General features: G+C 62.9%; 43 protein-coding genes (1 of these 43 running past the window's edge). 18 read left to right on the forward strand and 25 right to left on the reverse strand.

The genetic code is table 11. From position 1 onward, the window contains the following. Positions 1-34: 34 nt before the first annotated feature. The 8 genes from BLQ09_RS11695 to BLQ09_RS11730 all read right to left on the reverse strand — a co-directional run bounded on the left by BLQ09_RS11695 (position 35) and on the right by BLQ09_RS11730 (position 10,114). Positions 35-1,675: a BatD family protein gene (locus tag BLQ09_RS11695; protein ID WP_027608573.1), complete on the reverse strand. Its 1,641-nt coding sequence runs from the start codon at positions 1,673-1,675 to the stop codon at positions 35-37. Beyond that, a complete protein-coding gene (locus BLQ09_RS11700) occupies positions 1,672-3,411 on the reverse strand; it encodes a tetratricopeptide repeat protein (RefSeq protein WP_027608572.1) in 1,740 nt (579 codons plus the stop codon). The genes BLQ09_RS11695 and BLQ09_RS11700 overlap by 4 nt, the downstream gene beginning before the upstream one ends. Next, positions 3,408-4,496, reverse strand: a complete 1,089-nt coding sequence (locus tag BLQ09_RS11705) for a vWA domain-containing protein (RefSeq protein ID WP_027608571.1) — start codon at positions 4,494-4,496, stop codon at positions 3,408-3,410. The genes BLQ09_RS11700 and BLQ09_RS11705 overlap by 4 nt, the downstream gene beginning before the upstream one ends. Further along, positions 4,489-4,983: a DUF4381 domain-containing protein gene (locus BLQ09_RS11710; RefSeq protein WP_027608570.1), complete on the reverse strand. Its 495-nt coding sequence runs from the start codon at positions 4,981-4,983 to the stop codon at positions 4,489-4,491. The genes BLQ09_RS11705 and BLQ09_RS11710 overlap by 8 nt, the downstream gene beginning before the upstream one ends. Beyond that, positions 4,980-5,912, reverse strand: a complete 933-nt coding sequence (locus BLQ09_RS11715; RefSeq protein ID WP_027608569.1) for a DUF58 domain-containing protein — start codon at positions 5,910-5,912, stop codon at positions 4,980-4,982. Before BLQ09_RS11715 ends, BLQ09_RS11710 begins: the two co-directional genes overlap by 4 nt. A 5-nt stretch (positions 5,913-5,917) precedes the next feature. Then, the gene (locus tag BLQ09_RS11720) at positions 5,918-6,877 is read right to left on the reverse strand and encodes an AAA family ATPase (RefSeq protein ID WP_003174327.1); all 960 of its coding nucleotides are present in this window, start codon (positions 6,875-6,877) and stop codon (positions 5,918-5,920) included. A gap of 187 nt (positions 6,878-7,064) precedes the next feature. Beyond that, a complete protein-coding gene (locus BLQ09_RS11725; RefSeq protein ID WP_092356833.1) occupies positions 7,065-9,635 on the reverse strand; it encodes a S8 family peptidase in 2,571 nt (856 codons plus the stop codon). A 125-nt stretch (positions 9,636-9,760) separates the two neighbouring features. Next, a complete protein-coding gene (locus BLQ09_RS11730) occupies positions 9,761-10,114 on the reverse strand; it encodes a hypothetical protein (protein ID WP_065927991.1) in 354 nt (117 codons plus the stop codon). Between the two features lie 491 nt (positions 10,115-10,605). Here BLQ09_RS11730 and BLQ09_RS11735 point away from each other — a divergent pair, with 491 nt between their 5' ends. Beyond that, the gene (locus BLQ09_RS11735) at positions 10,606-15,474 is read left to right on the forward strand and encodes an NAD-glutamate dehydrogenase (protein WP_092356836.1); all 4,869 of its coding nucleotides are present in this window, start codon (positions 10,606-10,608) and stop codon (positions 15,472-15,474) included. A gap of 144 nt (positions 15,475-15,618) precedes the next feature. On the opposite strand, the gene BLQ09_RS11740 is transcribed toward BLQ09_RS11735, so the two are convergent. From BLQ09_RS11740 to BLQ09_RS11750, 3 genes are all read right to left on the reverse strand, one after another. Then, on the reverse strand, positions 15,619-16,305 hold the full coding sequence (locus tag BLQ09_RS11740) for a GntR family transcriptional regulator (RefSeq protein ID WP_065942031.1): 687 nt from the start codon (positions 16,303-16,305) through the stop codon (positions 15,619-15,621). Between the two features lie 17 nt (positions 16,306-16,322). Further along, complete coding sequence (locus tag BLQ09_RS11745) at positions 16,323-17,024, reverse strand: FadR/GntR family transcriptional regulator (protein WP_027608565.1); 702 nt, start codon at positions 17,022-17,024, stop codon at positions 16,323-16,325. A 145-nt stretch (positions 17,025-17,169) separates the two neighbouring features. Next, positions 17,170-18,495: a C4-dicarboxylate transporter DctA gene (locus tag BLQ09_RS11750; RefSeq protein ID WP_169899436.1), complete on the reverse strand. Its 1,326-nt coding sequence runs from the start codon at positions 18,493-18,495 to the stop codon at positions 17,170-17,172. Positions 18,496-18,712: 217 nt separating this feature from the next. Here BLQ09_RS11750 and BLQ09_RS11755 point away from each other — a divergent pair, with 217 nt between their 5' ends. Continuing rightward, positions 18,713-19,342, forward strand: coding sequence for a DNA-3-methyladenine glycosylase I (locus BLQ09_RS11755; RefSeq protein WP_092356839.1), 630 nt, complete (start codon positions 18,713-18,715; stop codon positions 19,340-19,342). A gap of 60 nt (positions 19,343-19,402) precedes the next feature. Here the strand turns inward: BLQ09_RS11755 and BLQ09_RS11760 are convergent, their stop codons facing one another. Both BLQ09_RS11760 and BLQ09_RS11765 read right to left on the reverse strand, forming a co-directional pair. Then, on the reverse strand, positions 19,403-19,684 hold the full coding sequence (locus tag BLQ09_RS11760; protein WP_092356842.1) for a putative quinol monooxygenase: 282 nt from the start codon (positions 19,682-19,684) through the stop codon (positions 19,403-19,405). An 85-nt stretch (positions 19,685-19,769) separates the two neighbouring features. Continuing rightward, the gene (locus tag BLQ09_RS11765) at positions 19,770-21,203 is read right to left on the reverse strand and encodes a MocR-like pyridoxine biosynthesis transcription factor PdxR (RefSeq protein WP_027608561.1); all 1,434 of its coding nucleotides are present in this window, start codon (positions 21,201-21,203) and stop codon (positions 19,770-19,772) included. A 146-nt stretch (positions 21,204-21,349) separates the two neighbouring features. Here BLQ09_RS11765 and BLQ09_RS11770 point away from each other — a divergent pair, with 146 nt between their 5' ends. The 3 genes from BLQ09_RS11770 (at position 21,350) to BLQ09_RS11780 (ending at position 27,193) form a co-directional block, all read left to right on the forward strand. Next, positions 21,350-21,793, forward strand: coding sequence for a carboxymuconolactone decarboxylase family protein (locus BLQ09_RS11770; RefSeq protein ID WP_027608560.1), 444 nt, complete (start codon positions 21,350-21,352; stop codon positions 21,791-21,793). A gap of 134 nt (positions 21,794-21,927) precedes the next feature. Beyond that, complete coding sequence (locus BLQ09_RS11775; protein WP_133822099.1) at positions 21,928-25,284, forward strand: calcium-binding protein; 3,357 nt, start codon at positions 21,928-21,930, stop codon at positions 25,282-25,284. 61 nt (positions 25,285-25,345) lie between these two features. After that, the gene (locus BLQ09_RS11780; RefSeq protein WP_133822100.1) at positions 25,346-27,193 is read left to right on the forward strand and encodes a hypothetical protein; all 1,848 of its coding nucleotides are present in this window, start codon (positions 25,346-25,348) and stop codon (positions 27,191-27,193) included. A gap of 48 nt (positions 27,194-27,241) precedes the next feature. On the opposite strand, the gene BLQ09_RS11785 is transcribed toward BLQ09_RS11780, so the two are convergent. The 6 genes from BLQ09_RS11785 to BLQ09_RS11810 form a co-directional block, all read right to left on the reverse strand. Next, positions 27,242-28,009, reverse strand: coding sequence for an SDR family oxidoreductase (locus BLQ09_RS11785; RefSeq protein ID WP_092356851.1), 768 nt, complete (start codon positions 28,007-28,009; stop codon positions 27,242-27,244). Positions 28,010-28,019: 10 nt separating this feature from the next. Next, entirely contained in the window at positions 28,020-29,087 is a 1,068-nt protein-coding gene (locus BLQ09_RS11790) for a phosphotransferase family protein (RefSeq protein ID WP_027608557.1), read from the reverse strand. 129 nt (positions 29,088-29,216) lie between these two features. Continuing rightward, positions 29,217-30,170, reverse strand: a complete 954-nt coding sequence (locus tag BLQ09_RS11795; protein WP_092356854.1) for a 2-hydroxyacid dehydrogenase — start codon at positions 30,168-30,170, stop codon at positions 29,217-29,219. 127 nt (positions 30,171-30,297) lie between these two features. Beyond that, complete coding sequence (locus BLQ09_RS11800; RefSeq protein ID WP_027608555.1) at positions 30,298-30,822, reverse strand: cysteine hydrolase family protein; 525 nt, start codon at positions 30,820-30,822, stop codon at positions 30,298-30,300. 275 nt (positions 30,823-31,097) lie between these two features. Beyond that, positions 31,098-31,529, reverse strand: coding sequence for a hypothetical protein (locus BLQ09_RS11805; protein ID WP_371263391.1), 432 nt, complete (start codon positions 31,527-31,529; stop codon positions 31,098-31,100). Positions 31,530-31,581: 52 nt separating this feature from the next. Then, entirely contained in the window at positions 31,582-32,064 is a 483-nt protein-coding gene (locus tag BLQ09_RS11810; RefSeq protein WP_027608553.1) for a DUF4822 domain-containing protein, read from the reverse strand. Positions 32,065-32,506: 442 nt separating this feature from the next. Here BLQ09_RS11810 and BLQ09_RS11815 point away from each other — a divergent pair, with 442 nt between their 5' ends. Further along, positions 32,507-33,784 (forward strand): serine/threonine transporter, encoded by a 1,278-nt coding sequence (locus BLQ09_RS11815; protein ID WP_027608552.1) that lies wholly within the window; start codon positions 32,507-32,509, stop codon positions 33,782-33,784. 142 nt (positions 33,785-33,926) lie between these two features. Then, entirely contained in the window at positions 33,927-35,576 is a 1,650-nt protein-coding gene (locus BLQ09_RS11820) for a SulP family inorganic anion transporter (RefSeq protein ID WP_092356857.1), read from the forward strand. A gap of 488 nt (positions 35,577-36,064) precedes the next feature. On the opposite strand, the gene acnB is transcribed toward BLQ09_RS11820, so the two are convergent. Continuing rightward, positions 36,065-38,674, reverse strand: coding sequence for a bifunctional aconitate hydratase 2/2-methylisocitrate dehydratase (gene acnB / locus BLQ09_RS11825; protein WP_027608550.1), 2,610 nt, complete (start codon positions 38,672-38,674; stop codon positions 36,065-36,067). A gap of 396 nt (positions 38,675-39,070) precedes the next feature. On the opposite strand from acnB, the gene BLQ09_RS11830 reads away from it, so the two are divergent. Beyond that, the gene (locus tag BLQ09_RS11830) at positions 39,071-39,541 is read left to right on the forward strand and encodes a DUF1289 domain-containing protein (protein ID WP_065928006.1); all 471 of its coding nucleotides are present in this window, start codon (positions 39,071-39,073) and stop codon (positions 39,539-39,541) included. 34 nt (positions 39,542-39,575) lie between these two features. Here BLQ09_RS11830 and BLQ09_RS11835 read toward each other — a convergent pair whose 3' ends face one another. Continuing rightward, on the reverse strand, positions 39,576-40,439 hold the full coding sequence (locus BLQ09_RS11835; RefSeq protein WP_027608548.1) for a universal stress protein: 864 nt from the start codon (positions 40,437-40,439) through the stop codon (positions 39,576-39,578). A gap of 148 nt (positions 40,440-40,587) precedes the next feature. On the opposite strand from BLQ09_RS11835, the gene BLQ09_RS11840 reads away from it, so the two are divergent. Continuing rightward, positions 40,588-41,190: a MiaE family protein gene (locus tag BLQ09_RS11840; protein ID WP_027608547.1), complete on the forward strand. Its 603-nt coding sequence runs from the start codon at positions 40,588-40,590 to the stop codon at positions 41,188-41,190. Here the strand turns inward: BLQ09_RS11840 and BLQ09_RS11845 are convergent. Beyond that, positions 41,146-42,345 carry an MFS transporter gene (locus BLQ09_RS11845; protein ID WP_027608546.1) on the reverse strand — a complete coding sequence of 400 codons (1,200 nt, stop codon included), beginning with the start codon at positions 42,343-42,345 and terminating at the stop codon, positions 41,146-41,148. The genes BLQ09_RS11840 and BLQ09_RS11845 overlap by 45 nt on opposite strands. A gap of 157 nt (positions 42,346-42,502) precedes the next feature. On the opposite strand from BLQ09_RS11845, the gene BLQ09_RS11850 reads away from it, so the two are divergent. Beyond that, on the forward strand, positions 42,503-43,210 hold the full coding sequence (locus tag BLQ09_RS11850; RefSeq protein WP_065928008.1) for a response regulator: 708 nt from the start codon (positions 42,503-42,505) through the stop codon (positions 43,208-43,210). Further along, a complete protein-coding gene (locus BLQ09_RS11855; RefSeq protein WP_092356860.1) occupies positions 43,211-44,488 on the forward strand; it encodes an ATP-binding protein in 1,278 nt (425 codons plus the stop codon). It begins immediately after the preceding gene. Between the two features lie 224 nt (positions 44,489-44,712). On the opposite strand, the gene BLQ09_RS11860 is transcribed toward BLQ09_RS11855, so the two are convergent. Both BLQ09_RS11860 and BLQ09_RS11865 read right to left on the reverse strand, forming a co-directional pair. Further along, positions 44,713-46,536 (reverse strand): serine hydrolase domain-containing protein, encoded by a 1,824-nt coding sequence (locus tag BLQ09_RS11860; RefSeq protein ID WP_092356863.1) that lies wholly within the window; start codon positions 46,534-46,536, stop codon positions 44,713-44,715. Positions 46,537-46,630: 94 nt separating this feature from the next. Beyond that, positions 46,631-47,119 (reverse strand): GFA family protein, encoded by a 489-nt coding sequence (locus BLQ09_RS11865; protein WP_092356866.1) that lies wholly within the window; start codon positions 47,117-47,119, stop codon positions 46,631-46,633. Between the two features lie 93 nt (positions 47,120-47,212). Between BLQ09_RS11865 and BLQ09_RS11870 the strand changes: the two genes are divergently transcribed. Genes BLQ09_RS11870 through BLQ09_RS11885 form a run of 4 tightly spaced genes read left to right on the forward strand, consistent with a single transcriptional unit; the run spans position 47,213 to position 53,474 of the window. Next, positions 47,213-48,334, forward strand: a complete 1,122-nt coding sequence (locus BLQ09_RS11870; protein ID WP_027608540.1) for an AAA family ATPase — start codon at positions 47,213-47,215, stop codon at positions 48,332-48,334. Beyond that, entirely contained in the window at positions 48,331-48,777 is a 447-nt protein-coding gene (locus BLQ09_RS11875) for a bpX5 domain-containing protein (RefSeq protein ID WP_027608539.1), read from the forward strand. Before BLQ09_RS11870 ends, BLQ09_RS11875 begins: the two co-directional genes overlap by 4 nt. Next, positions 48,764-50,590, forward strand: a complete 1,827-nt coding sequence (locus BLQ09_RS11880; RefSeq protein ID WP_027608538.1) for a hypothetical protein — start codon at positions 48,764-48,766, stop codon at positions 50,588-50,590. Before BLQ09_RS11875 ends, BLQ09_RS11880 begins: the two co-directional genes overlap by 14 nt. Beyond that, a complete protein-coding gene (locus BLQ09_RS11885; RefSeq protein ID WP_092356869.1) occupies positions 50,583-53,474 on the forward strand; it encodes a bpX6 domain-containing protein in 2,892 nt (963 codons plus the stop codon). The genes BLQ09_RS11880 and BLQ09_RS11885 overlap by 8 nt, the downstream gene beginning before the upstream one ends. On the opposite strand, the gene BLQ09_RS11890 is transcribed toward BLQ09_RS11885, so the two are convergent. Beyond that, positions 53,461-54,360, reverse strand: coding sequence for a LysR family transcriptional regulator (locus BLQ09_RS11890; protein WP_027608536.1), 900 nt, complete (start codon positions 54,358-54,360; stop codon positions 53,461-53,463). The genes BLQ09_RS11885 and BLQ09_RS11890 overlap by 14 nt on opposite strands. Positions 54,361-54,606: 246 nt before the next feature. On the opposite strand from BLQ09_RS11890, the gene BLQ09_RS11895 reads away from it, so the two are divergent. The 3 genes in view from BLQ09_RS11895 to BLQ09_RS11905 are tightly spaced (at most 29 nt apart) and all read left to right on the forward strand, a layout consistent with a single transcriptional unit that may run on beyond the window. Beyond that, the gene (locus BLQ09_RS11895; RefSeq protein ID WP_092356872.1) at positions 54,607-55,425 is read left to right on the forward strand and encodes an HTD2 family dehydratase; all 819 of its coding nucleotides are present in this window, start codon (positions 54,607-54,609) and stop codon (positions 55,423-55,425) included. 29 nt (positions 55,426-55,454) lie between these two features. Continuing rightward, positions 55,455-56,618 carry an acyl-CoA dehydrogenase family protein gene (locus BLQ09_RS11900; protein WP_092356875.1) on the forward strand — a complete coding sequence of 388 codons (1,164 nt, stop codon included), beginning with the start codon at positions 55,455-55,457 and terminating at the stop codon, positions 56,616-56,618. A gap of 10 nt (positions 56,619-56,628) precedes the next feature. Then, positions 56,629-57,671, forward strand: partial view of an MmgE/PrpD family protein gene (locus tag BLQ09_RS11905; RefSeq protein ID WP_092356878.1) — the 5' portion only. The gene runs 307 nt beyond the window's last position; the window shows 1,043 of its 1,350 coding nt (coding positions 1-1,043); the start codon lies at positions 56,629-56,631; the stop codon falls past the right edge of the window.

Raw genomic sequence — 57,671 nt, forward strand, 5'->3', positions numbered from 1 at the left:
GTCCCCAGGCAGCACGAGTCAAATCTGGGAGGGCTTATTTGGGATACAGCGGCGGCAAACTGGTGGTGTCCGTCGCCGGGTCCTGCTCGCGCTCGGCCATGGGGATGGCCTTGACCGCACGCCACAGCTCTTCGCCCAGCCAGTATTGACCGCTTTCGCTGTACAGCGCGCCATTGAGCCCATCCAATGCATCCGACAACGGCACGAACCGTGCCGCCATATCCGCCAACGTTTCCGGCTGTTGCCGCGCCCAGGCATCCAGCGCCTGGCGGGTGGCCTGGGGGTCGTTGGCCTGGGTGGCACGCTTGAGGTCGTCGAGCAGGGTGCGCGGGCTCGGGCCGGTTTGCGTGGCGCGCAGTACCGCCGGTTGCCGACGGGCCCGCCACCACAGGCCGAAGCCCAGCAGGGTGGTGCAGGCCAGGAGCAGGGTGCTGAGTTGCCACAGCCACAGGCGGCTGTCGTCCGGTGCGGTGATGATGGTTGGGGTGGCCGGCGTGTCCACCGCCAGGCTGGGGTTGTTGGCCACTTGCAGGGTGCGGGCCGGCAGGCTGGTGCGTTCCAGATGGTCCTCGTGGGTGTTCCACCACACCACCTCGACGGCAGGCAGTTCCAGGGCGCCGACCCGGTTGGGCACCAGGGCCTCACGGTCCTCGCGACTGCCGATCAGGCCACGGTCACTGGTCTGGTTGCCGAGCACCGGCTGGTCCGGGTAGCGGCGCAGGCCGTTGATGTCGGTGCTGGGCAGGGCCGGCAGTTGGGCGCTGGACAGGCCCTCGGCCTTGACGGTCAGGCTGCGGGTCAGGGAGTCGCCGACTTGTACATGTTCCGGCTCCGGGTTCCAGCTCTCGGTGAGCGTGAGGCTGCGGGCCGGCAGCCAGGGGGCATCGACGGGGTACAGCGCGGGCTTGGGCTTGACCGCCAGTGGCAGCGCCGCCGAACTCACATGGATCAGCTTGCCGGGCTTGGTGCCCTGCAGCGTGTTTTCCTGGGGTGGACGCGACTCCACCAGCGTGGCGCTGAACGTCTGCGACGGAATCTCCAGGGTGCCGCTGTGCTGCGGGTAGATCGCGTAGCGGGTTTCGATCACGCCATGGCGGATGCTGTTGATGACCTTTTCGTAGGTGCGCGACTCGCCCAACTGTTCGACACGGGCATCGGGGATCTGCAACGGCGTGAGACTGCTGTCGTCATACAGCGACACCGAGTGGTACACGCGCACGGTCAACAATGCCTGGGCCTGCACATAGACGCTGGTCTGGTCGAGGTTGGCTTCGACAAACACCGGGGCCAGCTCGGCGTTGGTGTCCTGGCTGGTGGTTTCCAGCACTTGCAGGCTGATCGGCTGGGTCGTGTACTCACCCACTTGCAGTGGCGGAATCACCACCGTGCCGTTCTGCTTGGGCAGCAGGGTAATGATCCAGCGCGTGGTCGCATGGTTATCGCCACCCAGTGTCGTGAGTTGGTTGAGCTGGCGCGTGCCGCTGACTTCGAATTGCGCATCCAGGGGCGACAGGTCGGGCTTGCCGAACTGGGTGACATCGCTGGATTCCACCGTCAGTTCCACCGTTTCCCCGGAATTGAGACGGTTGCGGTCGACGCTGGCGACCAGGCTGGCCGCCTGGGCGTGGCCTGCCGACAACGCGAGCAGAAGCAGAAGGGTGGTGCGGCGGCTCATCGAGTCTTGTCCTGATGCTGTTGCTGTTCGTACCAGAATTTGCGTCGCAGCAGTTCGCCGGGATTGTCCGGGATCTCCTGCAGCCATTGTTCCAGGGCCTGGCGGTGTTCACCGTCGAGGTTGGCGTCGGCAGCAAGCAGCGGCGGGGTGGTGGTGTGCTCATCGCCCAACTCGCTGCCCGGCACGTCGTTGCCAGCGGCTGGCGGCGGGGTGCCGGCCTGGGTATCGCCGCTGCCGGCTTCGCCCTGGCCCTGGGACGACTGCTCGCCACCTGTGGCATTTTGCCCAGTGGCGCCCGGTTGCGCAGTTTGGCCGGGTTGGGTGGTTTCGTCATCCTCGTTTTTTGCCTGCGTTTGCGGCTCGGGTTCTGCCTGTTCCTGGATCAGGGCTTCTACCAGGGCCTTGTTTTTCAGTGCCGGTTGCAGGTCGGGCTGGGCTTCCAGGGCTTGTTCGTAGGCGTCGATGGCCGCTTCGAGTTCACCGGACCTGGCCAGGGCGTTGCCGCGATTGTAGTGGGAATAGGCGTCATTACCCTCGGCAAACCGCTTGATGGCCTCGGCATAGTTGCCGGCCTCGTACAGGGCGACGCCTTGCCATTGGGCATCCTCGAAATGTTCGGCGGCTTCGGCGGGGCGTTTCTGCTTGAGCAGGTATTGGCCTTGCTGGTCCGGACGCAGCCACAGATCCTGGAATTCAAAGGCATAGCTGGGTTGGGGCGAGCCCAACAGCAGCAGCGGTAGAAAGAACAACCAGCCGCGCCGCCCGGCGCAGGCGGCCAGCAGCAACAGCGGCAGCAGCAGCCAGTAACCCTGGTCGGCCCAGGTGTCGAGGTGCAGCAACTGGCCGTCATTGCGCAGGGCTTGGGGCGGGTCCAGCACGCCGAGCTGGCGCAGGTCTTTATCGTCCAGGCGTGCGGCCCGGTAGCGTCCGCCCATTTCGCTGGCGAAGGCCTTGAGCGTCGGGCTGTCGAGGCGCGGTACCAGGATTGCGCCTTGTTCGTCCTTGAGGAATTCGCCGCTTTCCTGGGTCACCGGCGTGCCTTCACGGCTGCCGATGCCCAGGATCGACAGGCTCGGCGCCTGGTTGCCCTGCAGCAGCAGGCGAATGCCCTGGCGTTCCTGTTTGGACAGCGATGAGCCGACCAGCAGCAGGCGACCCTGGCCCAGGCCGCCATGCTTGAGCAGGTCCAGCGCTTTCTCCACGGCCAGGTCGGCGCGGTGGCCGGACTCCGGCATGATCGAGGGGCGCAGGGCCTCGAGCAGGTTGCGGCTGGTGGCCAGGTCGTCCGACAGCGGCACCAGGGTGTGGGCGCTGCCGGCATAGACGACGATGGCGGTTTGCGCATCGCTGCGCGCCTGCAACAAGTCGTAGAGTTTGCGCCGTGCCTGTTCGAGGCGGTTGGGCGGGCTGTCGGTGGCGAGCATTTCCGGGGTCAGTTCGAGCAGCACCACCAACGGGTCGGAGGGTTTCTGGCTGGTTTGTTCAACCCGTTGCCAGCTGGGACCCAGCAACGCCAGCACCGCCAACAGCCAGGCGAGGCCCAGCAACACCCATGGCGATTTGCTTTCGCGCCCGCTGCCACCGCTGAGCAGTACGGCGTGGAAGGCCGGCGGCAGGATCATCTGCCAGCGCCCGGCGCGCTTTTGCCGGTGCCACAGCTGCCACAGCAACCAGCCAAGCAGCGGCAGCAGCAACAGCCACCAAGGGCGGAACCAATGCGGCCACAGGGCGATCATCGACGCCTCCGCAGACGCAGGCGTTTAAGGCGCTGGCGCCATTCCGGATGCTGTTGCAGGAAGATCCCCTTGCTCGACAGTTTGTTGAACCCGCGTTGCAGAGCGTTGTTCGGCCAGCGTTCGTGGATCACCAGCAACATGCTCAGGATCAGCGCCAGGGCCAGCGGTCCGCTGTACAGCGCCTGCGCCGGGCGCGCCTGGGTGGGTTGCTGTTCGACGGGCTCGAGCTTGTCCAGTGTCTGCTTGATCGCTTCCAGCTCCTGGCCATCGCGGGCACGGAAGTATTGGCCGCCGGTGGCTTCGGCAATCGCCCTGAGTGCCGGCTCGTCGAGGTCCAGGCTCGGGTTGACGCCAAGGATGCCCAGGGAACCGGTTTGCTCGGGGTCGGCACCGATGCCGATGGGGTAGATCTTCACCCCTTCTTCGGCCGCCAGGCGCGCGGCGGTCAGTGGGTTGATCTGCCCGGCGTTGTTGGCACCATCGGTGACCAGGATCAATACGCGGCTTTGCGCAGGCCGCTGGCGCAGGCGTTTCAACGCCAGGCCAATGGCATCGCCAATGGCGGTGTTCTTGCCGGCGATGCCGATGCGCGCTTCATCCAGCCAGGTGCGCACGGTGCGGCGGTCAAAGGTCAGCGGCGCCTGGAGATAGGCCTGGCTGCCGAACAGGATCAGGCCCACGCGGTCGCCTTCGCGGCCTTCAAGGAAGTCGCCGAGCAGGTGCTTGACCAGGTTCAGGCGGCTGACGTCTTCGTCCTGCCAGTGCATGTCGGGGAAGTCCATGGAGCCGGACACGTCCACCGCCACCAGCAAATCGCGGCCGCTGGCGGCAATCGGCAGTGGTTCGCCCAGCCATTCCGGGCGCGCAGCGGCGGTCAGCAGCAGCAGCCACAGCACCACGAAGGGCGCCTGTTGGCGCCAGCCCGGCAGGTTCACCCGCGCACGGCGGCGGGCCAGGCTTTCGAGATCGCCGAGGTAGCTGACTTTAAGGGCGGGCTCGCCGCTGTCGGCCGCCGGCAGGATGAACCGCATCACCCAGGGCAAGGGCAACAGGACGAAGATCCACGGCCAGGCGAACTCAAACATGTTTGCGAATCCAGGTGTCGACCGCTTGGGTCAGGCCGGCGATGGCCTTGTCGTCGAGTTTACATTCGGGTTTGTAGGCTCCCTCCACCAGCACCATCCAGCGCGTGAGGCCGGCGGCGGGGCAACGGTTGTCGAGGAATGCCAGCCATTTGCGGCCGTTGAGGGTATGGCTCTGGCTATAGGGATAGTCGTTGCGGCACAGGCGCTTGAGCAGGCCATTGAGCTGTTGCAGCCAGGCACCGGCGGGCGCGCCATCGTAGGGTTTGGGCATCAGCGCCAATTCCGCCAGGGCGGCGATGCGCAGCGGGTCCAGCGGTTGTTCGGCGCGGGCCAGGGGGCGTCGAGTCGGCAAGAAGCGGCGCAGCGACCACACCCCCCAACCCAGCAGCGGGATGACCAGCAGCAACAGCCACCAGCCCGGCGCGGGCGGCCAGAAGCCGATGGGCGGCGGGGCGATCAGCGGTTGCAGTTGGTCGAGGCTGCTCATTGCTTTTTAACCGGGCGTTGCGGGTTGAGGTATTCGCGCAGTTGTTCGACCATTTCGCTCTGGGTGCTCAGGGGCATCAACAGGATTCGCAGTTTCTGCGCGAGCAGTTCCCAGCGGGCGATGCGCGCTTCGGCCTGGGCCTTGTAGGCCTGGCGCAAATCGAAGTTCAGGGTATCCAGTTCCAATTGCGCCCCGCGCTGCGCAAAACGCAGCAGCCCGGCGGCAGGGAGCGCGTGGTCCAGCGGGTCGGAGATCGGCAACAGCAGCAAGTCGCAATGGCGTGACAGCAGGCTCAATTGCTGCTCGGCGCCCTCGGTGAGGGCACGTTCGTCGCAGATCACGATTACCAGGCTGCCGGGACGCAGCACTTCGCGGCCACGGCGCAGGGCCATGCCCAGGGCGTCGGCCTCCGGGCGGCTTTCGGTGTCCAGGCTCTGGTTGACGCGCACCAGGCGGTTGAGCAATTGCAGCAGGCTTTGCTTGCTGCGGCGCGGCTTGATTTCGTAGTGCTCGTTGTCGCCGAACACTAGCCCGCCGACGCGGTCGTTGTGCCCCAGCGCGGCCCAGCCGATCAGGCTGGCGGCTTGAGCGGCGAGCACCGATTTGAACATTTGCCCCGAGCCGAAAAACAGCCGGCAGCTTTGCTCCACCATGATGAAAATCGGTCGTTCGCGTTCTTCGTGGAACAGCTTGGTGTGCGGCTCCTGGGTGCGCGCGGTGACGCGCCAGTCGATGGTGCGCACGTCGTCGCCGGCCTGGTACACGCGCACCTGGTCGAAGTCGACACCGCGCCCGCGCAGCTTGGAGTGGTGCAGGCCGATCAGCGGGCTGCGCTGGCTTGGCGTGGAAAACAGCTGCACTTCGCGCACGCGGTGGCGCATCTCGATCAGCTCGCTGAGCGTGACGCGCACCCCATCGCTTGCGTTCATCGACTTCAAGCGACGGCAACGACGTCGAGAATGCGTTGCACCACACGGTCCTGGTCAATCCCGGCCGCTTCGGCTTCGAACGACAGGATGATGCGATGACGCAGCACATCGAACAGCACCGCCTGGATGTCTTCCGGGCTGACAAAGTCGCGACCGGCCAGCCAGGCATGGGCGCGCGCGCAGCGATCGAGGGCGATGGAGCCACGGGGGCTGGCGCCGTAGGCGATCCACTCGGCCATCTCGGGATCGAACTTGGCCGGGGTGCGCGTGGCCATGACCAGTTGCACCAGGTATTCCTCCACCGCATCGGCCATGTACAGGCCGAGGATTTCCTTGCGCGCGGCAAAGATCGCCTGCTGGCTGACACGGCGCTCGGGCTTGGTTTCGCCGTTGAGGGCTTCGCCACGGGCCTGTTGCAGGATGCGCCGTTCGACGGCCGCGTCGGGGAAGCCGATCTTGACGTGCATCAGGAAGCGGTCGAGCTGGGCTTCGGGCAGCGGGTAGGTGCCTTCCTGCTCGATGGGGTTCTGCGTGGCCATCACCAGAAACAGCGGGGACAGGTCGTAGGTACTGCGCCCGACGCTGACCTGGCGCTCGGCCATGGCCTCCAGCAGCGCCGATTGCACCTTGGCCGGGGCGCGGTTGATCTCGTCCGCCAGTACCAGGTTGTGGAAGATCGGCCCTTGCTGGAACACGAAGCTGCCGGTTTCCGGGCGATAGATCTCGGTGCCGGTGATGTCGGCGGGCAACAGGTCGGGGGTGAACTGGATACGATGGAACTGCGCTTCGATGCCTTCGGCCAGCTCTTTGATCGCCTTGGTCTTGGCCAGGCCCGGCGCGCCTTCCACCAGCATATGGCCGTCGGCGAGCAGGGCGATCAGCAGGCGATCGATGAGTTTTTCCTGGCCGAGAATCTGCGTAGAAAGAAAGGTTCGCAGCGCGAGCAGCGCTTCACGATGTTCCATCGATGACGGTTCCTGGAGAGATGAGCCTGTGCGTCATGTAACAAACGACAGCCTGGGGCGCCTACTTTAATGCATGGCAGGGGGTGGCGACTAACGGCACGCGGGGTATTTTTAGCAAAACTTGTAGGAAAATTGTGTGAGAGGCACAAAGGGCGGTGAGCAGGCGTGCCCGCTCACCGCCTCTGCTTCAACGGCAGGGCACCCCGGGATGCCAAGGCTGGCTGTGCACGGCAGAGTTGAGATCCGGGCGTTTACCGAGGCTGTAGAAGTTCTGTTTGTAGACCATGCCGTTGTACGCCACCGCCTCTGCGTAGGTTGAATACACCTTGGTGGGCGACCACGCCGGAATATCGCCACAACTGCCCGAAGGTGGCGGGGCCTTGACGGTGATCGGTTTTTCCAGTCGCAGCGTACCGCCGCGTCCGTCACTGACCACGACACTGACGATGACGCGGGTATCGCCGCTGACGGCAGGGGCGGTGAGGGTGACGCTGCGGGTATTGCCGATGGTGCCGGTGAAGCCGGTCGGGCGCGTCCAGGTGTAGCTCATCGGGTCGCCGTCAGGGTCGCTGGCGTTGGCGATGAAGCTCACGACCTGGCCCGAATCGACCGTTTCGCTGCCCTGCAGGCTGCCGACGGGTGGGCGGTTGGCGGGGGTGCCGGTGGTCACCGTGAGGGTGTGGCTGGCGGTTGCGCGGCGCTCGCGTTCATCGGTGACGGTCAGGGTGATGACGCGTGTTCCCGCCGTATTCGGGGCAATGAAGCTGCTGGACGCTTGCGCCGAAGAATCCGGGTTGAAGCCAGTGGCCGCCCAGGCGAAGCGCAAGCCTTGGCCCGTGGAGGAAGCCCCCGATAGCAGCACCGCCTTGCCGGCTTCAATACTGGAGGGGCCGGTGATCCTGGCGACCGGCAGCGCGCTGCCGCAGGTGCCCAGGCGCCGCCAGGGTTTGGCGGAGCCGGTTTCAACAAAGTTCAGATCGGGACGAGCGTTTTGCGTCCAGTGCGCCACTTGGTAGTTGTAACCGCTGTAGGAGACTTTTTCGCCGACCACGGCATACACCTTGCTCGCAATCCAGGGGGCGGCGCAGTCGCCGACCGGAGGCGCGTCAGGGGCCTTGATGGTGATGTTTTCCCTCAGGTTGAGGGTGTGGGTGCCGTCGGACACCGCCACGGAAATCGAGGTCAGGGTATCGGCGGTTACGGGCGGTGCGGTCAATGACAAGGTCGGCCCATCCCCGTCCGGTGGGGTAAACCCGTCGGCATTCCAGCGATAGGTCAGCGGTTTTTGCGTGGGCGATTGCGCATAGACATGGCCGTTGAACGTCTCTCCCGATTTGGCTTGCTCGGGGATGGCCAGCCGGCCCGTGGGCGGTTGGCCGGCGCCGTCGGCAAGCAGTTTGCGGATGGCGGCCTCCAGGTCCGGCTGCACGCCAATCTCGGTGCGGTTGCCGTTGGCTTGTGGATAGCCGGTTTCTACCAGGATCCTGCGCAGCTCCTTGGGTGCGAGGTTGCCCAGGCCATTGGCCCGCGCCACACCTTGCAGCGATGCCATCACCCCGGCAATGATCGGGTTGGCGGAGGAGGTGCCGCTGTAGGTGTGGGTATAGGCGCTGGTGGGGTTGGCGGTGGTCCAGGTCGTCGTGGTGACGGAGCCGCCCCAACTGAACAGGTCGACGCGTCGGCCGTATTGGGAGTAATAGGCTCTCAAACCGCTCGTGGGGTACACGGCGCCCGCGTAGATGCTGCCGGAATCGAATCTGTTGCGATCAAAGTAGCCGTTGAAGTAGGGGTGGTCCAGGTTGATATTGCCGTTTGCCGCAGCCAGTACGACATGCACACCTTTTTCCATGGTCAGGTAGGTAATGATGTCGCGTACCGTTCGGTTGTATTCCACGGGCATGTAGCAGTTCTGGCTGCAACCGACTGCTGGAAAGGGCGTGTAATTCATATGCACGCCCAATTGCACCACATCGCCGGGGCTCAGCAGTTCGGCGGTTTGCAGCAATCGGCTGGGGCCATATTGCGAATAACCCAGTTGTGCATGGGGCACGATGCCGGTGGTGCCGAAGCCATTGTCCCTGGAGCCGATGGTGCCGACGCTGGCCGTGTCGTGGTAGCCGGTGATGGCCCCTGCATCGACTTCCAGAAAAGGCTTGGGCAGGTCCACGTGGTTGTAGGCCCAATGATCGATCTCCGAAGAGATCACCCGCATGTTGTTGCCCTTGCCACCGGGTACGGTCCAGGCCTTCACCGCGTTTACACCGCCGATGTTGTAGGGCGGTACGGCTTGTCGGCCGAGCAGGTAGTACTGGCGTCCGGTATGGTCCGGTATGCCGCTGCGCGCACTGCCCGCGATGGGGTCGGCCTTGTCCTCGTGCATGCCCTCCACCACGGGTTCAAAGTCGACGTCTTCTATGACCGGGTCTTGCTTGAGTTGCTGGCGCAGTGCGTCAGCCTGCCTGTGGCTCAAGTGGCGGGTGTCGACGATGTAGTAGCGGTCCAGTCGATGCCGGCGCAGGGCTTCTACATCCGCCAGCGTGCGGGCCTTGCTCGGCGTTACCAGCGGCTTGATGTTGGGCACGCGGTGCTGGAAGGTGCTGGAGGGGTCGACGAGGTCCTGAAGATTTCGCGACCTGGATCCGTCATCTTTGATCAGCAGGATCAAATGTGAGTAGTCAATGTTGGCTGCGGATGCCGCCAGCGCTGATGAAGCCGTGGTCAAAAGGCCAATAGCCAGAAACTTGCTGATGGATTTCATCGAGGCACCCGTGCAGTCACCGTTGCTTTGCTCAGCTAAGGCCGGAAACACGGGGCCGGGTACTGTTAGAAATAACAGTACCGACCAACGGTCAAGGGCATCGGTGAAGGCTGCGCCAGTGCGATTCAGGCGCGGATGTAGGTGCCGGTGCCCTTGAGAATGTTCTGCAGGGTCTGTTCCACTTCTGCCATCTCCGCTGCGGCGGTGGCGTGGGTTATCTCCAATTGGTCCTTGCCGCCCAGTGCATCGGCATCGCCCGCCGCCAGCTCTACCCGCAATGTCGTATCGCTGAGGGTGACTTTCAGCCCATCCAGGGTCGACGGCTCGTAGTCCCAGGTCAGTTCCACTTCGTCTTCGTCGGGGTAGCGGGTGAGCATGAACATCTCGCCGTTCCTGCCGTGGCAGCAGAGCATGGCCATGTTGTCTTCTTCGTCGTCGCACGGGGTGGCCATCAGGGCGTCGGTTTTCAGTTGCAGCATGGGGAATCCTGTCTGGGGTAGGGCGTTGCGTAGGCAATTGTGCCATTGCGGCGAATTTTGTGCTGCTTCCTGTGTCAGACCCAGTGCATGACCTGTCGGGCTCTACCAGTCATTTTCGGTACTCGGTGGCGGAAAAATAGCCGGTTTTTCTACCGGAAATTCCGGGTTGCCCAAGTCGCAACCCCAAGCCTGCGTACCGATGACCGAATATGTCGCAGCACCGCAAGCACCCGGCTTCCCACACTCGTTAAGCTGCGCAACGGATGTGCACGTGCCAGGCGCCTGACCTGCCCGTCGTACCGTCACCCGGCAAGGTGCGCATCTTATGGAAGTTGTATGTGACCTCATTGTCTTGTCCAGCTTCACCCACCTGTCACCCTGATTCGTTTATGGTGCTTAACTCGTTACCTGCGAACAGAGCTGACGGTCTCCCCACCAGGGGATAACACGCGACGCTTCCATCAATAACAAGCCCAAGCGGAGTACCACAGATGGCGTTCTTCACCGCAGCCAGCAAGGCCGACTTCCAGCATCAACTGCAAGCGGCACTGGCGCAGCACATCAGTGAACAGGCACTGCCACAAGTGGCGCTGTTCGCTGAACAATTCTTCGGCATCATTTCCCTGGACGAACTGACCCAGCGTCGCCTTTCCGACCTGGCCGGTTGCACCCTGTCTGCCTGGCGCCTGCTTGAGCGCTTTGATCACACCCAACCGCAAGTGCGGGTCTACAACCCCGATTACGAACGTCATGGCTGGCAATCGACCCACACCGCGGTCGAAGTGCTGCACCATGACCTGCCATTCCTGGTGGACTCGGTACGCACCGAGCTGAACCGCCGTGGCTACAGCATCCACACCCTGCAGACCACCGTGCTCAGCGTGCGCCGTGGCACCAAGGGCGAGTTGCTGGAAATCCTGCCCAAGGGCACCCAGGGCGAAGGCATCGAGCAAGAATCGCTGATGTACCTGGAAATCGACCGCTGCGCCAACGCCGCCGAACTCAACGTGCTGAGCAAAGAGCTTGAGCAGGTACTGGGCGAAGTGCGCGTGGCCGTGGCCGATTTCGAACCGATGAAGGCCAAGGTCCAGGAGCTGCTCGACGGTATCGACGCCAGCCCGTTCGGCATCGATGGCGAAGAAAAAGCCGAGATCAAGAACTTCCTGGAATGGCTGGTGGGCAACCACTTCACCTTCCTCGGCTATGAAGAGTTCGTGGTACGTGACGAGGCGGACGGCGGTCATATCGAATATGACGCCAACTCGTTCCTCGGTCTGACCAAGCTGCTGCGCGCCGGCCTCACCGCCGACGACCTGCGCATCGAAGACTACGCCGTGTCGTACCTGCGCGAGCCGACCGTGCTGTCGTTCGCCAAGGCCGCGCACCCGAGCCGTGTACACCGCCCGGCTTACCCGGACTACGTGTCGATCCGCCAGATCGATGCCGACGGCAAGGTGATCAAGGAGTGCCGCTTCATGGGCCTCTACACCTCGTCGGTGTACGGCGAAAGCGTACGCGTCATCCCGTATATCCGCCGCAAGGTCGCGGAAATCGAGCGTCGCTCGGGCTTCCAGGCCAAGGCGCACCTGGGCAAGGAGCTTGCTCAAGTCGTTGAAGTGCTGCCCCGTGACGACCTGTTCCAGACCCCGGTCGACGAGCTGTTCAGCACCGTGATGTCGATCGTGCAGATCCAGGAACGCAACAAGATCCGCGTGTTCCTGCGCAAAGACCCGTACGGTCGTTTCTGCTACTGCCTGGCCTACGTGCCGCGCGACATCTACTCCACCGAAGTGCGCCAGAAGATCCAGCAAGTGCTGATGGATCGCCTGAAAGCCTCGGACTGCGAGTTCTGGACCTTCTTCTCCGAATCCGTGCTGGCGCGCGTGCAGCTGATTCTGCGGGTCGACCCGAAGAACCGCCTGGACATCGACCCGTTGCAACTGGAAAAAGAAGTGGTGCAGGCCTGCCGCAGCTGGCAGGACGACTACTCCAGCCTCGTTGTGGAAAGCTTCGGCGAAGCCCACGGCACCAACGTGCTGGCGGATTTCCCGAAAGGCTTCCCGGCCGGCTACCGCGAGCGTTTCGCTGCGCATTCGGCTGTGGTCGACATGCAGCACCTGCTCAGCCTCACCGAAGCCAACCCGCTGGTGATGAGCTTCTATCAGCCGCTGGGCCAGGTGTCCGGCCAGCGCGAGCTGCATTGCAAGCTGTATCACGCCGATACCCCGCTGGCGCTGTCCGACGTATTGCCGATCCTGGAAAACCTCGGCCTGCGCGTGCTGGGTGAGTTCCCGTACCGCCTGCGTCATGCCAACGGCCGCGAGTTCTGGATCCACGATTTTGCGTTCATCGCCGCCGAAGGCGTGAACCTGGACATCCAGCAGCTCAACGACACCCTGCAGGACGCGTTCGTGCACATCGTGCATGGCGATGCCGAGAACGATGCGTTCAACCGCCTGGTACTCACCGCCGGCCTGCCATGGCGCGACGTCGCGCTGCTGCGTGCCTACGCCCGTTACCTGAAGCAGATCCGCCTGGGCTTCGACCTCGGCTACATCGCCAGCACCCTGAACAACCACACCGACATCGCCCGCGAGTTGACCCGGTTGTTCAAGACCCGCTTCTACCTGGCGCGCAAGCTCACCGCCGATGACCTGGAAGACAAGCAGCAGCGCCTGGAACAAGCGATCCTCACCGCCCTGGACGACGTCCAGGTGCTCAACGAAGACCGCATCCTGCGTCGCTACCTGGACCTGATCAAGGCCACCCTGCGCACCAACTTCTACCAGACCGACGCCAACGGCCAGAACAAGTCGTACTTCAGCTTCAAGTTCGACCCGCGCGCGATCCCTGAGCTGCCCAAGCCGGTGCCGAAGTTTGAAATCTTCGTCTACTCGCCCCGCGTCGAAGGCGTGCACCTGCGCTTTGGCAACGTGGCCCGTGGCGGCCTGCGCTGGTCCGACCGTGAAGAAGACTTCCGTACCGAAGTGCTTGGCCTGGTCAAAGCCCAGCAAGTGAAGAACTCGGTGATCGTGCCGGTGGGCGCCAAGGGCGGCTTCCTGCCGCGTCGCCTGCCACTGGGCGGCAGCCGTGACGAGATCGCGGCCGAGGGCATCGCCTGCTACCGCATCTTCATTTCCGGCCTGTTGGACATCACCGACAACCTCAAGGATGGCGCCCTGGTGCCGCCGGCCAACGTCGTGCGCCATGACGACGATGACCCGTACCTGGTGGTAGCCGCGGACAAGGGCACCGCGACCTTCTCCGACATCGCCAACGGCATCGCCATCGACTACGGCTTCTGGCTGGGCGATGCGTTCGCCTCCGGTGGTTCCGCCGGTTACGACCACAAGAAAATGGGCATCACCGCCAAGGGCGCGTGGGTCGGTGTGCAGCGTCACTTCCGTGAGCGCGGCATCAATGTGCAGGAAGACAGCATCACCGTGGTGGGCGTCGGCGATATGGCCGGTGACGTGTTCGGTAACGGCCTGTTGATGTCCGACAAGCTGCAACTGGTCGCGGCCTTCAACCACCTGCATATCTTCATCGACCCGAACCCGAACCCGGCCACCAGCTTCGTCGAGCGCCAGCGCATGTTCGAGCTGCCGCGTTCGGCCTGGACCGACTACGACACCAGCATCATGTCCGAAGGCGGCGGTATCTTCTCGCGCAGCGCGAAGAGCATTGCTATCTCGCCACAGATGAAGGAACGCTTCGACATTTCGGCCGACAAGCTGACCCCGACCGAACTGCTGAACGCCTTGCTCAAGGCGCCGGTGGACCTGTTGTGGAACGGCGGTATCGGTACCTACGTCAAGGCCAGCACCGAAAGCCACGCCGATGTAGGCGACAAGGCCAACGACGCGCTGCGCGTCAACGGCAACGAGCTGCGCTGCAAGGTGGTGGGCGAGGGCGGTAACCTCGGCATGACCCAGCTGGGCCGTGTGGAGTTCGGCCTCAATGGCGGCGGCTCCAACACCGACTTCATCGACAATGCCGGTGGTGTGGACTGCTCCGACCACGAAGTGAACATCAAGATCCTGCTCAACGAAGTGGTGCAGGCCGGCGACATGACCGACAAGCAACGCAACCAGTTGCTGGCGAGCATGACCGACGAAGTCGGCAGCCTGGTGTTGGGCAACAACTACAAGCAGACCCAGGCCCTGTCCCTGGCTGCGCGCCGTGCCTACGAGCGTGCCGCCGAGTACAAGCGCCTGATGAGCGACCTGGAAAGCCGTGGCAAGCTGGACCGCGCCATCGAGTACCTGCCGACCGAAGAGCAGCTCACCGAGCGCGCTTCTACCGGCAAGGGCCTGACCCGTCCGGAACTGTCGGTGCTGATCTCCTACAGCAAGATCGACCTCAAGGAAGCGCTGCTCAAGTCGCTGGTCCCGGATGACGACTACCTGACCCGCGACATGGAAACCGCGTTCCCACCGAGCCTGGTGGCCAAGTTCGGCGAAGCCATGCGTCGCCACCGTCTGAAGCGCGAGATCGTCAGCACCCAGATCGCCAACGACCTGGTCAACCACATGGGCATCACCTTTGTGCAGCGACTCAAGGAGTCGACCGGCATGAGCCCGGCGAACGTGGCCGGTGCCTACGTGATCGTGCGCGACATCTTCCACCTCCCGCACTGGTTCCGCCAGATCGAAGCCCTGGACCACCAGGTCTCCGCTGACGTGCAATTGCAGTTGATGGATGAGCTGATGCGCTTGGGCCGTCGTGCCACGCGCTGGTTCCTGCGCAGCCGTCGCAACGAGCAGGACGCCGGCCGTGACACCGCGCACTTCGGTCCGCACCTGGCCGCGTTGGGCCTCAAGCTCGACGAACTGCTGGAAGGTCCGACCCGCGAAGGCTGGCAGACCCGCTACCAGGCCTACACCGAAGCCGGCGTGCCGGAGTTGCTGGCGCGCATGGTTGCAGGCACGACCCACCTGTACACCTTGCTGCCGATCATCGAAGCCGCTGATGTGACCGGGCATGACGCCGCCGAAGTGGCCAAGGCCTACTTCGCCGTCGGCAGCGCCCTGGACCTGCCGTGGTACCTGCAGCAGATCAGCGATCTGCCCGTGGCCAACAACTGGCAGGCCCAGGCCCGCGAAGCGTTCCGCGACGATGTGGACTGGCAGCAGCGGGCGATCACCATTTCCGTCCTGCAAATGGCCGACGCGCCACAGGACATGGAAGCCCGCGTGGCCCTGTGGCTTGAGCAGCACAAGGACATGGCTGATCGTTGGGTCGCAATGATGGTGGAAATCCGTGCTGCGGTCGGCACGGACTACGCCATGTACGCGGTGGCCAACCGTGAACTGCTGGACCTGGCGTTGAGTGGTCAGTCGGTGCTGCAACCGGCTTGATGCCTGGGTGAAACCAATGTGGGAGGGGCTTGCCCCCGATAGCGGTGGGTCAGTCATGTATGTGTTGACTGACACTCTGCTATCGGGGGCAAGTCGAATCGTCGCACCGCCCCTCCCACATTTGGATCTTTATTTATCTGGTGGTCAGTGGTGTTTGAGTAATTTGCTTTCCAGGTGATCCAGGTGCCGGGTCATCAAGCCCACCGCAGCAGTCACATCCCGCTGCTCAATCGCATCCACAATCGCCACATGCTCCTGCCACGCGCAATACGTGCAGGCTTTCGCTTCGTACTGGGCAATGATCAGCGACGTCAATGGCACCAGGCTGTTGAGAAACTGCGCCAACGGCGCGTTGCCCGCCATCTGCGCCAATTGCAGGTGAAACTCCCCTGACAACCGAATCGCCGGCCCACGCTGGTTGCGTTCCATACCGTCGCGTTCCCGTGCTATCAGCTCGCGCAGCTGGCGTATCTGCGTGGGCGTGGCCTGGGCGCAGGCCAATTGCACCACCGTGATTTCGGTCATGCGCCGCGCTTCGAGGATCTGCCGCGTCTGCTGGGCATCCGGCGCTGCGACCTGGGCGCGCTGGTTGGGGCGCAGGATGACCACTTGCTGGTGGGACAGCTTGGCCAGTACCCGGCGAATCACGCTGCGGCTGACGCCAAAGGTTTCGCCCAGGCCTTCTTCGGTAAAGCGGCTGGACGGGGCGATGCGCTGTTCGAGGATGGCGTCGAACAACCGTGGGTAGATGTCGTCCACCGAAGGCTTTTTACCGGCCACCAGGCGCAGGGCAGGAATGATCGGATCGCGTTGCAGGGCGTGGGCGGTCATGGCCTGTCTCCAAAAAATCAGTTGCCGAGATGGTCGTCCGGAATGTTCAAGTGAATGCCCATGCGCAGGCCTTCCTGGAGGATGTGCCGACGCATCTCGGCACTGGCCAGGGCGCTGTTCTTGTTGCGGATGGCGCGTACCACTGCTTCATTTTCCTGCAGGCGTTCCGCCAGGTGCTCGGGGGAATTGCGCAGTACCTGGGCGCTTTGCTTGAGGGCGGTGCTGGTTTGCTGCACCACGTTCTGGAAGATCGGGTTGGCGGTGAGCGCGAACAGTTCCTCATGAAAGTCGAGGTAAGCGTTCATGCCGGCTTCGGCGTCACCGGCATCCAGGGCTTCGCGCATGTCCATCAGGGTCAGGCGCAATTGGCCGACTTCCTTGCTGCTGATGGACTGGGCCACCAGGCCGACGATAAAGGGTTCGAGGGTGTAGCGCAGTTGCAGGATGTCTTCGAGGCTGGCATCGGCCACGGCGTCGCTCGATTGTGGTTCGCTGACGCTGGTTTCCAGCACGACCACACCTTTGCCGGGCATGGAGCGCACCAGGCCGAGGGTTTCGAGCACGATCACCGCTTCGCGCAGGCTGGGGCGGCTGATACCCAGCTGTTCGGCCAGTTCGCGCTGGCCCGGGAGCATTTCGCCCCGGCGCCACTGACCCTGCTTGAGTGCGGCGCGGAGTTTTTCTACGACTGAATTGACGACGGTTGAGGTGCTGATCACGTCGATGGTTCCTTGATGGGGCGAATCCAGTGTGGGAGGGGGCTTGCCCCCGATAGCGGTGGATCAGTTACAGATAGATCAACTGACCGTCCTCATCGGGGGCAAGCCCCCTCCCACATTAGCCAGTGTTGCCCATGAGACAGCATTAGAATTCCTGGTGGACCGGCACTACCGGCTTCCTGGCCTGGAAGGCATAGCCTTGCTGGCCGTCGAGCACCTTGTTGGCGCGTTGGATATCGATGTCTTTTTCCCAGCGGGCGATGGCCACGGTGGCGACGCAGTTGCCGATCAGGTTGGTCAAGGCGCGACCGATACCCATGAACCAGTCCACCGCCAACACCAGCACCAGGCCGACCACCGGAATCGCCGGGATCGCCGTGAGCGTCGCCGCCAGGATCACCAGGGCCGAGCCGGGAATCCCGTGGGCGCCCTTGGAGGTGATCAGCGACACCAGCAGGATGGTCAGCAGATCGGTCATTGACAGCGGCGTGCCGGTGGCATTGGCGATAAACACGATGGCCAGGGTCAGGTAGATCGAGAAACCGTCGAGGTTGAACGAGTACCCGGTGGGAATCACTAGGCCCACGGTGGAGCTGCCGATGCCCAGGTGTTCGAGTTTGCGCATGACCTGCGGCAGCACCGCGTCGGAGGAAGCGGTGCCCATCACGATCAGCAGTTCTTCACGCAGGTACTTGAGCAGCGGCAGCATGCGCAGGCCCGACAGGCGCATCACCACGCCGAGGATCAGCGCGACGAAGGCAAGGCAGGTCAGGTAGAACAGGCCCACCAGGCTGCCCAGGTGTTGCAGGGAGTCCAGCCCGTAGGTGCTGGTGGTGAAGGCGATCGCACCAAACACGCCGATGGGCGCCAGGCGCACGATCATGCCCATGATGCGGAAAATCACATGGCTCAGTTCATTGATCAGCCGAGTGATACCGGAGGCCGCTTCGCCCACCAGGTTCAACGCGCTGCCGAACAGCACCGAAAACAGCAGCACTTGCAGGACATTGTTGTCGGCAAAGGCGCCGATCACCGAGTTGGGGATCAGGTCCATCAGGAACTGGCTGGTGCCCTTGATGTGCTGGCCCTTGTCGGCCAGTTCATTGAGACCGGCGGAGGAGAGCTGTTCCAGATGGATATTGGCGCCGGTGCCGATCCCGGTGCTGAAGGCCATGACCAGGCCGATCACCAGGGCGATGGTGGTGAGCACTTCAAAGTAGATCACCGACTTGAGGCCGATGCGCCCGACCTTCTTCAAGTCGCCGGCCCCGGAAATACCACTGACCACCACGCAGAACACGATCAGGCCGATCAGCATCTTGATCAGCTTGATAAAGCCGTCACCCAGGGGTTTGAGTTGCGAGGAGAATTCGGGAAGGGCCAGGCCGCACACGATGCCGAGCATCAGGCCAATCACGACTTGCAGGAAAATCGAACGCGAGCACCATCTGAGCATGGGAGGGATCTCTATTCGGTGCCCCGGTGGTTCCAGGGCTTAATTGTTGTGGTCATACCGGTAAGTCCAGTGCGTCGCCAGTCTAGGCCAGGTATTTTTGAAATCACAAGTAAAAATTCGGCGGTTGGCAGGTCCCGGTCTGACCAGTTGGTCGCGAAGGTTGATGCTTGAGCGGTTGGCGGGGCGCAAATTTTTTCGCTTATCATCCGCCGCCTGGCACATGAGGTGATGGATGGACAAATCAGGACTGACCACCGACGAAGCAGGGCTGACCCACTGCACCTGGCGTACGACCGCACCGGAATACCCCCGTTATCACGACCACGAGTGGGGCGTACCGGTGGCGGATGATGTTCAGCTGTACGAGAAGATCTGCCTGGAAGGCTTCCAGGCCGGCATGGCCTGGATCACCATCCTGCGCAAGCGCGAGCCGTTCAGGGCGGCATTCGACGGTTTTGATTTTCGCCGGGTGGCGCAGTACGGCGAGGCAGATATCGCGCGGTTGATGCAGGATCCGGGCATCGTGCGTAATCGGGCGAAGATCGTTTCCACCATCAACAACGCCCGCCGGGCGTGCGAGCTGGTGGCTGAAACCGGCTCGCTGGCGCAGTGGTTATGGGCGTTCGAACCCGGCCCTGAAGAGCGCCCGGCAGTGGTGGACCTGGCTTACTGGACGGGCAATCCCATCTCGCCGGCCTCGGTGCGCCTGTCCAAGGCCTTGAAGAAACGCGGCTGGACGTTCGTCGGGCCGACCACGATGTATGCGCTGATGCAAGCGATGGGGATGGTCAATGATCACCTTGATGGGTGCGTGTGCCGCCCAAAGATCGAAGAACTGCGTCGCCAGTTCAAGCGCCCGTGAGCCGCTGACGGTGGGAGGGGGCTTCACCCATGCTGCTGATTGGTGATGAGGCCAATCCCATCAATGGTCGAACGCAAGCCGGCTCGCCAGGTTTGCCGAGGCCAGCTCGATAAAGCCTTGCAGGGCCGGCAGCCCGAAGTGTGCGTTGAGCGGTTCGGCACCGGCCCAGCAGCCATTGACGGTCCAGAGGTCGGGGTCCACCGGGCTGCGCTGTACGGCGTAATCGAGGCAGCCTGGGGTGGCGCGCACGAGCTCGGCGATCTGCCGCAGGCGCTCGCCCAGTTCCCTGGAGCGCCCGGCAGCCGCGCGGACATGAACAGTGTTGAAGGCACGGTCGGGCATGGCGATGGTCTCCGAGGTCGGGTGTCAGCGCACAGGCTAGAGCCTCGACGCGCCAGGACCAATGACCAATCCCTCGGAAAACCCCCTAGCCAATCTGCTGGAGAATATCGCACACCTTGTCCAGCGCCGGGTCGATGTCGAGGGTCTCGATGGCCCCAAACCCGATGATCAGGCCTGGGCGCACCGGCGTGTCGTGGAAGAACACGTCCAGCGGGTACAGGCCGACTTCCACCTGGCGTGCCAATTCCATCAGCAACGGGATATTCACCGGTACTTTGCACAACGCCGCCATATGGAACCCGGCGACGGTGGGCACCGCTTCGAACCATGGTGACAGGTCGCCCGCCAGGCGCTGCAAAATGCGCTCGCGGCGCCCGGCGTACACGGTGTGGCAGCGGCGAATATGCTTGAGCAAATAACCTTCGCTGATGAACTTGGCCAGTGCCCATTGCGGCAACGTGGAGCTGTGCTGGTCGGTCAATTGCTTGGCCTTGAGCACCGCGCCGTAGATCGCCGGCGGCAGCACCGCATAGCCCAGGCGCAGTTCGGGCAACAGGGTCTTGGAGAACGTCCCGACGTAGGTGACCACGCCACGGCTGTCCATGCTTTGCAGTGAGTCGGTGGGCCGGCCTTCGTAGCGGAACTCGCTGTCGTAGTCGTCCTCTATGATGATCGCACCCAGCTCGAAGGCCCGCGCCAGCAGCGCTTCCCGACGTGACAGGCTCATGGGCATGCCGAGGGGGAACTGGTGGGAGGGCGTGACGTAGATCAGCCGTGCGCCATCGGGGATCCGGTCGACCTGGATGCCTTGCTCATCGACGGGAACACCGATGACCCGCGCGCCCATCGCCATGAATAACTGGCGCGCAGGGCTGTAGCCGGGGTCTTCCATGGCGACGATGCTGCCCGGTTCCAGCACCACGCGGGCGATGAGGTCCAGGGCCTGCTGCGCGCCGTTGGTGACGACGATGTCGCTGTCGCGGCATTGGACCCCACGGGAAAACGCGATATGCCCGGCGATCGCGCTGCGCAGGGCCGGCAACCCTTCCGGCTGGCTGTAGAACCCGCTGTCCCGGGCGATGCGCCGCAACGCGTCCTGGGTGCAGCGCCGCCATTCATCCTGGGGGAACTGGTTGCGGCTGGTGGCGCCGCCGATAAATTCGTAGCGCAACGTGCTGTCGCGAGTGGGGTGGCGCATGGGCGAGGGCAGTGACTGCCACTTCGCCAGGTTGGCGGCGCAGGCCAGGTCGGTAGCAGTTTGCAGGCGCCCGGTCTGCGGCGTACGGGCGTTGACGAAGGTGCCGCGGCCGGTCTTGCCGACCAGCAGGCCTTCGTAGGTCAGGGTCGCGTAGGTGTCGGATACGGTCTTGCGGGATACCCCCAGTTGTTCGGCCAGCAAGCGGCTGGGCGGCAGTTGCGCACCGGCGGCCAGGCGCCCGGAGCCAATGGCCTCGCGCAACTGCTGGTACAGCTGTTCGGCCAGATCCTTGCGGCCATTGATGACGACGTGCAGTTCCATGTTTTATCCCGGGGTCTTCGCTCTGCGCCAAGGTTACTCGCTCGCGAGGTGCGCTCAAAATGGTCCCTGGGTAAACCGTCGGATTGGCTATAGGGCTGACACCGTGAGAGTTCTAGGCTGAACGGTCATTGCCCCGAGAGCTGCCCATGGAATCCCGTCTGGACTACTACACCGCGTCACCGCAAGCGCTCAAGGGCATGTTGCTGCTGGAGGCGAACACCTTTGGCCTGTCCATCGAGCGGCCGCTGCTGGAACTCATCAAGATCCGCGTTTCGCAGCTCAACCACTGCGGCTTTTGCACCGATATGCATTCGATGGCGGCGCGTCAGCGCGGCGAAACGGAGCGACGCTTGTTCGCGCTATGCGTATGGCGTGACTCGCCGTTCTTTACGCCGCGGGAGAAGGCGGCATTGGCCTGGTGCGAATCGGTGGCGATGCTGCCGACTTCCAGTGTTTCGGACGAACTTTTCAGCGCCGTGCGCGAGGAATTCAGCGAACAGGAACTGGTGGACCTGACCATGGCGGTCTCCAGCATCAGTGGCTGGAACCGCCTGGCGGTGAGTTTTCGCCAGCAACCGCCGAATGCTTGAGCGGGATATTCACCCGCGCTCTACCTATGCACCCCAGGTTCATCCCTCAACACTTCAGTATCGACGCAGTGCGCACACAGGGTGTTCGCGTTGATAACGACGAAGCGTGCTTCGTCAGTGACTGGAGTGCCGTAATGGAAGAGTTGCAGGACGACGGCGCGTCGGTCTTACCGCTGCGTCAACAGACCTTGATGGATCTGGATACCGCATGGGGCCCGATGGGTATCGGTGAGACTTCGGTTGGCCGCGTGGCCCTGGATAGCATGGGCGCGCGCCTGGAGGGCGCGGAACTTGATGTGGAGCGGTATCGCGTCAAGGAAGCTGATCAGGCATTGATCGATCAGATCACGTTTTCTGCCGTGCACCTTAAAGCGTATATGACGTCCGCCAGCGGTGAAAGCTGTGACCAGGCCACTGCCGCACTGTTTGAACTGGCGTCATTGCGTTCGGAGTGGGCGCCCGGCATGTTGAGCCCGCCGGATGCTTCGGACGAGGCGATTGTCAAACTCGATCGATTGCTGCGGCGGGTACAGAGCGTCAACCTCAACGACGTGAGTGCCATGGAAAGCCTGCCCGGCTGGGCCGATAAGCTCAGGAGCGGGAGTGCGCAAACCTTGGGAGTCGGGCTGCAGCTCTACGGTTTTTACAGTGCCATTCGAGGCATAGGCGAAGCGCTCAGAACGGGGGATACGGGCGAGCTGTTGTTCGAGGGCGGCGCCTTTTCCGCAGAAGTGGCGTCCCTCGGTGTGGAGTTGGCGTTGGAGCGTATCGGCCAGAAAATGATGAGCGCCGGCCATACGGTTTATCGCGGGTTCTGCGCATCACGCGCGGGGTTGCTGTTGCGCCGTGGTGCCGGATTGATCGCCTCGGTATTGACCGTGCCTTTTGATATTGCCCAGGCGCTCATTGCGCTTTCAAACGCGCTGAAAGCAAAAGGCAAACAGGCGCAGGATCTCTACGTCGAGGCCGGTTTCAGTCTCGTCAGCGCAACCCTCAGTCTTGCACTGGGCGTCTCGGCGTTGGCGGGCTTCGGCGCGGCCGGGCCCGTAGGCCTTATCGCCGCAGCGGTGCTGATTGTCGGCGCGCGGATTTATGCCGCGTGTCGAGTGGTGGATGAGATCGATGATTACATCGAGCTGAGCACCCTCGAGCGCCTGCGCACTGGCTGGTTCGCGTTTGCGGGCGTGGAGTTGGATGACAGCGTACTCGATCGCTACAAGACCAGCCGCGCGCGCACTGCCTACGCAGAAAGCCTCAAGGCCCAAGCCCGGGCATTGCTTGGCGCAGAGATGAAGAACAGTGTGCAGGCCATCGTCAATGGCAGGTTCGAGGTCCGCCTGCAGACGATACGGCACTGGAAACATCAATGGGATGAGCAGGCGGGTGAGGCGCCTCACACGCTGGTGCGTGAACCGGTCATCCATGAGGTGGATGACTACTTCGACGCGAGCAAGGAGGGGGCCGTCGATTTATTGCCCGAAGCCACCTGGGGGGCGAAGGGACCCGAAAAAGGTGTGCTCTGGCTGCTGGGTGGCGGGGATGACTCGGTGTTGGGCGTGCCGAATCGCCCGAACCACTTTCGCTATGGCGGTGGTCGCAAGCACCTGGTGGGCGGCAGCCAGGACGACGAATTCATGTTCGAGGTACCGCCGGATACTTTTTCTGGTGCAGAAGGGCGGGTGCCGATCTCGGTGTTGGTGGGCGGTACCGGGGCTGACACCCTGAGCTTTCTCGGCGAGACGCCGGGGCCGCGTGCGGCAGGCTTCAATGTCAATCTGGGGGCGGGCAGCGTGACGTTGATGACCGACAATGGCCGCGACGGTCTCAAGTGCATGGGGTTGTGGAGTATTGAAAATGTTGCGTCCCTTGCCGGCGCTTCCAGCGTGATTACCGGCAGTAACGAGGCCAACCGTATTGTCCTGAAGGGGGAGTACGACCAGGCCCACGCAATGGCCGGAGACGACCAGTTGTTGATACAGCGTGGCAGCGCCAGGGTGAATGGCGGGCCAGGTGCCGATTACTTCGAGATTCTTGAGAGCGCCAAGGACGTGGTTATCGAGGAGGACGGCCAGCAGCGCAGCCTCATCATGCTCAACTGGCCCTTCAGCCGGATTCAACGCTGGTGGATCTCGGGCAACGCTCTGAAGGTGGCGTCCACCCTGGGGCTGGACGGTGAACTGCCGGGCCCTTGTGTCGAGATCGAAAATGTCTACACGCTACGCGAGGGTAAACGGCACCTGGCCAACGCGCTTTTCAGCTTTCTGACCCAGGACGGCTATCGAATAGCGCCCTTGCTGCCTGAAACGTTGGACCCGACCGGGGAGCCGCAGGTGAGCATGGAAGTGCTGGCGCCTCCCGGCCCCAGGATCTCCCCGATTATTCTGGGGCCCGGTCAGTCGGTTGCCTTGGCGGCAGGCACGTCCAGTTACTTTGTCAGCCGCGGCCACGGGATGACGGTCATTGATGCACATGCAAGCCAGGAGCAGGGCCGATGCTGTGTGTATGTGGACTATGACAGCCAGGAATTGGCAGGGGTGTATACGACCTATCATGTGGTCACGCGACGCCGGAGCCACTTCGACTACCTGGATTACACGGGCGCGAAGATAAAGTTTGAGTGGGCTGATGGCCGCACGCTGTATCTCGACGAATACGCAGCGCAACCCTCAGCGACGTGGACGAGCGTGGGCGGTTCATTGCAGGCGTCAGCCTTGAAGTTGAAGGCTGAATTTGTCGTGGTGATGCGTGACGGTGTTTCGTACCGGCTATTACCGCCGGTGCAGTCTTACGTCAGTGATTTCGCCAGCCCGGGTTACAAAATCAAGGACGCAATGGCTTCGCTGAACCTGAGGTACGGGCACTACCCGTTCTTGAGGCCGCGCAGGCCTAAAAGCCTGAATCTGACCGCTCACTCACAACGGGTGCACCTGGGCGCGGCCCCTCACCTGGCAACCTGTGTGTTATGCGGACGGGGCGGGGTGTACGAAATCTATCTGACGTCCTGGGCGATCGTTGAGCTGTCAACACCGCAGGCGCTGAATAAAGAGTCCGATGCATCGACCTGGGACTTCTTTTGTACAGCGCTGGCGGAAGATATCCGGCTCGACAGCATTGTTGTCAGCCCCGGTCACATCAAGGTGGGCAGCGTGTCGATTCGGGTCCCCCGGTATGACGACCCCGACGTGCCCTTGGAAAACATCCGGATTCATTCAAAGGACGGCGGGCGTTTCGACGTCAGGCTGGACCTTGGCAAGGTGTATCTCGCCAGGGTCGCTGCCTCGGGCAATAGTTCGATTGCGCAACTGTTGAAGTCCTTGCGTCACCACCGGCAAAGAGCCGCCGTGTTTACGCCAACCATCAACGTGACCGGCATCGGCATGGCCGATGGGACAACGGGCACCGTTTACTACGACGTCATGGCGGATTGCTGGAGGCTGGAGGCTGACAGGCATCGGCGGCTATCCAGTGAGGAGCTGGCTGTTTCAACCTGAACCCATCAGCAGCCGAGGTGGTTCTGACGGGTGGCTGAACAACATAGTCCAAGGACATTCTATGAAGCAATTTACTTCCCCTTCCGTGCCACCGGTTACAGGGCGTCCGGTCGATCGCCCCAGCGGCGCAGCACCCAGTGCGCGTACCGCGTTTCCTGTGGTTGATTTTGCCGGCGGGCCCCTGCCGCCTGAAGCGATACCCGTGCGCAACACGCCATCCGCAGCGGTTCCGAGCGCGACTTATCAGCGCATGACTGATCTGCCCACGCCCCCCGCCGTCACCCGAGACGCCATTTTCGCCGCCCTGGGTGACCCCATACCGGCGCCTGATCCCGCTACGGGGTTGCGTGAATATGATTCGCGCACTTACCTGAACCTGGACGACGGCACCACCGTCCTGGCGGTGCGCGATCCGCAGACCGGGGAATGGCGTGAAAGACTGCCGGATTCGCGTTTGCCACAAGGCCCGGCACTGCACCGGGTGCCGCAGACGAACACCTGGCGCAGTCACTCTGCGGCCAGTTCGTCCTCGTCTTCCCCGAGCCTGAGTCATAGCTCATCGGCGTCGTCACTGAGCCACAGTGCTTCGTCTTCCTCGCTGACCGCCCCACTGAGCAGTGTGAGCTTGTCGGCGACCCAGCGTATTGATCCGGTATGGGACCTGGGGCTTTACACGTTGCCGGTGAGTCCGGCCCCCACCAACACCCTGGCGTTCCCGGGCAAGAGAGCCTTCATGATCGGGGCTGAGCAATATTTTATGGATGCCAATTATGGCAACCCATCAGGTGCCGTGCCGAATGCGCTACCCCATCTGTTTGCTGTGGGGGCGGGAGGCAATCTGGTAAACGCCGGGCGTATCGAACCGGATGGCCTGTTCAGGTTAAACGACAACCGACATTATTTGCCGGTGGACACCGGCTTTTGCTCCGTGAGCTTCGATAGTGCAAGGCTGCGTTGGAAGGTGATGGAGGCGGGCGGGCATGGCGGGGCAGGGATTTTTATTGAAATGGGTGGCGCGCCCGATAGCTGGGTGCCGATGCTGGCTGTCGATCAACTCTCGAATCTTTTTCAAGCGGCGCGGAATATCAAAGGTTATGCCGGGCGTGTGGGGGCAGTCGATCTGCCCAATAGCAGTATCGACCAGCGGGTTTATCACTACATGCAGGGCTACTTGCGGCAAATAGTCGGGTTTTGCGAGCCGACTGTCCGCAGTGCGCCAACCGCGCAAAAAGGCCGGCTGATCGATGCCTATATCTGGCGCAATGGTTACCCGTATGACTGTCTGGCTTCCATCTGCAGCGCCTTGGAAAGCCGACGCCCATTGCCGCCGGGGATGCCGATATACGACGGGTTTCAAGGTTTGGGCACGGTCAGTTGCTCAAAAGACGGTAACTTCAATGTGGCGCGTATCAGCCGAACGATGCAACTGCACTATCCCGACAGAAGACGGTCGGTGGCCGAAGAGAAATTACTTGAGACGTGGCGGGAAAAAGACGCTGCCCGGGACAACAAGCGCAAGGGCGAAGTGAACGAAGCGATGTATGAGGCCCGGTTGACGGAAGATGGCTATACGGTACTTCCCGGCGGAACCTACGGAGGTGGGCAGAATGGCTTCGATCGTGTGTTTGAAGGCCCGGCAGGCGATATCTACATTCTGGAAGCCAAGCATGTCAGTCATACCTCCGCCGGCGAGCTTGCCAACGTCAGCCTGGGAGGGACGACAAACTCACGTCAAATGACCGACAGTTGGGTGCGGCAAGTGCTGGCGTTATCCCAGCCCGATACGCCGGCGGCCAGGCGCGTTTCCGACGCGTTGTGGCGTGGCCAGTTATTCAAGTTATTAGGCGCGACGTCCAAGGACGGCAAACTTGTCATGTTCAAGATTGACATGAGCCCCGTGGACTTCTAGCCGTGCCGGTATGCCTGGGAGCAAGCGCCCTTGCTCCCAGGCACGTGTTCAGGACAGGAAGCCGCCATCCACATTCAGCGACACACCGGTGGTGTAGCTCGACGCATCGCTGGCCAGGTACAGCACCGCACCGGCCATCTCGCTCGGGTCGGCCACGCGCTTGAGCGGGATCTGCGCCAGGGCCATTTTCAGGATCGCGTCGTTCTTCACCAGCGCCGAGGCGAACTTGGTGTCGGTCAGGCCCGGCAACAGGGCGTTGCAACGAATGCCGAACTCGGCGCATTCCTTGGCGAACACCTTGGTCATGTTGATCACGGCGGCCTTGGTCACCGAGTAGATGCCCTGGAACACGCCCGGCGAAATGCCGTTGATCGACGCCACGTTGATGATGCTGCCGCCGCCGTTCTCGCGCATCAGCTTGCCGGCTTCCACCGACATGAAGAAGTAGCCGCGAATGTTCACGTCAACGGTCTTCTGGAAGGCGCCGAGGTCGGTGTCCAGCACGTTGCAGAACTGCGGGTTGGTCGCGGCATTGTTGACCAGGATATCCAGGCGGCCGAACTGTTCGCGGATGCCGGCAAACACCTGGGTAATCTGCTCCATTTCACCGATATGGCAGGCAATCGCCGTGGCCTTGCCGCCGTCGGCGATGATCGCGTCCGCCACGTGCTTGCAGCCTTCGAGCTTGCGGCTCGAGACGATCACGTGGGCGCCTTGCTGGGCCAGCAGCTTGGCGATGGCTTCACCGATGCCACGGCTGGCGCCGGACACAAAGGCAATCTTGCCGTCGAGGTCGAACAGGTGGGTCTTGGACATTAGCGATTCCTTAGAGGGCTGATTTACCGATGACATTCAGGCTCATCTGCTCCAGCAGCTTGTTCATGTGGATGAACTGTGCAAAGCGTTTGTCCTGGGTCTGGCCGTGGAAGAAACGGTAGTAGATCTGCTGCACGATGCCGGCCAGGCGGAACAGGCCGTAGGTGTAGTAGAAGTCGAAATTGTCGATCTGGATCCCGGCGCGCTCAGCGTAGTAATCCACGAACTGGCGGCGGGTGAGCATGCCGGGGGCATTGCTCGGCTGGCGGCGCATCAGTTGCACCGGCGCCGGGTCGTCGGCTTCGATCCAGTAGGCGAGGGTGTTGCCCAGGTCCATCAGCGGGTCACCGAGGGTGGTCAGTTCCCAATCCAGCACGCCGATGATCTGCATCGGGTTATGCGGGTCGAGGATCACGTTATCGAAGCGGTAGTCGTTATGCACGATGCTCGAGGTGGGATGGTCGGCGGGCATCTTGTCGTTGAGCCAGGCACGTACCTTTTCCCAGTTGGGGGCGTCCGGGGTCAGGGCTTTTTCGTAGCGGTCGCTCCAGCCACCGATCTGGCGTGCCACATAACCTTCAGGCTTGCCCAGGTCGGCCAGGCCGCAGGCGCGGTAGTCGACCTGGTGCAGTTCGACGAACTTGTCGATAAAGCTTTTGCACAACGCCTCGGTCCGGGTGGCATCCAGGCCCAGTTCGGCGGGCAGGTCGGAACGCAGGATGATGCCGTTGACCCGTTCCATCACATAGAACTCGGCGCCGATCACCGACGCGTCGGTGCAGTGCACATAGGCCTTGGGGCAATACGGGAAACCATCCTTGAGCTGGTTGAGAATGCGGTATTCGCGGCCCATGTCGTGGGCGGACTTGGCCTTGTGGCCAAAGGGTGGGCGACGCAGCACGAATTCCTGGCCGGGGTATTCCAGCAGGTAGGTGAGGTTGGATGCGCCACCGGGGAACTGGCTGATCGTGGGCGTGCCGCTCAGGCCAGGGATATGGGCCTTGAGGTAGGGATCGATCAGGTTGGCATCAAGTTCTTCGCCTGGGCGAATCTGGGTCGATTGGTCGTTAAGCGCCATGCTTATCCCTTCTGCTTATTCTAAAGGCGTCGGACTATTTCCTAATCTAATGCGCACCACCGCCCAGCGACAAGGTCGGGGCGGCTTAATAGGTTAGCGTGTTGAAGGGTGATCAGCCTGCCTGATCGGTCATTTTTCGGGCGCGGGCAGTACGACCGGGGTAAGCACCGGACGGCCGGCGAAGTACTCCACCAGGTTGTCAGCCACGCGCTGCACGGTGTCGTGGGCGGCTTCCGGTGACAGCCCGGCTACATGGGACGTGAGCACGGTATTGCTCAAGCGCTTGAGGGCATCCGGCACCTTGGGTTCATCGTCGAACACGTCCAGCGCCGCGCCACCGATACGGCGTTGCTCAAGGGCGGTGATCAGGTCGGCGGTGACCACCACGCTGCCACGGCCGATATTCACCAGGTAACCGTTCGGGCCGAGGGCGTCCAGGGCGTGGCGGTCGATCAAGTGGCGCGTGCCGGCGCCGCCGGGCGTGGCCAGGATCAGGAAATCCGAGCTGCGCGCCAGCTCCACGGCCGTGGCGCAGTAGGTGTAGTCCACATCATCGCGCGGCTGGCGGTTGTGATAGCTCACTTCCATGCCAAAGCCCAGGGCCGCGCGCTTGGCGATTTCCAGGCCCACCGCGCCGAGCCCGAGGATGCCCAATTGCTTGCCGCCCAGGGACGGGCGCATGACCTTGGGCCATTCGCTGCGGCGTACCGCTGCGTCCGTCTGGGGAATGCCGCGCACCAGCGACAACAGCAGCGCCATGGCGTGGTCGGCCACCGACGGCGCATTCACCCCGGCGCCATTGGTGACCACGATGCCGCGATTGCTCGCCGCCTGCAGGTCGACATGCTCATAACCGGCGCCGATCACGCAGATGATCTCCAGCAGTGGCAGGGCGGCGATTTCCTCGGCATACAGGCCCAACGGGCCACGGGTCAGTACGGCCTTGATCTGGCCGCCGTGGGTTTTGATCGCCTGGGCGCGCTCGCTGGGTGTGGGCGCCAGGATCACATGAAAGTCGTTGCTCTCGATGATTTGCAGGTATTCATTGATGGTTTCAACCAGAACCAGAACAGTGGTGGTCATCGGAAGGCTCTTCCTGAAGGGTTTGAGGGCATCAGTATGCGGGATTTGCAGCAGGGCGCGTTTTGCCCGGGTAGAAAAAATCTACGACTGCAGGCGCAAGCACGCTTGCTCCTACAGTCTGTACCGGTCAGAACCGGACGTCAGCGGCTTTCACACTCAGCCCGAACGCCCCCGCCAGCGTGGCATTGTGATGCGCGATGATCGCCTCGGCCTTCAGCGCCGGGGTGTCCATGCAGGTATGGGCGTCTTCAGGCACGATCACCGAGAAGCCCAGCTCTACCGCCACGCGGCAGGTAGTGTCGATGCAGTACTGGGTTTTCATCCCGACGATCACCAGTCGATTAACCTCCAGGGCCCGCAGTCGTCGGGCCAGGTCGGTACCCAGGAAGCAACTGGGGCGGGTTTTGTCGAAGAGATGGTCGTGAGTCTCGTCTACCTGCAGCCCTTGCCACAGTTGCCAATTCGGGCTGCCCGCTGCTATCGGCGAGCCCGCCGGGCCGGTATGGCGGGCGACCAGGATCGGCGCGCCGGCTTCACGGGCGCGGCCGATCAACGAGTTGATGGTGCCCAGCACGCGCTCCCGTTCAAAGGGTTTGTCGGGGCCATCGTACAGGCCGGTTTGCATATCGATGATCAACAGGGCGTCAGCCATGGTATTGCTCCTTGTGAGTGCCAGTCGACGGAGCAATAAAAAGGCCCCGTCCATTGCTGGCGGGGCCTTGGGTTGAATCTGGGTGGTGTCTAGCTCGAGCACCCACGACAACCGCACGACCCGCCTGGAGCGGTCGTGGTGGTGGTGCGGGTGAGGAGCTGCTGGAAAAAGGTCATGCCTCGATCATGCTGGGACAGGGGCGAGGCTGTCAAATGCATCAGGTGCCGAAAAAGTTGCGCCCCAGCTGGAACAGGGGCGCTGCTGCCAGCAGGAGATCACTGCGGGGGGCTAAGTCGTGCCTTTTCCTGCTCGGCCTGAGCGATGGGCATGAAATTGTAGGTGGGGAAGAATTCCGTGGTGTAGACCCCCCATGCGGTGTTTTCAATCGCCAGGTTGACTTCCGCCAGGCGCGACGCTGGCAGGCGCAACACGACGACCTGCCCGATACCCATGGTGATGTTCCAACTCAGCACTTCCACCCCGGCAGGCGGGAACACCTTGTGAAATTCCTGCTTGGCCAGTTGTTGTTTCAATTCGCTCAAGGGGCGTGATTGATCGTGTTTAAGAAATACGGTCAACATGACGGCGTTGTCCGCTGTGGCAGCAGCGTTTTCTGCAGGAAGGGCTGTTGAAGTGTGTGCAATCGCTGCACCGGGTAACAGTGTCGCGGCCAGCAGTGCGGGTATTAACCGTTTGCGCATATTCATTATCAGGTGCCTTGTTTATTATTCGGTTTTATCACTAAACATGAGTGTTTAATCAGTTCGACATGACTGTCTTTATGGGGCCGGTGTAGGGGGCGTGTACCACATAAATTCGAACGGGCGGGTTAGTGCTGACCATGTCGCGCGACACTTCGCGGGAATAAGTGAATTCGCTGCTGTCGAGTTTTTCGAGTCTTCTGACAATGGTTCTGGTCGGGCCAAGGTCAGGGACCAGGATATGGGTCTTTTTATCGCCGGTGACCAGGAAGTAACCGCCGCCGCCATCGGCGTATTTCGAGCGGCCGGTATCGGTGTAGAAGAACTCATAGCGATTGCGCTGCGGGTCCCACATCGATATGCCTACCACCCCAGGGTAGCTGGCCTTGACGTCGGTGTCCGGCTCGCCTTCGATATAAACCCTGGTGGTCAGCCATTGAGGCGAGGACGCCAGTGCGTGAACGTCAGTGGCGTAACTTTCGGACGAACAGAGTAGGCCCGTGATCAATAATCCAGCAAAAACAACAGTAGGTCTTCGCATATTGGAGTCCTTGTTATTTTAAATAAGCATGTTGTTCTTCGGTTGGAACGGGGCGATGTTAGTTGGGTTTTTGGCGATTGCTCAATGGCTATGTAGGGTTGTGTAACAATTGCAAAGGCGTCGTGGTTAAAATTTTAACTGGATACGAGAGATTTCTTTTTTTGCTGTAGGTGACTTCTCTAAAAGTATGGAGAGTCTATTGACTAGAGTCATGGATCGCTCTCGTCAATGGCGCCTGGCAGCCACTCGAGAAACCCGCAGCGGCTCCCCGAAACGACTGCCCAGGGCCGCGCTTGAGCCTCTGCACCGCATAACCGTTCCTCAGCTAAGTCTTTGCTTATTCACGAGAATCCCGGACAATCCGGCCCCTTCTATGGTCGGGGCGCTGCCTGTCAGGTTTTTCTGACTCGTCCCGGCCGTGTAAATGCGGAGATCCGACCGGATGAATGATCAGGCCAATAGCGTCGACGAACGCTATGCAACGACACCTGCAACCCTCTCAAGCTGGAGCCGCCAGGACACCACCTGGATGCTTGGCCTGTTCGGCACCGCCATTGGCGCCGGCACCTTGTTCCTGCCGATCAACGCCGGCCTGGGCGGCTTCTGGCCCTTGGTGATCCTGGCAGTGCTGGCGTTCCCGATGACGTTCTTTGCCCACCGTGGCCTGACCCGTTTCGTACTCTCCGGTCGTGCGGGTTCCGACATCACCGATGTGGTCGAAGAGCATTTCGGCGTCAAGGCCGGTGCGTTGATCACGCTGCTGTACTTCTTCGCGATCTTCCCGATCCTGCTGATCTACAGCGTGGCCCTGACCAACACGGTCAGCAGCTTCATGGAGCACCAGTTGCACATCATGCCGCCGCCACGGGCGTTGCTGGCGTTTGTGCTGATCCTCGGCCTGCTGGCGGTGGTGCGTTGCGGTGAGCAGGTGATCGTCAAGGCCATGAGCCTGATGGTGTACCCGTTTATCGTCGCCCTGCTGTTCCTCGCGGTGTACCTGATCCCCCATTGGAACGGCGGCATCCTCAGCACCGCCAGTGTGGTACCGGCGCCGTCCGCGCTGCTCAACACCCTGTGGCTGGCGATTCCGGTGATGGTGTTTTCGTTCAACCACTCGCCGATCATCTCGGCATTTGCGGTCGACCAGAAGCGCCAGTACGGCGAACACGCCGATGAGCGCAGTTCGCAGATCCTGTCCCGCGCGCACCTGTTGATGGTGGTGATGGTGCTGTTCTTCGTGTTCAGTTGCGTGTTGACCCTGTCGCCGGCGCAACTGGCTGAAGCCAAACAGCAGAACCTGTCGATCCTGTCGTACCTGGCCAACCATTTCAACAACCCGACCATCGCGTTTGCCGCGCCGTTGATCGCGTTCGTGGCGATTGCCAAGTCGTTCCTTGGTCACTACATCGGCGCCAGCGAAGGCCTCAAGGGCCTGGTGCTCAAAAGCGGTCGCCGTCCGGCCGCCAAGACTCTCGACCGCATGACCGCCGCCTTCATGCTGGTGGTGTGCTGGATCGTTGCCACGCTGAACCCGAGCATCCTCGGCATGATCGAGACTCTGGGCGGGCCGATCATCGCGTCGATCCTCTTCCTGATGCCGATGTACGCGATCCGCAAGGTGCCGGCCATGGCCAGGTACCGTGGGCAGGCGTCCAACGTGTTTGTCACGGCGGTGGGCCTGGTGGCGATTACCGCATTGATTTACTCGCTGCTGTCCTGACCCCGGGGCTCACGCCCGCAAGCCGATTCGCGTCCACCGCGAATCGGCTTTTTTGCCTGCGCAAAAGCTGACGTGGCGCAACCGCAGTCGGGCAATGAGGGCTAAGCTTACCCACGCTTTTTGCCAGGATGGGTTGGGCCGATTGAAGACTGAAACCGATGCACCCGTTGCCGTACCGTCGAACCGCATCCAAGACCTGCTGGCCGGCTTATCCATTGCCGGTTTGCTGCTGCCGGAGGCCGTGGCCTATTCCAGTATTGCCGCGCTGCCGCCCCAGGCCGGGGTGATCGCCTTGTTTGCCGGGCTGGTGTGCTACGGCCTGTTCGGCAGCAGCCGTTTTGCGATTGTCTCGGCCACTTCGTCGTCGGCGGCCGTGCTGGCGGCGGCCACGGCGAGCCTGGCGGGTGACGACCCGGCGCTGAGGCTGTCCCTGGCCTTCGGGCTGGTGTTGCTCACCGGGGTGTTTTTCCTGTTGGCCGGGCTGTTCAAGCTCGGCGGCGTCACCTCGTTTATCGCCAAGCCGGTGTTGCGTGGCTTCGCCTTCGGCCTGGCGCTGACCATCATCCTCAAGCAATTGGCCGGTGTGGTGGGTGTGCACCTCACCGATAACAACCTGATCCGTTTTCTGCCGCAGTTGCTGGAACAGCTGCCGCGCTGGAACTGGCCTGCGGCACTGGTGGCGGGGCTGGCATTGCTGGTGCTGTGGCTGTGCGCACGCCTCCCGCGCCTGCCCGGTGGCCTGGTGGTCGTGGTGCTCGGCATCGTTGCCGGGCAGTACCTGGACCTGCAGGCCTATGGGGTGGCGCAGATTGGCATGATCGACCTGCGCCTGGAGCTGGGGCAGTTGCCGGTGCTGCCGTTTGCCGACTGGCTGCGCCTGGGGGAATTGGCGTTTGCGCTGGTGATGATCCTGTATGCGGAGTCCTACGGCTCTATCAGTTCGTTCGCGCTCAAGCATGGCGACCGGGTGTCATCCAACCGTGACCTGCTGGCGCTGGGCGCGGCCAACCTGGTTTCCGGGTTGTTCCACGGCATGCCGGCCGGTGCCGGGTATTCGGCGACGTCGGCCAACGAGGCGGCCGGCGCCTATTCGCGCCTGGCGGGGATTGTCGCGGCGCTGGTGATCCTGCTGATTGTGCTGACGGTGCTGCCCTATGTCGCGCTCACGCCGGAGCCGGTGCTGGCCGCCGTCGTCATCTATGCCCTGGGGCGAGGCTTGAGCGTGCAGCCGCTCGGGCGTTATTTCCTGTGGCGGCGCGATCGCGTGCTGGTGATCTGTGCGGTAACGGCAGTGCTGGTGCTGGGTGTGCTGGATGGTTTGCTGCTCGCGGTCGCGATCAGTGTGATGTTGATGTTGCGCCAGATGTCCTCAGCCGACATCCAGGTGCTGGGGCGCCTGGGTGACAGTCATGACTTTGTCGATCGCCAGCACCATGCCGATGCCCTGGCCGTGCCGGGGGTATTGATCGTGCGGCCCAGCGAAGCGCTATTTTTTGCCAATGCCGAGCGCATCCTTGGCGCGGCCTTGCGCCTGATGCGCCAGTCGCCGGTCGAGGCGGTGGTGTTGAGCCTGGAAGAATCCCCGGACCTGGACGGCACCAGCATCGAAGCCCTGGCGGCGTTTTTTGCCCAGGTGCGCGGGGAGGGCAAGCGCCTGGTACTGGCCCGTGTGCGGCATGACGCCCGCGAGGTGTTGCAGGGGCTGCCCGAAGCGCTCGCGCCCCATGTGCTGCTCAGTGGCTTGAGCGTCGATGGCGCGGTGCAGCTGGCGCTTGAGGTGGGTAAAGCGTGACGCGTGAGGCTTGCTCCAGATAGCGGTGGGTCAGTGGCAGATGCGTCAACTGACACTCCCTCATCGGGGCAAGCCCCTCCCACATTTGGAGCGATGTACATCAGTCGGCTCATTCTCAGGCTCAGGATCAGACGGTGGTGCAGCTGAAGGTATAAGGTCGCCTGGCGCGGTCGAAACTGTGGGAGGGGGCTTGCTCCCGATGGCGGTGGGTCAGTGGCAGATGCATCAACTGACACTCCCTCATCGGGGGCAAGCCCCTCCCACATTTGGAGCGATGTACATCAGTCGGCTCATTCTCAGGCTCAGGATCAGACGGTGGCGCAGCTGAAGGTATAAGGTCGCCTGGCGCGGTCAAAACTGTGGGAGGGGGCTTGCCCCCGATAGCGGTGGGTCATTAGCAAAGGGATCAACTGAATGTGTTGGTATTCCAGGCATAAAAAAACGCCGCGTACCTTGCGATACGCGGCGTCCTTCACATCAACACACCGTTAAGCCTGGATCACCGGGATGTTGGCGCTTGCTGCGATTTTGCGGAACTCGGCGATCTGGTCGAAGTTCAGGTAGCGGTAGACGTCACTGGCCATGGTGTCCAGTTTCGCTGCGTAGCCCATGTACTCTTCGACGGTCGGCAGGCGACCCAGGGTGGACGCGACTGCCGCCAGCTCAGCCGAAGCCAGGTAGACGTTCGCGCCGTCACCCAGGCGGTTCGGGAAGTTACGGGTCGACGTCGATACCACGGTCGAGTTCGGCTCTACACGTGCCTGGTTACCCATGCACAGCGAGCAGCCCGGCATTTCCATGCGCGCGCCAGCCTTGCCGTAGATGCCGTAGTAGCCTTCTTCGGTCAACTGGTGAGCGTCCATCTTGGTCGGCGGCGACAGCCACAGACGAGTTGGCAACTGACCCTTGACCTGCTCCAGCAACTTACCGGCAGCACGGAAGTGACCGATGTTGGTCATGCACGAACCGATGAACACTTCGTCGATCTTCTCGCCGGCAACACTGGACAACAGACGGGCATCGTCCGGGTCGTTCGGTGCGCAGAGGATCGGCTCGTTGATTTCGGCCAGGTCGATCTCGATGACTTCGGCGTATTCCGCGTCGGCATCGGCTTCCATCAGTTCCGGGTTGGCGACCCAGGCTTCCATCGCTTGGGCGCGACGTTCCAGGGTACGGGCATCGCCGTAGCCTTCGCCGATCATCCAGCGCAGCAGGGTGATGTTGGAGTTCAGGTACTCGGTGACGGATTCTTTCGACAGCTTGATGGTGCAACCGGCAGCCGAACGTTCGGCCGAGGCGTCGGAGAGCTCGAAAGCCTGCTCCAGCGTCAGGTCGTTCAGGCCTTCGATTTCCAGGATGCGGCCGGAGAAGGCGTTTTTCTTGCCTTTCTTCTCTACGGTCAGCAGGCCAGCCTGGATCGCGTAGTAAGGAATGGCATGAACCAGGTCACGCAGGGTGATGCCAGGTTTCATCTTGCCTTTGAAGCGCACCAGGATCGATTCCGGCATGTCCAGCGGCATCACGCCGGTGGCGGCGGCGAAGGCGACCAGACCGGAACCCGCCGGGAACGAGATGCCCATCGGGAAACGGGTGTGGGAGTCACCACCGGTACCGACGGTATCCGGCAGCAGCATGCGGTTCAGCCAGCTGTGGATGATGCCGTCGCCTGGACGCAGGGATACACCGCCACGGGTCATGATGAAGTCAGGCAGGGTGTGGTGGGTGGTCACGTCGATCGGCTTCGGATAGGCCGCGGTGTGGCAGAAGGACTGCATCACCAGGTCGGTCGAGAAGCCCAGGCACGCCAGGTCTTTCAGTTCGTCACGGGTCATCGGACCGGTGGTGTCCTGGGAACCCACGGTGGTCATCTTCGGTTCGCAGTAGGTACCTGGACGAACGCCTTTGCCTTCCGGCAGGCCACACGCCTTGCCGACCATCTTCTGGGCCAGGGTGAAACCCTTGCCAGTGTCGACCGGTGCTTCAGGCAGCTTGAACAGGTCGGTAGGGCCCAGGCCCAGCTCGGCGCGCGCCTTGTCGGTCAGGCCACGGCCGATGATCAGCGGGATACGGCCGCCGGCGCGAACTTCGTCGAGCAGGACCGGGGTCTTCATTTCGAAGGTGGTCAGGACTTCGTCGGTGCCGTGTTTGCAGACTTTGCCAGCATGAGGGTACAGGTCGATCACGTCGCCCATGTTCATGTTGGTCACGTCGAATTCGATCGGCAGTGCGCCGGCATCTTCCATGGTGTTGTAGAAGATGGGAGCGATCTTGCTGCCGAAGCAGAAGCCGCCGGCGCGCTTGTTCGGCACGTAGGGAACGTCGTCGCCGAAGAACCACAGCACCGAGTTGGTCGCGGATTTACGCGAAGAGCCGGTACCGACCACGTCACCGACGTAGGCGATCGGGAAGCCTTGGCCGCGCATTTCTTCGATCTGCTTCATCGGGCCGGTCTTGCCTTGCTCGTCCGGCACGATGCCTTCACGTGCCATTTTCAGCATGGCCAGGGCGTGCAGCGGGATGTCAGGGCGGGACCAGGCGTCCGGGGCAGGGGACAGGTCGTCGGTGTTGGTTTCGCCGGTGACCTTGAACACGCGCAGGCTGATCTTGTCGGCCAGGGTCGGACGGTTGCGGAACCACTCGCCGTCAGCCCAGGACTGGATCACGGCTTTGGCGTGCGCGTTGCCGTTGCGGGCTTTTTCGGCGACGTCGTGGAACGCATCGAACATCAGCAGGGTGTGCTTGAGTTGGGCAGCCGCGACAGGCGCCAGCTCGGCGTCGTCCAGCAGCTCGACCAACGTCACGATGTTGTAGCCGCCCTGCATGGTGCCGAGCAGTTCAACCGCGCGTTTCTTGTCGATCAGGGGGGAAGTGGCTTCGCCCTTGGCCAGGGCAGACAGGAAACCGGCCTTGACGTAGGCAGCTTCGTCAACGCCCGGTGGAATGCGATTGGTGATCAGGTCAACGAGGAATTCTTCTTCGCCAGCCGGAGGATTCTTCAGCAGCTCAACCAGGCCTGCGGTTTGTTCGGCATTAAGCGGCTGGGGAACGATACCCAGTGCTGCACGCTCTTCGATATGTTTGCGGTAGGCTTCAAGCACAGTTATTACCCTCATCAGTGGTCCCACGGGACGCTCATCCAGAAATGAACGGCACGCATGCGCTCGGGGGCTTTTTGGGCCGCAAAGCCAGCGCTGCCGGCATTCCTTACAGAAGCTGCTTTCAAAGTTTTACGCCTGCAGAACGGAGCTGATGAGGGTTGGCGCTGATCATTACCTACCGGGTAATAACCATCGCCAACACCGTTCTGAAGGAACGACTGTGCTCGTGACGCTTTGAAAACAGCTTCCAGCGGATTATTGGCGCCTTACAAGGCCGGATGATTCTACGGCAAAAAATTTCGAAAGGTAAGTTGCATCACCAAGTTTGCTGGGTGATCAACCTTAGACAAAGGGCTAACATGGCGCACTGTTTCGCTGATTTGCGTGTCGTTGCCCATGTCCAACCAAACCATCAAGACCCCCTGCGTCGGCCTGTGCTCCACGGTCTACGGCGATCTCGTGTGCCGTGGCTGCAAGCGTTTCCACCACGAAGTGATCCAGTGGAATGGCTATAACGAGGAAGAAAAACGTGCGGTCTGGCTGCGGCTGGAGCAACTGTTGGTGCAGGTGATGGCCGGCAAGCTCGAGATTTTCGACCCCAAGACCCTGCGCGGCCAACTGGAGCAACGCAAGATCCGTTTCGTGCCGCACCAGTCCGAGTACTGCTGGGCGTACCAGCTGATTGCCCGCGGCGCGCGGGTGATCAATAACCTGGAGGCGTACGGCATGGTGCTGTTGCCGGAGTTTCGCGACTGGGCCTTGCCGGAACTGCGCGATGCCATCGACCGTGAGTTCTTTATCCTGTCCGAGGCGCATTACCAGCGCTATATCGCCCCGGGGTTCCTGAGAGACGCGCTCGCTGACTGACGACACACATCCAACTGTGGGAGGGGGATCGGCGTCAGGCCTTGGTCGCCAGTTCTTCCAGGTGATCCATCAACGTCTGCGGCTTGAGCACCAGTACATCACTGTCCACCGCATCCAGGATCACCTCCGCCGTATTACCGATCAACGCCCCGGAAATGCCGGTGCGCCCCACGGTGCCGATGATGGTCACGGCCGCTTTCAATGTGTGGGCCAGGTGGGGGATCAATACATCCGCCGGGCCCTCCTCGACATGCAGGTGCGCGTCATCCACATCGAATTCCGCCTGGAACGCCTTGCACTGCTCGCGATAACGCGCCTCGATGGTTTCCTTGAGCTGGAACGTCGGGTCCGCCGCCGACAACATCGGCGACGGATGGGCGCTGATCACATGCAACTGCGCCTTGGCCAGGCTGGCGATGTCGAAGCCATGGTCGATGATCGCGTGATGCAGCTCGCGGTGTTCCCCGTCGTTGTTGCCCACATCGATCGCCGCCAGAATCACCCCGCCCGCCCAAGGCGTGGACGTCTTGACCAGCAACACTGGCGTCGGGCACAAGCGCAACAGCTTCCAGTCCGCCGGCGTCAGCAGCGCCTTTTTGAGCGGGCTGTCGGGAAAGTGCTGCTTGATCACCAACCCACAGCCTTCGGCCTGCTGCACGTCGATAATGGTGTCATGCAGGCTTTCATTCCACGCCTGTTCGGTGGTCACGCTGTAACCGTCCTCCTGCAAACCGGCCTTGAGCAGGCTCAACAGCGCCGAATGCTCGTGTTTCTTGTCGCAGACCAGCAAGTGCAGGTGCGCGCCGGTGACCCCGGCGATCAGCTTGGCGCGCTTGAGGGCCAGGCTTTCCGAGTGCGCGGGCTCGATGACCACCAGGATGCTGCGAATGGCTTGCATGATCGGATCTCCAAAAGGGTGGGCGTGGAACAACTATAGTTGCTGCCCGCCAGACGTCATGTTGATGCACATCAAGGCCGGTGGCTGGTGGTCTGCGGTGCGGTGGGTATAATCGGCGGCCTTTTGTGATCCTTTGCCCGTGAGCCCGATGAACCTGCCCGAAATCCACGAATTCCTCGGTTGCCGAACCCCCGACGCCTGGGTGCAGGCCGCATTGGCCGATCAGGACACCCTGTTGATCGACCACAAGAACTGCGAATTCAAAGCGGCCAGCACCGCCCTGAGCCTGATCGCCAAGTACCACGCCCACGTTGACCTGATCAATATGATGTCGCGGCTGGCCCGGGAAGAGCTGGTGCACCATGAGCAGGTCATGCGCCTGATCAAGAAGCGCAAGGTCGAGTTGCGCCAACTGCACGCCGGGCGCTATGCCTCCGGTTTGCGCAAGGTGGTGCGCAGCCACGAACCGGTCAAGCTGGTGGATACCCTGGTGGTCGGCGCCTTTATCGAAGCCCGCAGTTGCGAGCGTTTCGAAGCCCTGGTGCCGCATTTGGACGAAGAACTCGGCAAGTTCTACTTCGGCCTGCTGAAAAGCGAGGCGCGGCACTTCCAGGGTTACCTGAAGCTGGCCTACCAGTACGGCGACGCCAAGGACATCGCCCAGGTGATCGAGCGGGTGAGGGCGGCCGAGCAGGAGCTGATCGAATCACCCGATATCGAGTTCCGCTTTCACAGTGGCGTGCCAGCCTGAGGCCACGGCCACGCCGATCAAGGCGGTGATCCCGGTCAGCAGCAGGATCACCGCTTGCGTGCCCAAGGGCGCCGCCAGCAGTGCAATCACCAGGCCGGCCAGCGGCTGGGGCAGGTTGTTGAGCAAGGTGATCACGCCCACGGTCTTGCCGAAGTCCTGCACCGGAATGACCCGCTGGCGGGTGCTGCGCAGGTAAACGTTGAACATCTTGTCGAAGCCGGTGACCAGCAGGAAGCCCAGGGTGTATGCCCACAGGTTGGGACTGAGCGCCATGATCAACGCGCCGGCGCCGATCATCGAGTAAGACAGTCCGCCCAGCACTTTCAGGGGCAGGGTGGAGCGTGCCAGGTAAAACAGAATCGCAATGGTCACCCCCGCGCCGGCCGCCTGCAGCAGGGCATAGGTGTCCTTGTCGGCGGCGTACAGCCCGGTGACCATGGCGGCGGAGGTGGCCAGCGTCACCCCGATGATCAGGTTCACACCGACCGCCAGGGTAATGATCCGCTTCAGTTCCGCCAGGTGACGGATATGCCCGAAGGCGATGCGCAGCGGCTGCAGCCAGATATCCCGGTGCTGCCGATGGGTGTCCAGGCTTGCCGTGGTTTTACGCTGCCAGGCCAGCATCGCCAGGTCCGCCAGCACAAACAGCCCGGCAATCCCCAGCACCACCCAGTGCCAGGCCCACACCGCCAGCATCAGCGCGGCCACCAGCGGCCCCAGCACCAGGCCGCTCTGGTCGGCGATCTGCGAGTAGGAGAGGGTCTTGGCATAGCTGTACTGCTGGAAGACATGGGGCATCAGTACTTCGCGGGCCATGATGCCCTGGGTCGTCAGCACGCCGCACAACGCCGACAGCAGCACCAGCCAGTAGATACCGTCGAACATCCCATACAACGCCACCGCCACCACACAGGCCAGTGCCCGGTAAACCTGGCTGATATGCAGGATGCGCACCGGCGAATACTTGTCGCACAACGCCCCGCACACCGGAAACGCGAGATAGCGCGGCAGTGACTCGACAAAGAAGGCCAGCCCGGCCCAGGACACGCTGTGGGTGGTCTGGAACACGATCAGCGGCACGATAAACAACAGGATCTGGTCCGCCAGCCGCGACAGGAACAGCGAAACGAAGAACGCCAGGTAATCCTTGCGCATACAACTCCCTGTGGATGGCGTTAAAAAGTGCAGGCTATTTGTTAAAAACTCTTAAAAGCATGAAGCTTCGTCGGCACCAACTGGCCAGTTGCTTTAGTTGCCCAGCTTGCCACCTATAATGCCCGCTCTTCAATCCGCCTTTGCACACTGAGAACTTATGGAAAACCTGGGTCTGGGCAAGGTCCTGCTCGTTGAGGACGACGAGAAGCTGGCAGGGCTGATCGCGCATTTTCTGTCACAGCATGGCTTTGAGGTCCGCGTGGTGCACCGTGGCGATGAAGCCCTGGCGGCGTTCCTCGACTTCAAACCCAAGATTGTCGTGCTCGACCTGATGCTGCCGGGCCAGAGTGGCCTGCATGTGTGCCGCGAGATCCGCACGGTGTCCGACACCCCCATTGTGATCCTCACTGCCAAGGAAGACGACCTGGACCACATCCTCGGCCTGGAGTCGGGTGCCGACGACTATGTGATCAAGCCGATCAAGCCGCCGGTACTGCTTGCACGCCTGCGCGCCCTGCAACGTCGCCAGGCGCCCGAGCCGACGGTGCGCGGCGCCCTCGCGTTCGGCCGGTTGGCGATTGACCGCAGTTGCCGGGTGGTCAGCCTGGGGGACGAGCAGATCGACCTCACCACCATGGAGTTCGAACTGCTGTGGTTGCTGGCCAGCAGCGCGGGCAAGATTCTTTCCCGCGACGACATCCTCAACCGCATGCGCGGCATTGCCTTCGACGGCCTTAACCGCAGCGTCGACGTGTACATCAGCAAATTGCGCGGCAAGCTCAACGACAACCCCCGTGAGCCGGTGTGCATCAAGACCATCTGGGGCAAGGGTTATCTGTTCAATCCGTTTGCGTGGGAGGTCTAGATGCTGCGCCTGTTTCTGCGCCTGTATGTGATTCTGGCGATCGGCCTGGCGGGGGCGATCTGGCTGGTCAACTACACCTTCGACGAACTGCTCCCCGAAGCCAACGAGACCTATAACCGCGAAGCCATGCGTGGCCCGGCATACGGCTTGGTGGAGCAACTGCGGCCGTTGCCCGTGGAACAGCGCGCTGCACGGCTGGCCGAGTTGCAGTCCCACTACGGACTGCGCCTGAAGCTGGTGCAAAAGGATGCCCAGGCCCTCACCGAGCGCGAACAGAAGCTTCTGGAGCAGGGCTTGCTGGTGGTGCGCGGCGACTTCATGGAGTTTCTCACGGGCATCGACGGTGGCACGCAACTGCTGGAAATCAAACTGCCGGAAGAGCCCAAGTGGTTATACCTGTGGGCCTACGGTTTTCTCGGGCTGTGCCTGGCCATCGTCCTGTATTTCTGGGTGCGCCCGCACTGGCGCGACCTGGAACATATCCGCCTGGCCGCGCAGCGCTTCGGCGACAACGACCTCGGCTCACGCATCCTGCTGCCGCGCAGCTCCACCGTGCGTGCGCTGGCCGGGCACTTCAACCAGATGGCCGAGCGCATCGAAAGCCTGATCGCCAACCAGCGCGAACTCACCAATGCGGTGTCCCACGAGCTGCGTACACCGATTGCACGGTTATCGTTCGAACTCGACCAGCTCAAGCAACAGGCCGACCCGCACCAGCGGGGCGAATTGATCGCCGATATGTACGCCGACCTCGGCGAGCTGGAGGAGATGGTGTCCGAACTGCTCACCTACGCCAGCCTGGAGCGCGGCGCCACCCAGGTCACCCGCGAGCGCATCGAGGCCCACAGCTGGCTCGACAGCGTGATCGGCAGCGTCGCGCTGGAAGCGGAGGCGGCCGGCATCCAGTTGTCGCTGCGCACCTGCGAGGTCGACGTTATCCAGATCGAACCGCGCTTCATGGCCCGCGCCGTGATCAACCTGCTGCGCAATGCCATCCGTTATGCCGAGCGCCGGGTCGAGGTGTCGCTGGTGAAGTTCGGCGAGGGCTACGAAGTGCGTGTGTGTGACGACGGCCCCGGCGTGCCCGAGGAAGGCCGGGCCAGGATCTTCCAGCCCTTCATGCGCCTGGATGCCAGTCGCGACCGCCGCACCGGCGGCTTCGGCCTCGGCCTGGCGCTGGTGCAACGGGTGTCGCAGTGGCATGGCGGGCACGTGCACGTGATGGATTCGGAGTGGGGCGGGGCGTCGTTTCGCATGACGTGGGCGTATGCCGAGTAATACATTTTGAATGCTGTGGAGATCAAATGTGGGAGGGGGCAAGCCCCCTCCCACATTTTTTGACTGGCTTACCCTGTCAAAAGGTGTATTCCAGCCCCATCACCGACGCCTGCTAACGACGCCCCACCATCGGGCTCTTGCCCGCGTCATCTGCCAGGTATTACACATCCAGCAGGCACAGTGAGGAGAGCGACAGATGCAGGGTTTTTGAACACATAGGGGGGTTAGAAGGCCAAGGGTTTATAAGGGGCTCGAGTGCGTTTGAAGGCGTAGCCCGAAGCGCTGAGACCGTTGATCTGGCGGCTCACCGTATCGCCCAGGCCGTAGCCGTTACCGGCGAGGACGGCATGGGCGTTGTCGATCGGCAGCAGGATGTAGTCGGTCAGCGGTTCGTCGTGCAGTTGGCCGCTAATCACCAGGAAGCCGTCTTCCAGGCGCACGCTGATGCCGCTCAGGGGCGCGTCGGGCTCATGGGTGTTGAGCACTTGATAGGTGCCGATGGTGTCGGCCCAGGCCGAGGGCAAGGGCGGCGGTTCGATGCGCTCACCGATAGCCACGCGCTGGCCGTGGCTGCGGGCGGTGAGCATCTGGCGGCCTTGCACGCTGATCACGTCCAGTTGCACGCGGCCCAGTTCGCCGAGGTCCTTGAACCAGAAGCCGAGCACTTTCTTCTGCGCGCGCAACCAGCCATCGTCGTCGCGCAATAATTCGAAGGTGTAGCCGGCCAACTCGCCCGACAGCCGCTGATCGTCATCCTTGATCCGGAACACGCCCCAGGCGGTGGCGTAGAAGCCGGCCAGGCGCTTGCGGTCAATGGCGGCCGGTACGTGGCGCAGTTTCAGGCCGTTGCTGGGCGCCTGGCAGTCGTCGGCGCAGACCGCGTGGCCGGTTTGCGCCTGGAGCAGCAGGCGCAGGGTGTCGGTGGCCAGGCCGGCCACCAGGTCTTCGGCGTTGCTGTCATTGGCCATGATGATCACGGCCAGTTGCTGGTCGGGCAGCAGGCTCAACTGCGCGGCAAAATCGTCGCCACCACCGCTGTGCTGGTAAGTGCGTATACCGGGGCCGACGGGTTCGTCACCGCATGGGGCGAGGAACCAGCCCAGGCCCATCTGGCAATCGAAGTCCAGCGCATTGCCGGTGTTCTGCTGGGTGAACATCGCGTCAATCGAAGCGCTGCCCAGCACGCGGTTGCCTTTGTAGACGCCTTGGGCGAAGAGCATGTGCACGTAATGCGCGAGGTCTTTCGGGCTGGCCCACAGGCCGCTGGCGGCGAGGTCGCGCACCGGGGCATCGGTACTGGCAACGCCGTCCGTGTAGCCCAGGGCGCGGAACGCCTGCTGGCTGGCGGTGCCGACAAAACTCGACTGGTTCATTTCCAGCGGCTTGAGCAGGCTGTTTTGCAACTGGGCTTCAAAGCTTTTGCCGCTGCTGCGCTCGATGGCCGCGCCCACCAGGGCATAACCGAGGTTGGAATACGCCACCTGCGAGCCTGGCGGGCTGCTCAGCCAAACCCCCGACACGCGCATCGGCATCTGCCCCATGGCGTAGGTGCTGCGCAGGTCACGCAAGTGTTCGCTGGGCAGGCCGGACTGGTGGCTGAGTAAACGCCGCAGGGTGACAGCGCGGTCGGCAGCGGCCTGGTCGTCATGAAAGCGCGAGCGCACATAAAACTCGCGCAAGGTCTGCTGGATCGGCGCATCCAGCGCCAGCCGCTGTTGTTCCACACATTGCAGCGCGGCCGTGGCGGTGAGCAGCTTGGAAATGCCACCGGCACGGAACGCGGTGTTGGGCGTGACCGGCACGCCCCGGGCCTTGTCGGCCAGGCCGAAGCCCTGGGCCCAGATCAGCTCCTGGCCATTGACCAGGGCAATCGACAGGCCGGCGATATGCTCTTGGGCGATCGCCCGGGGAATGCGCGCTTGCAGGTAGCGGATGATGGCGCCGTAGTCACCCTTCTGAATGGGCGGCGGTGCCGGCGGCTGCCCATGGCAACCGAGGCTGCCCAGCAGGCAACCCAGCAGCGGAATACCGCGCAATCTGCGAAACATGAGGAGCACCCGAATGGCTGTTTGGATGCTCGAATGCTAGGGAAGGGCCGTCCAACAATCTTTGCGAGCTTTGTCGGGAAACTGTCAAAGACTGTTAACGGCTGAGCCCATGGCGTTCATGCCACTGCGCGATGGATTCTTCGGGGTATTCCTCAAACTGCAGGTCGCCCTTGCGCACGCTGACCTCGACCCACGGCGCCTTTGAACCCAGCATCAGGTGCGTATGCGCCGGCGGCACCGGCAACGGCGTGTCGATGGCCGAGGCAAACGGGTGGATCAGCTCCGGCCACTCCGGGCTGAACAGCCATAGCGCAGTGCCGCACTGCGAACAGAAATGCCGCTCGGCGCTACTCGCATGGGCACGGCTGGCGCCCTCGGGTTTGAGCCGGGCGTGGTAGATCGAAATCTGTTTGCGTCCGCGCACTTGCAAGCTGTTGGCATCCCCGGCCAGGTTGATCGCATAACCACCGCCGCCTTGGGTCTTGCGGCAGATCGAGCAATAGCAACGCTGGTAAGGGTACGGGTGGGCGCTGGTGAGGCTGAACGTCACGGCGCCGCAGTGGCAGGATCCCTCAAGCTGCATCGGGGCTGACTCCTCTTGGGTTTATGTAACAACGCTTTGCTAATACCTTAGCCTCAGGCAAGATTCCTTGCTTTGGTTTCAGGGAAGACACCCATGATTGCTCAGTTGCACAGCGCTGCCGCGCAAATTCGCCATGCCGTGCGTGCGGCCACCGAAGGCCTGGTCGGACGCGAGCAACTGGCCGAGCTGATTGTATTGGCCGCCGTGGCCCAGGAACACATCCTGGTCATCGGGCCACCTGGCACCGCCAAGAGTGCCGTGGTGCGGCGTGTGGCGCAGTCCATGGGCGGGCGTTATTTCGAGTACCTGCTGGGGCGCTTTACCGAACCCTCGGAATTGTTTGGTGCGGTGGACTTGAAGAAACTGCGCGAAGGCACCGTCGAAACCGACGTCAGCGGCATGCTGCCGGAAGCCGATATCGTCTTTCTCGATGAGGTCTTCCTCGGTTCGACCGCCATCCTCAACACCCTGCTGGGCGTGCTTAACGAACGCCGCTTTCGCCGTGGACACACCCAGATCCAATGCCCGCTGCGCGTGTGTGTCGGTGCTGCCAACGGCCTGCCGGACGACGAAGCGCTGGCGGCGTTCGGCGATCGTTTCCTGTTGCACCTGTTTGTCGAGTCGGTGCCGGATAACCAGTTGGAGGCCATGCTCGCGGGTGGCTGGCAGTCGGAACAGCGGCCGGTGCAGCAGTTGCTCGGTTTGACCCAGTTGGACACCCTTGGCCATGCGCTGAAAAGCGTCGATCTAAACACCGTACGTCCGTTACTGGCCCAGGCTATCCGCCGCCTGCGTGAAGCCGGCATTCAGTTATCGGACCGGCGCATCGTCAAGTCTCAACGGCTGATCGCAGCGGCTGCCTTGCTGGGCGGGCGCCTGGAAGCCAGCGATGCCGACCTGTGGCCGCTGCTGTACGTGCTGCCGACCCAGGAAACCCAGCAGCACGGTCGTGAAGTGCTGCGCGACCTGTTTGCCGCCTCCAGCAACCGTCATTTGTTCAGTGCGGTGGAGGAAGCCACCTTGCAGCCGATGTCACGACTCAATCGCCTGTTGGAAACCGCCGAAGATTACCTGGCACGCACCGAACCACCGGCGAGCCCGGCGCTGGAAGGCCTGCTGCGCGAGATTGACGCCAACTTCAACAGCCAGACCCTGCCTGAGCCGTTGCGACAGGTACGCGGGCAATTGGCGCGACTGCTGACGCCCACGCCATGAGTGCAGCGTTGCAGCGATGGACCTGGCGCCCACGGCAGGTGCCGACCGAGCCGCAGGCCGCTGTCGCCTGGGGTGACGCTGCTCGGCTTCTGCACGCGCGCTTGTTACAGCTGCCGGACGAACAGGCTGCGCGACTGCAAGCCACGGCCAGCGGTGAAGTGCTGGTGGTTACCGGCGCCGGTGTTGACCTGCCCTGGGTCGACGGGGTGGCCTACGCCGCACCGGGAGATGTCGCGCCAGGGCTGTGGTTGCCCACCAGTTGGGAGCCGACAGCTGCGGTAGATGTGCTGGGCCAGGCCCTGGCGGCACGCTTCAAACGTTCGCCGTTATTGCTGTGGCGTGAACCGCAGGCCGTGGTGCCGCTGGATCGCTTGCTGCCCGTCAGCCCCGATCATTTGCGGCGAATCGCTGCTCACTGGGGGATGCCCGATGCAACTGCCTGATGCCCTGCAACCCTGGCGGCAGTGGCTGGAATGGTTTGCGCCCCAGCACCTGCCGGTGTTCGCCGATCTGCTGGGCCGTCTCAACCCGCTGCTCGGCCCACTGCGGGGCAGGCAACAAGGCGGTGTGCCGGAGCCTGATGGCCTGGGCGACCTGCAACGCCGTGGCCCCTATGAGCGTCTGCTCTCCAGTGAATGGTTGCTGGCAGAGGAGGTACCCGATGAGTTTCTTCGCCGTGCGGTCGGGGGCGAGCATATGTTCCTCGCGCCCCAGTACCGTGCCCGTGAGGCCAACCGCCTGATAGTGGTGCTGTTCGACGCCGGTCCCTTGCAGTTGGGGGCCGCACGCCTGGTGCATATCGCATTGCTGATGCTGTTGGCGCGGCGTGCCGAAGAGGCGGGCGCCGAGCTGCGTTGGGGGCTGCTGCAAGGTCCGCCGGTGTTGCATGAACTGGATTCGCCTGCACAGATCAAACGTCTGCTTAACGCCCGCACCTATGAAGGGGTGAGCGACAGCCATTGGTATGCCTGGCGCGACTGGATGGCCGCGCAGGATCGTCCTGTGGGTGAATGCTGGATGGTCGGGCAACGCTTGCCGGTCGCCGACGCCAGGCATTGCAGCCACCGGGTCCAGGTCAAGCGCAGCCTGGATGGGCGTAGCCTGTCGTTTGAGCTGCAGGCAAGCCAGACGCGACGGGTGTTGCTGCCGATGCCGCAAGCGCAGCACGCGGTGCAATTGCTCAAAGGGCAGTTCGATCACGAGGTCAAGGCACCGCCCGCCAGCAAGACTGGTGTGGTGCCGCGCGTGGTCCTGACCTTGCCGCCGGTGATCTCAGGCTCCGGCAGCCATGTCGCCCTGCGCATGCTGGACGAAACCGGAATGGTGGTGATCAAGCTGCCGTCGAGGAACCAGAAAAAATCCCTCGAGGTGCGTCGGCGCCTGTGGTCAAGCCACCAACGCGCGTTGAGCATGAGCTTTCACTACCGCAGCCTGGGCGCGGTGCTCAGCAGTGACAACACCTTGAGCTTCTGGAACATACCGGGCATTGCCCCGATCGACAAACCGCCCGCCGAACGACTGCACCTTCCTCCAGGCACCGCGACGTTCCTGCCCTCGGTGTGGTTGCGCAGTCAGAAAAGCGAACGGCTCTACCTGCTGGACAGCAAGGGCCGGCTCGCCTGCTGGCAAGGCGCGGTGCTCCGCGCCCCGGCGCGTGAGGGCTGCGACATCACCGACAATGTCATCGGCCTGGCCCAGGTCGACACCTTGACCCTGGCCTACGCCCGCAGTGAAGGCGGGCAAGTCGTCGTGTATGCGGCTACGGGCGATGGGCTGAGGTCCGGTGGTTACGCGGTGGGTACGGCCAATGGCGTGAGCCAGGTACTGTTTGCAGGCACCGCCTATTGGCGGCAGTACTTTGGCGGCTGTGCACTGCTGACCGATAATCTTGGCAGCCAACGTTGGCGCGTGGTCACCCACGACAGCTTCCCCTCGAAAAAAGCCCAGATCGACCTGGCCCCCGGCTGGAAGGCCATCGGCCTGCACCATGAGGTTGGCCCCCAGGAACTGCACGCGCTGGTACTGCTGGGCCCGAACCAGTACACCGTCGGTTTGTATATCGAAGGGCAGCAGCGTGTGCTGTTCACCACCTCGGCAGCGATTGCGCGGGCAACGTTCTGCCCGATGAGTGGCCTGGTCGCCGTTATCACCAGCGCCCGTGAACTGTTGGTGTATTCGGTGCCCGAGCGTGCCATGCGCCTGCAAGTGCTGTGTAACCAGGTCGCGTTGTTAACTCATGAGCGTGAGCATGCTTGAACAGGACGGAATGCTGATCAGGCGCCCGCTGCTGACGGGGCATCAACACATTGATGGGCTGTGGTTTTCCAGCGACCGCTTGGATTTGCACGAGCGCGCCGGCTTGATCCTCGAATACTGGCAGCCCGGCGCCCGTGCCTACCGCTTTGCCGACGGCGATGTGTTGCAGTTCGCGCGGCCTGAATCGGTGTTGTGCGAAACCCTGGTCGGTTGGCCGCTGGTGCGCCAGGGCCGTGGTTTGTCCTCCGCGTTGCTCGACCCGCAGGAGCTGCGGGCCTTGCCGGCTGCCGACCTGTGGCTGGTGCGTGGCAGCCAGGTGCAGGCCTTGCAGTTGCGCGATGCGCAGTTGCTGGCGCCTGGGCAGTGGCTGGATATCAGCGCCTGCACACTGTTGGATACCTTCGACTGCCATGCACCGGTACTGGAACCGGTGCCGCCGCTGCGGGTCACCGATGTGCGTGAGATTCTCGGCGGGGCACTGGGACCCGTCAGCCCGGAGCGGGAAGGGGTGATGCAGGCGCTGATCGAACGTCAGCGCCATGCGCCGAAGAGCCCGCCGGCCAAAGCGACCGCGCCTGGCAACAGCGAGTGGGGCTCACGCGAGCCTGCCGCGTTCCCGGCACTCAAGCTTGGCGCGACCTTTGCGCTGGTGACTGCTGTGCTGTGGATGGCCAACCAGGGTCAGCACGCGCCCTTGACACCCATGCCGACGCTGAGCAGCGACCAGGTTTTTGCGGTGGTCGGCTTGACGTTGGTCGGTGGGCTGTTCTTGACCGGCTTTTTATGGGGCCTGAACCGAGCGCTGCGGCGTGGGCGCACGCCAGTCGCCGGCACGCCAACAGCACCGGTCGCCCCAGGCATCGCTGCGCGCAGCGAACCGCGCCAGCACAAACCCGCCGCATGGCGCCGCTGGCTGACCCGCCTGACCCTGCATTCGCGTTTGTCCACGTTGTATGGCAAGCGTCAGGCTGCTTATGTGCGGCGGATGCTTGAGATGTTCGAGGACGGCAATTTCGAAGAAGCCTTGCGCCATGCCATTCCCTTGAATGGTGAGCAGTCCGGTGACGAGCAGAGCTTTGGAACGCCCCAACGCCGCCAGGACCTGGCCCTGGACCGGCAGAACGGGGCAAGCCGTTCGATGTTCTTCGAAGAGGGGATGACCGAGCACCTGCGCCAGGTCTACCGCCAGACCTATGAGCGCCTGGACCGCGCCGGGCGCATTGAAGAAGCGGTGTTTATCCTCGCCGAGTTGCTCAAGGAGCGTCAGCAGGCCCTCGATTACCTGGAAAAACACGCGCGCTATCAACAAGCCGCCGACCTCGCCCTGGCCTGGGATATGCCACCTGGGGTGATCGTACGCCTGTTGTGCCTGGCCGAGAACTGGCAGCGCGCCTTGCTGGTGGCGCGCCGTGACGATGCCTTCGGCGATGCGGTGTTGATGCTCCAGGCCAAATCACCGGAAACCGCCGACCGCCTGCGCCTGGAGTGGGCCGAAGCGTTGATCGCCAAGGGATTGTGGCTGCAAGCGGTCGATGTGATCTGGAGTCTGCCGGCTGAACGCCCACGCGCCGCGCAATGGCTGCTCAATGCCGAAGCGGCCGGTGGGCGCCTGGCCATTGGCGCGTTGGTCAAGCGCGCCATACTGCTGCCGGACACCCTGGAGGCGTACGGCGAATGGGTCGAAGACGTGCGTGACGACCCCGCGCGCGGCAGCGAGCGCGCCGCCCTGGCCGAGGCATTGCTGGAACATAAAGCCCAATCCTCGGCCCTGGCCTGGCTGGCAGGCGCTACCGTGCACGCGATTCTTGCCGACCAGCTCAGTGGGCACGGGCGTCTGAACTTCAATCAGTTGCAGGCGCTGGTCAAAATGAGTCGGGATAAATTGCTTCAGGCGGACCTGCCGGGCCAGGCGCTGAAACGTCCAGCCGTTGTGTCGCTGGACCGCGTGGGCAGCACGCTGGAGTGGTCCGCACCGGCGGCGGGCAATCGGCCGATCCTGGATGCCGTGCCCCTGCACGATGAGCGTTACCTGTTGGGGCTGGGCGAGGCCGGCGCGATGGTGGTGGATGCGCAGGGCAAGACGCTGTTTCATTTTGCGGTGCCGGCGCAGCAGATTGTCATCGGCCGCAGCCGCCAAGTGGCCTTGGCGCTGACGCGTCGAGACCGGCTGTGGCGTATCAGCAAGCTGGACCTGGTAAGCCGCACGGCCACGGACCTTGGTGTCTTGGCGCTGGACGTATTTGCCAAGGTGTTTGACGGCACTGCCTGGACCGTCGGCCGTGACCGGGAACTGCGGGTGGTGGACGTCGATCGTGGGTTTGAAACGTTATGGCACGTGGGCGATCTACCGGCACGGGTGCATGCCCTCGAGACGGATCAGCACAACGAATACCTCTGGCTGTTGGAAATGGGCGGGATCCTGGCGCTCTGGCATTATCGTTTGCCGGAGCGTCGCTTGATCAGTCGCGACCCTGGAATCGATGTCATAGAAGCGGATTTCGGGCTACCCAGTGCAACCGGTCAGGCGGCGCAATACTTGATCAAGTACGACAGCGAAGGGCCGCCGATCCTCGTCCTGAAGCAGGGTGGGGCGCGCAAGGGCTATCGTTTGCCCGGCAACCTGCGGGAGGAGGAGTGGGATCAAACGGTCTGGCCATTCCTGTTCGAGGACTGGCTGCTGATCCGCTATGGCGTGGAGGAAGAAGAGACCCGTTGGCATTTCATTCATCGCGCCAGCGACCGGCTCTGCGTCAGCCTGCACTGGCCACAAGCGCAAGTCCAGGCGCGGCGCCTGGGGGCGGACTGGCTGTTATTCGATGATCAAGGCCGCTTGAGCCACATCAACCTCGACCACGCCAGCCAGCACAACCTCACCCTGCATTGACCGTTTCCGGCATCAACGTGGCAATCAATGCCCGTATGGTGCCGGGCAGTGCCTCAAGCTCCCTGACCAGAATACTGCGCTCGCGAATCGCCCACGGCTCATCCAGCGTCACCGCCACCAGTTGCATGGTGCGGCTGTGCCGTACGGCGGCGGACTCGGGGATGATGCCGATGCCCACGCCCGCTTCGACCATCCGGCAAATCGCCTCGAAGCTCGACACCTGGATACGCAGGGACAAATGCTTGCCCAGCCGCTCGACGTGTTCACGCAGGAAGCTGAGCAAGGTGCTGCCTTCATGCAGGCCGATATGCTGATAGGCCAGGGTCTGCTCCAGGGTGACCGAGGCTTGACCGGCCAAGGCGTGGCCGACGGGCACCATCAGCACCAGTGTGTCGGTGCTGAAGTGCAGCACCTGCAAACCCGCCGCCTCCACGGGGCCGGCGATGATGCCCATGTCACTGGTGCCATCCAGCACGCCGCGCACGATATCGCGGGATAAGCGCTCCTGCAGGTCGACGGTCACGCCAGGGCGCTGGGACAGGAAGCCGGCCAGCACCTCCGGGAGGAACTCGGTGACCGCCGTGGTGTTGGCGAAGATGCGGATATGCCCGGCGGAATCCACGCCGTATTGGGTGAACTCACTCTTGAGGTAATCCACCTGGCGCATGATCAACCGCGCATGGTGCAGCAGCCGTTCACCCGCCGGGGTGATCTCTACGCCACGGCTATCGCGGTACAGCAGGCGCGTGTCGAGCTGGCCTTCCAGCGCCTTGATCCGCGCACTCGCGGCGGCCGGCGAGAGGAACGCGCGCCTGGCGCCCTGGGTCAGGCTGGGGGATTCGGCGATATGGATAAACAGGCGCAGGTCGGCCAGGTCGAAGTGCATGCAAAACTCCAGGCTTGCGAAGACCTGTGGCGAGGGAGCTTGCTCCCGTTGGGGCGCGAAGCGGCCGCAAAAAACCAGGCCTGCTGCGCAGTCCAGCGGGAGCAAGCGCCCTCGCCACAAACGGTACGGGTTGGAATGCGGCGTTCAGCATAACCGAACGCTGGTTTATTGAAATGCAAATTCTCAGAACGGGCCCGCGCTTGCATGATCCGGGGCAGACACTCACTGCCCGAGGACCTGTACCCGATGAGCGCCACTGACTGGATCGGCCAAAGCGAAACCGCCCACGACCACCTGAGCCATAACCTGCTCAAACGCATTGCCGCCACCTTTGGCGAAGCCGTCCCCGAGCAGGGCGCGGACCTGCCGCCGCTATGGCAGTGGTGCTTCTTCCAGGACCCGCTGCCGGAAAGCGCCCTGGGCGGCGACGGCCACCCGGCCCGTGGCGGCTTCCTGCCGCCGGCGGATAACCGCAATCGCATGTGGGCGGGCGGGCGTATCGAGTTCCTGCACCCGCTGCGGGCCGGCGAGGCGGCAACCCGCGTGTCGACCATCACCCAGGTCGAAGAAAAGACCGGCCGCAGCGGCTCGCTGTTGTTTGTCACCGTGCGTCATGACTATGCCCAGGACGGTCGCCTGGCGATCCGCGAAGAACAGGACATCGTCTACCGCGAGCCGACGCCGCCCAAGCCGGGCAGCGGCGAGGCCCCGGCCCAGGGCGAGTGGCAGGAAACCATCGACCCCACGCCGACCCTGCTGTTTCGCTACAGCGCCGTGACCTTCAACGGTCACCGCATTCACTACGACTACCCCTATGTCACCGGCACCGAAGGCTACGCCGGGCTGGTGGTGCATGGCCCGCTGATCGCGACCTTGAGCCTGCGCGCGTTTTGCCGCGCCCATCCCGAAGCCAGCGTGCGGCGCTTTGCCTATCGCGGCGTGCGCCCGTTGATTGCGCCGCAGCCGTTTGCAGTGGGCGGTCGCATCAGTGACACCGGGGTGGCAGCGTTGTGGGCCGGGAATACCGATGGCCTGGCGCAAACCGCTGAAGTGCATTTCGAATAAGCCAAGAACAACAGGCGGAGAGCCGTGAGATGAACCCGAATGACAACGAAGAACTCAACGCCATCCGCGACGGCGTGCGCGCCTTGTGCGCCGCATTCGACGCGGCCTACTGGCGCCGGATCGACGAAGAAAAGGGCTTCCCCGAAGCCTTCGTCAAGGCGCTGACCGACGCCGGCTGGCTGTCGGCGATGATTCCCGAGGAGTACGGCGGCTCCGGCCTGGGCCTGGCCGAAGCCTCGGTGATCCTCGAGGAGGTGAACCGCTGCGGCGGTAACTCCGGCACCGTGCATGGGCAGATGTACAACATGTTCACCCTGTTGCGTCACGGCAGCGAGGCGCAAAAACGCTTCTACCTGCCCAAGCTCGCCAGTGGCGAATTGCGCCTGCAATCCATGGCCGTCACCGAGCCCACCACCGGCACCGACACCACCAAGATCAAGACCACCGCGATCAAGCGTGGCGACAAATACCTGATCAACGGCCAGAAAGTCTGGATCTCGCGGGTGCAGCATTCCGACCTGATGATCCTGCTGGCGCGCACCACGCCGTTGGCCGAGGTGAAGAAAAAGTCCGAAGGCATGTCGATCTTCCTGGTCGATCTGTGTGAGGCCATCGGCAACGGCCTGACCGTGCAGCCCATCGCGAACATGGTCAACCACGAGACCAATGAGTTGTTCTTCGACAACCTTGAACTGCCCCTCGATAGCTTGATCGGCGAGGAGGGCAAGGGCTTCAAATACATCCTCGACGGCCTCAATGCCGAACGCACCCTGATCGCCGCCGAATGCATCGGCGACGGCCGCTGGTTTATCGACAAGGCCAGCGCCTACGCCCGCGACCGCGTGGTGTTCGGCCGGCCCATCGGGCAGAACCAGGGCGTGCAGTTTCCGATCGCCGAAGCCCATATCGAAGTCGAAGCGGCCGACCTGATGCGCTGGCGCGCCTGTGCGGAATACGACAGCGGCGCGAATGCCGGCGCCAGCGCGAACATGGCCAAGTACCTGGCGGCCAAGGCGTCCTGGGAAGCGGCCAATGCCTGCCTGCAGACCCACGGCGGCTTTGGCTTTGCCTGTGAGTACGACGTGGAGCGCAAATTCCGCGAGACGCGCCTGTACCAGGTGGCGCCGATCTCCACCAACCTGATCCTGTCCTACGTGGCCGAGCACCTGCTCGAGCTGCCACGCAGCTTCTGAGGGCCTGCCCATGAGCCATACCCAAGCCCTGTGTCGGTTCCTGGCCGACCTGGCCTACGAGCAGTTGCCCGAACCCGTGCTGGCGCGCACCGAAGACCTGTACCTGGATTGGCTGGCGTCCGCGTTGGCCAGCCAGGGCGCGCACCCGATCCCATTGTTCGAGCGCTATGCCCAGAGGATGGGCCCGAGCAGCGGCCCGGCCCAGGTGATCGTCAATGGCACCGGCAGCAGCGCGTATTTCGCCGCGCTGGTCAACGGCGCCTCGTCCCACCTGGTGGAACAGGATGACCTGCACAACAGCTCGGTGCTGCACCCGGCCACCGTGGTGTTTCCCGCTGCCTTGGCCGCCGCCCAGGACCTCGGTAAATCCGGCCGTGACTTGTTGCTGGCCTCGGTGGCCGGGTATGAGGCGGGGATCCGCATCGGCGAATTCATGGGGCGCTCCCACTACCGCATCTTCCACACCACGGCCACGGTGGGCACCCTGGCGGCGGCCGTGGCGGTGGGCAAGTTGCTGGGTTTCAATCAGGACCAGTTCATCCATCTGCTCGGCAGCGCCGGCACCCAGGCCGCCGGGCTGTGGGAGTTCCTGCGCGATGCCGCCGACTCCAAGCAACTGCACACGGCCAAGGCGGCCGCGGACGGTTTGCTCGCCGCGTACCTGACGGCGGATGGCCTGACCGGTGCGCGCAATATCCTCGAAGGCGACCAGGGCCTGGCGGCGGGCATGTCCACGGATGCCGAGCCGAGCAAGTTGTCGGCTGGCCTTGGCAGCCGTTGGGCGCTGCTGGAGACCTCGTTCAAGTTCCACGCGTCGTGCCGCCATACCCATCCGGCCGCCGATGCGTTGCTGGCGTTGATGCAACGCGAAGGCCTGGAAGCCGTCGATGTCGCCCGTGTGGAAACCCGTGTGCACCAAGGCGCCATCGATGTGCTGGGACGGGTAAGCGTGCCGACCAGCGTGCATCAGGCCAAGTTCTCCATGGGCACCGTGCTGGGGTTGATCGCCGTGCATGGCAAGGCCGGGCTCACCGAGTTCCATGAGTACGCGTT

The sequence above is a fragment of the Pseudomonas sp. NFACC25 genome, from assembly GCF_900100935.1.
Lineage (GTDB): Bacteria > Pseudomonadota > Gammaproteobacteria > Pseudomonadales > Pseudomonadaceae > Aquipseudomonas > Aquipseudomonas marginalis.

Excerpts from the sequence above, each read along its gene's own strand:
- BLQ09_RS11835 (WP_027608548.1), bottom strand. The coding sequence starts at position 40,439 with ATGCAAGCCATTCGCAGCATCCTGGTGGTCATCGAGCCCGCGCACTCG.
- BLQ09_RS11700 (WP_027608572.1), bottom strand. The coding sequence starts at position 3,411 with ATGATCGCCCTGTGGCCGCATTGGTTCCGCCCTTGGTGGCTGTTGCTG.
- BLQ09_RS11870 (WP_027608540.1), top strand. The coding sequence starts at position 47,213 with ATGATTGCTCAGTTGCACAGCGCTGCCGCGCAAATTCGCCATGCCGTG.
- BLQ09_RS11805 (WP_371263391.1), bottom strand. The coding sequence starts at position 31,529 with ATGAATATGCGCAAACGGTTAATACCCGCACTGCTGGCCGCGACACTG.
- BLQ09_RS11720 (WP_003174327.1), bottom strand. The coding sequence starts at position 6,877 with ATGGAACATCGTGAAGCGCTGCTCGCGCTGCGAACCTTTCTTTCTACG.
- BLQ09_RS11830 (WP_065928006.1), top strand. The coding sequence starts at position 39,071 with ATGTCCAACCAAACCATCAAGACCCCCTGCGTCGGCCTGTGCTCCACG.
- BLQ09_RS11755 (WP_092356839.1), top strand. The coding sequence starts at position 18,713 with ATGGACAAATCAGGACTGACCACCGACGAAGCAGGGCTGACCCACTGC.
- BLQ09_RS11810 (WP_027608553.1), bottom strand. The coding sequence starts at position 32,064 with ATGCGAAGACCTACTGTTGTTTTTGCTGGATTATTGATCACGGGCCTA.
- BLQ09_RS11765 (WP_027608561.1), bottom strand. The coding sequence starts at position 21,203 with ATGGAACTGCACGTCGTCATCAATGGCCGCAAGGATCTGGCCGAACAG.
- BLQ09_RS11775 (WP_133822099.1), top strand. The coding sequence starts at position 21,928 with ATGGAAGAGTTGCAGGACGACGGCGCGTCGGTCTTACCGCTGCGTCAA.
- BLQ09_RS11730 (WP_065927991.1), bottom strand. The coding sequence starts at position 10,114 with ATGCTGCAACTGAAAACCGACGCCCTGATGGCCACCCCGTGCGACGAC.
- BLQ09_RS11845 (WP_027608546.1), bottom strand. The coding sequence starts at position 42,345 with ATGCGCAAGGATTACCTGGCGTTCTTCGTTTCGCTGTTCCTGTCGCGG.
- BLQ09_RS11725 (WP_092356833.1), bottom strand. The coding sequence starts at position 9,635 with ATGAAATCCATCAGCAAGTTTCTGGCTATTGGCCTTTTGACCACGGCT.
- BLQ09_RS11850 (WP_065928008.1), top strand. The coding sequence starts at position 42,503 with ATGGAAAACCTGGGTCTGGGCAAGGTCCTGCTCGTTGAGGACGACGAG.
- BLQ09_RS11715 (WP_027608569.1), bottom strand. The coding sequence starts at position 5,912 with ATGAACGCAAGCGATGGGGTGCGCGTCACGCTCAGCGAGCTGATCGAG.
- BLQ09_RS11815 (WP_027608552.1), top strand. The coding sequence starts at position 32,507 with ATGAATGATCAGGCCAATAGCGTCGACGAACGCTATGCAACGACACCT.
- BLQ09_RS11705 (WP_027608571.1), bottom strand. The coding sequence starts at position 4,496 with ATGTTTGAGTTCGCCTGGCCGTGGATCTTCGTCCTGTTGCCCTTGCCC.
- BLQ09_RS11735 (WP_092356836.1), top strand. The coding sequence starts at position 10,606 with ATGGCGTTCTTCACCGCAGCCAGCAAGGCCGACTTCCAGCATCAACTG.
- BLQ09_RS11840 (WP_027608547.1), top strand. The coding sequence starts at position 40,588 with ATGAACCTGCCCGAAATCCACGAATTCCTCGGTTGCCGAACCCCCGAC.
- BLQ09_RS11800 (WP_027608555.1), bottom strand. The coding sequence starts at position 30,822 with ATGGCTGACGCCCTGTTGATCATCGATATGCAAACCGGCCTGTACGAT.
- BLQ09_RS11760 (WP_092356842.1), bottom strand. The coding sequence starts at position 19,684 with ATGCCCGACCGTGCCTTCAACACTGTTCATGTCCGCGCGGCTGCCGGG.
- BLQ09_RS11895 (WP_092356872.1), top strand. The coding sequence starts at position 54,607 with ATGAGCGCCACTGACTGGATCGGCCAAAGCGAAACCGCCCACGACCAC.
- BLQ09_RS11900 (WP_092356875.1), top strand. The coding sequence starts at position 55,455 with ATGAACCCGAATGACAACGAAGAACTCAACGCCATCCGCGACGGCGTG.
- BLQ09_RS11710 (WP_027608570.1), bottom strand. The coding sequence starts at position 4,983 with ATGAGCAGCCTCGACCAACTGCAACCGCTGATCGCCCCGCCGCCCATC.
- BLQ09_RS11780 (WP_133822100.1), top strand. The coding sequence starts at position 25,346 with ATGAAGCAATTTACTTCCCCTTCCGTGCCACCGGTTACAGGGCGTCCG.
- BLQ09_RS11865 (WP_092356866.1), bottom strand. The coding sequence starts at position 47,119 with ATGCAGCTTGAGGGATCCTGCCACTGCGGCGCCGTGACGTTCAGCCTC.
- BLQ09_RS11790 (WP_027608557.1), bottom strand. The coding sequence starts at position 29,087 with ATGGCGCTTAACGACCAATCGACCCAGATTCGCCCAGGCGAAGAACTT.
- BLQ09_RS11695 (WP_027608573.1), bottom strand. The coding sequence starts at position 1,675 with ATGAGCCGCCGCACCACCCTTCTGCTTCTGCTCGCGTTGTCGGCAGGC.
- BLQ09_RS11885 (WP_092356869.1), top strand. The coding sequence starts at position 50,583 with ATGCTTGAACAGGACGGAATGCTGATCAGGCGCCCGCTGCTGACGGGG.
- BLQ09_RS11855 (WP_092356860.1), top strand. The coding sequence starts at position 43,211 with ATGCTGCGCCTGTTTCTGCGCCTGTATGTGATTCTGGCGATCGGCCTG.
- BLQ09_RS11890 (WP_027608536.1), bottom strand. The coding sequence starts at position 54,360 with ATGCACTTCGACCTGGCCGACCTGCGCCTGTTTATCCATATCGCCGAA.
- BLQ09_RS11875 (WP_027608539.1), top strand. The coding sequence starts at position 48,331 with ATGAGTGCAGCGTTGCAGCGATGGACCTGGCGCCCACGGCAGGTGCCG.
- BLQ09_RS11770 (WP_027608560.1), top strand. The coding sequence starts at position 21,350 with ATGGAATCCCGTCTGGACTACTACACCGCGTCACCGCAAGCGCTCAAG.
- BLQ09_RS11795 (WP_092356854.1), bottom strand. The coding sequence starts at position 30,170 with ATGACCACCACTGTTCTGGTTCTGGTTGAAACCATCAATGAATACCTG.
- BLQ09_RS11785 (WP_092356851.1), bottom strand. The coding sequence starts at position 28,009 with ATGTCCAAGACCCACCTGTTCGACCTCGACGGCAAGATTGCCTTTGTG.
- BLQ09_RS11740 (WP_065942031.1), bottom strand. The coding sequence starts at position 16,305 with ATGACCGCCCACGCCCTGCAACGCGATCCGATCATTCCTGCCCTGCGC.
- BLQ09_RS11860 (WP_092356863.1), bottom strand. The coding sequence starts at position 46,536 with ATGTTTCGCAGATTGCGCGGTATTCCGCTGCTGGGTTGCCTGCTGGGC.
- BLQ09_RS11880 (WP_027608538.1), top strand. The coding sequence starts at position 48,764 with ATGCAACTGCCTGATGCCCTGCAACCCTGGCGGCAGTGGCTGGAATGG.